The sequence below is a fragment of the Microbacterium sp. CIAB417 genome (assembly GCF_022788845.1).
This window is the reverse complement of record NZ_JAHZUT010000002.1, coordinates 278,509-334,299: the sequence shown is the minus strand read 5'-3', so window position 1 is coordinate 334,299 and position 55,791 is coordinate 278,509. Positions and strand designations below refer to the sequence as shown.

Annotated in this window: 57 protein-coding genes (2 of these 57 cut by a window edge); 26 read left to right on the top strand and 31 right to left on the bottom strand. The window is 69.9% G+C overall.

Going from position 1 to position 55,791, the window contains the following annotated elements:
• From KYX17_RS08340 to KYX17_RS08325, 4 genes are all read right to left on the bottom strand, one after another.
• A protein-coding gene (locus tag KYX17_RS08340) for a lyase family protein (protein WP_243226540.1) crosses the window boundary here: on the bottom strand, positions 1-1,256 show its 5' portion. 184 nt of this gene lie to the left of the window's left edge; only the first 1,256 of its 1,440 coding nucleotides appear in the window; it begins with the start codon at positions 1,254-1,256; its stop codon lies beyond the left edge, outside the window.
• The gene (gene pcaG / locus KYX17_RS08335; protein WP_243226539.1) at positions 1,246-1,803 is read right to left on the bottom strand and encodes a protocatechuate 3,4-dioxygenase subunit alpha; all 558 of its coding nucleotides are present in this window, start codon (positions 1,801-1,803) and stop codon (positions 1,246-1,248) included. The genes KYX17_RS08340 and pcaG overlap by 11 nt, the downstream gene beginning before the upstream one ends.
• Position 1,804: 1 nt before the next feature.
• On the bottom strand, positions 1,805-2,623 hold the full coding sequence (gene pcaH, locus KYX17_RS08330; RefSeq protein ID WP_243226538.1) for a protocatechuate 3,4-dioxygenase subunit beta: 819 nt from the start codon (positions 2,621-2,623) through the stop codon (positions 1,805-1,807).
• A 79-nt stretch (positions 2,624-2,702) separates the two neighbouring features.
• Positions 2,703-3,464 carry an IclR family transcriptional regulator gene (locus KYX17_RS08325; protein WP_243226537.1) on the bottom strand — a complete coding sequence of 254 codons (762 nt, stop codon included), beginning with the start codon at positions 3,462-3,464 and terminating at the stop codon, positions 2,703-2,705.
• Positions 3,465-3,776: 312 nt separating this feature from the next.
• On the opposite strand from KYX17_RS08325, the gene KYX17_RS08320 reads away from it, so the two are divergent.
• The 4 genes from KYX17_RS08320 to KYX17_RS08305 all read left to right on the top strand — a co-directional run bounded on the left by KYX17_RS08320 (position 3,777) and on the right by KYX17_RS08305 (position 7,885).
• Positions 3,777-4,529 carry an IclR family transcriptional regulator gene (locus KYX17_RS08320; RefSeq protein WP_243226536.1) on the top strand — a complete coding sequence of 251 codons (753 nt, stop codon included), beginning with the start codon at positions 3,777-3,779 and terminating at the stop codon, positions 4,527-4,529.
• Positions 4,530-4,864: 335 nt separating this feature from the next.
• A complete protein-coding gene (locus tag KYX17_RS08315) occupies positions 4,865-6,049 on the top strand; it encodes a 4-hydroxybenzoate 3-monooxygenase (protein ID WP_243226535.1) in 1,185 nt (394 codons plus the stop codon).
• Between the two features lie 226 nt (positions 6,050-6,275).
• Positions 6,276-7,499, top strand: coding sequence for an MFS transporter (locus KYX17_RS08310; RefSeq protein ID WP_243226534.1), 1,224 nt, complete (start codon positions 6,276-6,278; stop codon positions 7,497-7,499).
• 179 nt (positions 7,500-7,678) lie between these two features.
• Complete coding sequence (locus tag KYX17_RS08305; RefSeq protein ID WP_243226533.1) at positions 7,679-7,885, top strand: SH3 domain-containing protein; 207 nt, start codon at positions 7,679-7,681, stop codon at positions 7,883-7,885.
• A 127-nt stretch (positions 7,886-8,012) separates the two neighbouring features.
• On the opposite strand, the gene KYX17_RS08300 is transcribed toward KYX17_RS08305, so the two are convergent.
• Positions 8,013-8,471 (bottom strand): MarR family winged helix-turn-helix transcriptional regulator, encoded by a 459-nt coding sequence (locus KYX17_RS08300; RefSeq protein WP_243226532.1) that lies wholly within the window; start codon positions 8,469-8,471, stop codon positions 8,013-8,015.
• Positions 8,472-8,560: 89 nt separating this feature from the next.
• Between KYX17_RS08300 and KYX17_RS08295 the strand changes: the two genes are divergently transcribed.
• From KYX17_RS08295 to KYX17_RS08270, 6 genes are all read left to right on the top strand, one after another.
• On the top strand, positions 8,561-9,487 hold the full coding sequence (locus tag KYX17_RS08295) for an SDR family NAD(P)-dependent oxidoreductase (RefSeq protein WP_243226531.1): 927 nt from the start codon (positions 8,561-8,563) through the stop codon (positions 9,485-9,487).
• 64 nt (positions 9,488-9,551) lie between these two features.
• The gene (locus KYX17_RS08290) at positions 9,552-10,439 is read left to right on the top strand and encodes an amidohydrolase family protein (protein ID WP_243226530.1); all 888 of its coding nucleotides are present in this window, start codon (positions 9,552-9,554) and stop codon (positions 10,437-10,439) included.
• A gap of 3 nt (positions 10,440-10,442) precedes the next feature.
• Positions 10,443-11,636, top strand: coding sequence for an acyl-CoA dehydrogenase family protein (locus KYX17_RS08285; protein WP_243226529.1), 1,194 nt, complete (start codon positions 10,443-10,445; stop codon positions 11,634-11,636).
• A 23-nt stretch (positions 11,637-11,659) separates the two neighbouring features.
• Entirely contained in the window at positions 11,660-12,112 is a 453-nt protein-coding gene (locus KYX17_RS08280; protein WP_243226528.1) for a MaoC family dehydratase, read from the top strand.
• A 50-nt stretch (positions 12,113-12,162) separates the two neighbouring features.
• Complete coding sequence (menE, locus tag KYX17_RS08275) at positions 12,163-13,695, top strand: o-succinylbenzoate--CoA ligase (RefSeq protein WP_243226527.1); 1,533 nt, start codon at positions 12,163-12,165, stop codon at positions 13,693-13,695.
• Positions 13,696-13,697: 2 nt separating this feature from the next.
• Positions 13,698-14,612, top strand: coding sequence for an alpha/beta hydrolase fold domain-containing protein (locus KYX17_RS08270; protein ID WP_243226526.1), 915 nt, complete (start codon positions 13,698-13,700; stop codon positions 14,610-14,612).
• Between the two features lie 12 nt (positions 14,613-14,624).
• Here KYX17_RS08270 and KYX17_RS08265 read toward each other — a convergent pair whose 3' ends face one another.
• From KYX17_RS08265 to KYX17_RS08235, 7 genes are all read right to left on the bottom strand, one after another.
• Entirely contained in the window at positions 14,625-14,978 is a 354-nt protein-coding gene (locus tag KYX17_RS08265) for a hypothetical protein (protein ID WP_243226525.1), read from the bottom strand.
• A 44-nt stretch (positions 14,979-15,022) separates the two neighbouring features.
• Positions 15,023-15,364 (bottom strand): hypothetical protein, encoded by a 342-nt coding sequence (locus tag KYX17_RS08260; protein ID WP_243226524.1) that lies wholly within the window; start codon positions 15,362-15,364, stop codon positions 15,023-15,025.
• 735 nt (positions 15,365-16,099) lie between these two features.
• A complete protein-coding gene (locus KYX17_RS08255) occupies positions 16,100-16,936 on the bottom strand; it encodes a PaaX family transcriptional regulator C-terminal domain-containing protein (protein WP_243226523.1) in 837 nt (278 codons plus the stop codon).
• 7 nt (positions 16,937-16,943) lie between these two features.
• Positions 16,944-17,744: an ABC transporter ATP-binding protein gene (locus KYX17_RS08250; protein ID WP_243226522.1), complete on the bottom strand. Its 801-nt coding sequence runs from the start codon at positions 17,742-17,744 to the stop codon at positions 16,944-16,946.
• A complete protein-coding gene (locus KYX17_RS08245) occupies positions 17,737-18,561 on the bottom strand; it encodes an ABC transporter permease (RefSeq protein ID WP_243226521.1) in 825 nt (274 codons plus the stop codon). Before KYX17_RS08245 ends, KYX17_RS08250 begins: the two co-directional genes overlap by 8 nt.
• A complete protein-coding gene (locus KYX17_RS08240; RefSeq protein ID WP_243226520.1) occupies positions 18,558-19,397 on the bottom strand; it encodes an ABC transporter permease in 840 nt (279 codons plus the stop codon). The genes KYX17_RS08245 and KYX17_RS08240 overlap by 4 nt, the downstream gene beginning before the upstream one ends.
• Positions 19,398-19,456: 59 nt before the next feature.
• Positions 19,457-20,443 carry an ABC transporter substrate-binding protein gene (locus KYX17_RS08235; protein WP_243226519.1) on the bottom strand — a complete coding sequence of 329 codons (987 nt, stop codon included), beginning with the start codon at positions 20,441-20,443 and terminating at the stop codon, positions 19,457-19,459.
• A 255-nt stretch (positions 20,444-20,698) separates the two neighbouring features.
• Between KYX17_RS08235 and KYX17_RS08230 the strand changes: the two genes are divergently transcribed.
• On the top strand, positions 20,699-20,875 hold the full coding sequence (locus KYX17_RS08230) for a hypothetical protein (RefSeq protein ID WP_243226518.1): 177 nt from the start codon (positions 20,699-20,701) through the stop codon (positions 20,873-20,875).
• A gap of 50 nt (positions 20,876-20,925) precedes the next feature.
• On the opposite strand, the gene KYX17_RS08225 is transcribed toward KYX17_RS08230, so the two are convergent.
• From KYX17_RS08225 to KYX17_RS08185, 9 genes are all read right to left on the bottom strand, one after another.
• Positions 20,926-22,413 (bottom strand): aldehyde dehydrogenase family protein, encoded by a 1,488-nt coding sequence (locus tag KYX17_RS08225; protein ID WP_243226517.1) that lies wholly within the window; start codon positions 22,411-22,413, stop codon positions 20,926-20,928.
• 92 nt (positions 22,414-22,505) lie between these two features.
• Complete coding sequence (locus KYX17_RS08220; protein WP_243226515.1) at positions 22,506-23,402, bottom strand: sugar phosphate isomerase/epimerase; 897 nt, start codon at positions 23,400-23,402, stop codon at positions 22,506-22,508.
• An 8-nt stretch (positions 23,403-23,410) separates the two neighbouring features.
• Complete coding sequence (locus KYX17_RS08215; RefSeq protein WP_243226514.1) at positions 23,411-24,193, bottom strand: SDR family NAD(P)-dependent oxidoreductase; 783 nt, start codon at positions 24,191-24,193, stop codon at positions 23,411-23,413.
• Between the two features lie 61 nt (positions 24,194-24,254).
• Positions 24,255-25,235 carry a sugar ABC transporter substrate-binding protein gene (locus KYX17_RS08210; protein WP_243226512.1) on the bottom strand — a complete coding sequence of 327 codons (981 nt, stop codon included), beginning with the start codon at positions 25,233-25,235 and terminating at the stop codon, positions 24,255-24,257.
• Between the two features lie 79 nt (positions 25,236-25,314).
• Positions 25,315-26,307: an ABC transporter permease gene (locus tag KYX17_RS08205; protein ID WP_243226510.1), complete on the bottom strand. Its 993-nt coding sequence runs from the start codon at positions 26,305-26,307 to the stop codon at positions 25,315-25,317.
• Between the two features lies 1 nt (position 26,308).
• Complete coding sequence (locus KYX17_RS08200; RefSeq protein WP_243226508.1) at positions 26,309-27,838, bottom strand: sugar ABC transporter ATP-binding protein; 1,530 nt, start codon at positions 27,836-27,838, stop codon at positions 26,309-26,311.
• Positions 27,835-28,905 (bottom strand): alcohol dehydrogenase catalytic domain-containing protein, encoded by a 1,071-nt coding sequence (locus KYX17_RS08195; RefSeq protein WP_243226506.1) that lies wholly within the window; start codon positions 28,903-28,905, stop codon positions 27,835-27,837. Before KYX17_RS08195 ends, KYX17_RS08200 begins: the two co-directional genes overlap by 4 nt.
• A gap of 8 nt (positions 28,906-28,913) precedes the next feature.
• Positions 28,914-29,879: a transketolase family protein gene (locus tag KYX17_RS08190; RefSeq protein ID WP_243226504.1), complete on the bottom strand. Its 966-nt coding sequence runs from the start codon at positions 29,877-29,879 to the stop codon at positions 28,914-28,916.
• The gene (locus tag KYX17_RS08185) at positions 29,879-30,754 is read right to left on the bottom strand and encodes a transketolase (RefSeq protein ID WP_243226501.1); all 876 of its coding nucleotides are present in this window, start codon (positions 30,752-30,754) and stop codon (positions 29,879-29,881) included. Before KYX17_RS08185 ends, KYX17_RS08190 begins: the two co-directional genes overlap by 1 nt.
• A gap of 215 nt (positions 30,755-30,969) precedes the next feature.
• On the opposite strand from KYX17_RS08185, the gene KYX17_RS08180 reads away from it, so the two are divergent.
• Both KYX17_RS08180 and KYX17_RS31990 read left to right on the top strand, forming a co-directional pair.
• A complete protein-coding gene (locus tag KYX17_RS08180; RefSeq protein WP_243226500.1) occupies positions 30,970-32,472 on the top strand; it encodes an aldehyde dehydrogenase family protein in 1,503 nt (500 codons plus the stop codon).
• A gap of 116 nt (positions 32,473-32,588) precedes the next feature.
• The gene (locus KYX17_RS31990) at positions 32,589-33,110 is read left to right on the top strand and encodes a MarR family winged helix-turn-helix transcriptional regulator (protein WP_243226499.1); all 522 of its coding nucleotides are present in this window, start codon (positions 32,589-32,591) and stop codon (positions 33,108-33,110) included.
• A gap of 15 nt (positions 33,111-33,125) precedes the next feature.
• Here KYX17_RS31990 and KYX17_RS32245 read toward each other — a convergent pair whose 3' ends face one another.
• Positions 33,126-34,091 carry a S41 family peptidase gene (locus tag KYX17_RS32245; protein ID WP_243226498.1) on the bottom strand — a complete coding sequence of 322 codons (966 nt, stop codon included), beginning with the start codon at positions 34,089-34,091 and terminating at the stop codon, positions 33,126-33,128.
• Between the two features lie 248 nt (positions 34,092-34,339).
• On the opposite strand from KYX17_RS32245, the gene KYX17_RS08165 reads away from it, so the two are divergent.
• From KYX17_RS08165 to KYX17_RS08140, 6 genes are all read left to right on the top strand, one after another.
• Complete coding sequence (locus KYX17_RS08165) at positions 34,340-35,215, top strand: methylenetetrahydrofolate reductase (protein ID WP_374208932.1); 876 nt, start codon at positions 34,340-34,342, stop codon at positions 35,213-35,215.
• A gap of 12 nt (positions 35,216-35,227) precedes the next feature.
• Positions 35,228-36,103, top strand: a complete 876-nt coding sequence (gene purU, locus KYX17_RS08160; protein ID WP_243226497.1) for a formyltetrahydrofolate deformylase — start codon at positions 35,228-35,230, stop codon at positions 36,101-36,103.
• A gap of 48 nt (positions 36,104-36,151) precedes the next feature.
• Positions 36,152-37,555: an aminomethyl transferase family protein gene (locus tag KYX17_RS08155; RefSeq protein ID WP_243226496.1), complete on the top strand. Its 1,404-nt coding sequence runs from the start codon at positions 36,152-36,154 to the stop codon at positions 37,553-37,555.
• Between the two features lie 92 nt (positions 37,556-37,647).
• A complete protein-coding gene (locus KYX17_RS08150; protein ID WP_243226495.1) occupies positions 37,648-38,244 on the top strand; it encodes a PadR family transcriptional regulator in 597 nt (198 codons plus the stop codon).
• Positions 38,241-38,822 (top strand): GTP cyclohydrolase I, encoded by a 582-nt coding sequence (gene folE / locus KYX17_RS08145; protein WP_243226494.1) that lies wholly within the window; start codon positions 38,241-38,243, stop codon positions 38,820-38,822. The genes KYX17_RS08150 and folE overlap by 4 nt, the downstream gene beginning before the upstream one ends.
• A gap of 68 nt (positions 38,823-38,890) precedes the next feature.
• On the top strand, positions 38,891-39,550 hold the full coding sequence (locus tag KYX17_RS08140; protein WP_243226493.1) for a GntR family transcriptional regulator: 660 nt from the start codon (positions 38,891-38,893) through the stop codon (positions 39,548-39,550).
• A gap of 179 nt (positions 39,551-39,729) precedes the next feature.
• Here the strand turns inward: KYX17_RS08140 and KYX17_RS08135 are convergent, their stop codons facing one another.
• The 5 genes from KYX17_RS08135 to KYX17_RS08115 are packed head-to-tail and all read right to left on the bottom strand — an operon-like array spanning position 39,730 to position 44,386.
• On the bottom strand, positions 39,730-40,986 hold the full coding sequence (locus KYX17_RS08135) for an ABC transporter substrate-binding protein (RefSeq protein WP_243226492.1): 1,257 nt from the start codon (positions 40,984-40,986) through the stop codon (positions 39,730-39,732).
• Positions 40,983-42,023: a branched-chain amino acid ABC transporter permease gene (locus KYX17_RS08130; protein WP_243226490.1), complete on the bottom strand. Its 1,041-nt coding sequence runs from the start codon at positions 42,021-42,023 to the stop codon at positions 40,983-40,985. Before KYX17_RS08130 ends, KYX17_RS08135 begins: the two co-directional genes overlap by 4 nt.
• Positions 42,023-42,904, bottom strand: coding sequence for a branched-chain amino acid ABC transporter permease (locus KYX17_RS08125; protein ID WP_243226489.1), 882 nt, complete (start codon positions 42,902-42,904; stop codon positions 42,023-42,025). The genes KYX17_RS08130 and KYX17_RS08125 overlap by 1 nt, the downstream gene beginning before the upstream one ends.
• 2 nt (positions 42,905-42,906) lie before the next feature.
• A complete protein-coding gene (locus KYX17_RS08120) occupies positions 42,907-43,617 on the bottom strand; it encodes an ABC transporter ATP-binding protein (protein ID WP_243226488.1) in 711 nt (236 codons plus the stop codon).
• Positions 43,604-44,386, bottom strand: a complete 783-nt coding sequence (locus tag KYX17_RS08115; protein ID WP_243226487.1) for an ABC transporter ATP-binding protein — start codon at positions 44,384-44,386, stop codon at positions 43,604-43,606. Before KYX17_RS08115 ends, KYX17_RS08120 begins: the two co-directional genes overlap by 14 nt.
• A 234-nt stretch (positions 44,387-44,620) precedes the next feature.
• Between KYX17_RS08115 and KYX17_RS08110 the strand changes: the two genes are divergently transcribed.
• From KYX17_RS08110 to KYX17_RS08095, 4 genes are all read left to right on the top strand, one after another.
• Positions 44,621-45,985 carry an aminomethyl transferase family protein gene (locus tag KYX17_RS08110; RefSeq protein WP_243226486.1) on the top strand — a complete coding sequence of 455 codons (1,365 nt, stop codon included), beginning with the start codon at positions 44,621-44,623 and terminating at the stop codon, positions 45,983-45,985.
• 134 nt (positions 45,986-46,119) lie between these two features.
• Complete coding sequence (locus KYX17_RS08105) at positions 46,120-47,001, top strand: IclR family transcriptional regulator (RefSeq protein WP_243226485.1); 882 nt, start codon at positions 46,120-46,122, stop codon at positions 46,999-47,001.
• On the top strand, positions 46,998-47,771 hold the full coding sequence (locus KYX17_RS32240) for an NAD(P)-dependent oxidoreductase (RefSeq protein WP_243226484.1): 774 nt from the start codon (positions 46,998-47,000) through the stop codon (positions 47,769-47,771). Before KYX17_RS08105 ends, KYX17_RS32240 begins: the two co-directional genes overlap by 4 nt.
• A gap of 134 nt (positions 47,772-47,905) precedes the next feature.
• Positions 47,906-48,613, top strand: coding sequence for a YdcF family protein (locus tag KYX17_RS08095; protein ID WP_243226483.1), 708 nt, complete (start codon positions 47,906-47,908; stop codon positions 48,611-48,613).
• A gap of 90 nt (positions 48,614-48,703) precedes the next feature.
• Here the strand turns inward: KYX17_RS08095 and KYX17_RS08090 are convergent, their stop codons facing one another.
• Together KYX17_RS08090 and KYX17_RS08085 are read right to left on the bottom strand one after the other, a co-directional pair.
• The gene (locus KYX17_RS08090) at positions 48,704-49,498 is read right to left on the bottom strand and encodes a MerR family transcriptional regulator (RefSeq protein ID WP_243226482.1); all 795 of its coding nucleotides are present in this window, start codon (positions 49,496-49,498) and stop codon (positions 48,704-48,706) included.
• Entirely contained in the window at positions 49,491-50,015 is a 525-nt protein-coding gene (locus KYX17_RS08085) for a VOC family protein (RefSeq protein WP_243226480.1), read from the bottom strand. Before KYX17_RS08085 ends, KYX17_RS08090 begins: the two co-directional genes overlap by 8 nt.
• A 314-nt stretch (positions 50,016-50,329) precedes the next feature.
• On the opposite strand from KYX17_RS08085, the gene KYX17_RS08080 reads away from it, so the two are divergent.
• Positions 50,330-51,961 carry an FAD-dependent oxidoreductase gene (locus tag KYX17_RS08080; protein WP_243226479.1) on the top strand — a complete coding sequence of 544 codons (1,632 nt, stop codon included), beginning with the start codon at positions 50,330-50,332 and terminating at the stop codon, positions 51,959-51,961.
• Positions 51,962-51,988: 27 nt separating this feature from the next.
• Entirely contained in the window at positions 51,989-52,300 is a 312-nt protein-coding gene (locus KYX17_RS08075) for a metal-sensitive transcriptional regulator (protein WP_243226478.1), read from the top strand.
• Between the two features lie 526 nt (positions 52,301-52,826).
• Here KYX17_RS08075 and KYX17_RS08070 read toward each other — a convergent pair.
• Positions 52,827-54,185, bottom strand: a complete 1,359-nt coding sequence (locus tag KYX17_RS08070) for an aminomethyl transferase family protein (protein WP_243226476.1) — start codon at positions 54,183-54,185, stop codon at positions 52,827-52,829.
• A gap of 130 nt (positions 54,186-54,315) precedes the next feature.
• Here KYX17_RS08070 and KYX17_RS08065 point away from each other — a divergent pair, with 130 nt between their 5' ends.
• Positions 54,316-55,242, top strand: a complete 927-nt coding sequence (locus KYX17_RS08065; RefSeq protein WP_243226475.1) for a LysR family transcriptional regulator — start codon at positions 54,316-54,318, stop codon at positions 55,240-55,242.
• Positions 55,243-55,352: 110 nt separating this feature from the next.
• Here KYX17_RS08065 and KYX17_RS08060 read toward each other — a convergent pair whose 3' ends face one another.
• A protein-coding gene (locus KYX17_RS08060) for an aminomethyl transferase family protein (protein WP_243226474.1) crosses the window boundary here: on the bottom strand, positions 55,353-55,791 show its 3' end. It continues 965 nt past the right edge of the window; the window shows 439 of its 1,404 coding nt (coding positions 966-1,404); its start codon lies beyond the right edge, outside the window; it ends in the stop codon at positions 55,353-55,355.

Below are 55,791 nucleotides of genomic sequence, written 5' to 3'. Positions count from 1 at the left end.
TCGCGCACGAGCGCGCGGAGGTCGCCGCCGGCGGTGGCGGCCCCGACGATGCGGCGCACCTCGTCGGCCCCGATGACGGGAGTGAGCACGATGGACAGCCGCTCCGACACCAGCAGCCCGTCGGTGGCGGCGAGCGCACGAGCCACGGCGACCTCGTCCACCCGCAGCCCGGTCACGAGCGCGAGGCTCGTCTCGGCGGCACCGAGCGCGAGGCGCAGCAGCTCCCGCAGCGTCGGCCATTCCGCGTGCCACGCACCGTCGGGGCGCTCGTCTGCGGCGAGCGCGGCTGCGAGGTGGAGCGTCGCGCCCAGCTGCGGTGCACGCAACGCGGCCGAACGCACGAGCACGGCACCGGTAGGGTTGCGCTTCTGGGGCATCGCGCTCGAACCCCCGCCGACGCCCTCGGCGAGCTCGCCGATCTCGGTGCGCGAGCCCGTTGCGACATCCGTGGCGAGCTTGCCCAGCGCATCGATCGCCTGCACGAGGGCGTCGCCGAGCTCGGTGACGGGCCAGCGCGACACGTGCCACGGCGCATCGGGGGCGGCGAGCGCGAGCTCGGCGGCGTAGGCCGCCGGCAGGGCTGCTGCCGCATCCGTGCCGCCGATCTCGACGAAGGAGGCGAGTGTGCCCCCCGCGCCGCCCAGCTGAGCGGGGAGCTGCCCGACGGCGTCGCCGAGACGGACGCGCGCACGGGTGACACCACGCAACCACCCCGCCGCGCGGGCACCGACGGTGGTCGGCACGGCATGCTGCGTCAGCGTGCGGGCGGCGGCGACCGTGTCGCGGTGCACGACGGCGAACCCGGAGAGCTGCGCCTCGACCTGCCGGAGAACCCCCAGCAGATGCAGCCCCGCGCGCCGGGAGACCAGCATGAGTGCCGAGTCGAGGATGTCCTGGCTCGTGGCACCGCGGTGCAGCCAGGGACGCACCTGGATCGATGCGCGATCGTCGAGCCGGGCGATGAGAGGGATGACGGGATTGCCACCGGCGACGGCCGCACTCGCCAGTCGGGTGGCGTCGAGCCACTCGGCGTCCACGAGCAGGCCGGCCCCGGACCACCCGAACTCCTCGGAAGCGGCCGTGGCGACCGCATCCGGCGCAACGCCGACGCCCGCCCACGCCCGCACGAGGGCGACCTCGGCGGTCACGAGGGCGGCAGCCACGGCGTCGTCGGCCACGAGGGCGTCGTGCGACGCCGTCACCGGGGAGAGCAGCCCCACATCCGTGAAGGGCGCCCCGGGTTCGTCAGAAGGCAAGGAAAACGGTCTCCTTCTCGCCCTGCAGGTGGATGTCGTGGGTGAGATCACCCTCGGGCGTGCGCGTCGCGATGAGCGTAGCGCGCTCGTGGGGCTCGAGCGAGGAGAGCAGCGGATCCGCCGCGAGCAGCGCCTCGTCGTCCGGCAGGTAGATGCGCGTGTGCAGCTTGTTCGGGAGCCCGCGCGCGAACACGACGGCCGCGAAGAACGGCGCCTTGCCCTCGATCGGACCGGGGTTGCGCGTCCAGAAGTCGTACGCGCCCTCATCCGTCGTGAAGCTGCGGCCGAAGCCGGTGAACGTGTGGTCGTCACGGCGACGCGAGCCGCGCGCGCGGGAGATCGTGCCGTCGGTGTCGGCACCCCAGATCTCGATCACGGCGTCGGGGATCGGCGCGCCGGCCCCGTCGTAGATCGTGCCCGACAGCACGATCGCGCCGCTGGAGTGCGGGAAGACGACCTCGTGCATCTTGGGGTATTCGAGACCGAAGGCGAAGAAGGGACCGACCGTCTGGCCGGAGGTCGCGGGAAGGCGTGTGGCTTCGGACATCTCAGTGCTCTCCCTCGGGCTCGAACCACGTGGCATCCGGGCCGTCGACCACGATGTCCCAGCGGTAGCCCATCGAGAACTCGGGCACCGTGAGGTCGTGGTCGTAGGCGGCGATGAGGCGGTCGCGATCGCGCTGGTCGCGGATGGTGTTGTAGATCGGGTCGAGCGCGAACAGCGGGTCGCCGGGGAAGTACATCTGCGTGATCAGGCGCTGCGTGAATCCGCTGCCGAAGAGCGAGAAGTGGATGTGGGCGGGCCGCCAGGCGTTGATGTGGTTCTTCCACGGGTACGGACCGGGCTTGATGGTGGTGAAGGTGAAGCCGCCGTCGTCGCCCGTGATCGTGCGACCGGCGCCGGTGAAGTTCGGGTCCAGTGGGGCCGGATGCTGGTCGCGCTGGTGGATGTAGCGACCGGCCGCGTTGGCCTGCCAGATCTCGACGAGCTGGTTGGGAAGCGGCCGGCCCCAGCTGTCGAGCAGGCGCCCCGTGACGGTGATGCGCTCACCCTGCGGCTCACCGCGGTGCTGGAGCGTCAGATCGGACTCGATCTGGGCGACGTCTCGCTGTCCGTAGGCGGGCGAGAACAGCTCGATCGTCTCGGGATCGACGAGCCGCGGGTTCTTGGTGGGGTGGCGCAGCAGGCTCGAGCGGTACGGCGCGAAGTCGTAGAGCGTGGTGGGCACGTCCTCGCCAGCGGCCACGCGACGGGCGGCGTCGGCGTGAGCGTCCGCGATCTCCTGGTTGATCTTCGACTGCGTGGGCATGTCGGCCGAGGCCAACAGCGACTCGGGAGCCGCAGCCTGGGGCGGAGGGGTGGACATGGAACCGTCTCCTTCGACGTTCACGGGTGGGACCTCCAGCGTTACCCGACGCATCGAGCACCTTCTCTTCCACTCTCACTCAGTGAGAATGTGGGCCGCGGAGCGTCCTCGTCAGATCCTTCGCCGCCTGCACGACGAGCGGGGCGAGGCGCCTCTCATCGGCGCCGTCGAGGTGGGTGACGACGCCGAGCGCCGTGGCCGGAAGCCCCGAGACCGTGCCGAGAGCCGCGGCGACGGAGATGTTGCCCAGCGTCATCTCCTCGCGAGTCACGGCGTACCCGCGGCGCCGGGTGAGCGCGATCTCGGCCCGCAGCACCGCGGGGTCGGTGATCGAGTGCCGCGTCTCGGGCACGAGGGGAGCGGCGAGGTACGCGTCGAGCCATGCCTCGTCGCACGTCGCGAGCAGTGCACGACCCACACCCGTCGTGTGCAGCGGGTGGCGCCCACCGGCCCGGCCGAGGGTCGGCACCGAGGCTCGGCCTGTGATGCGGCCCGCGAACAGCACGACCGCCTCCGGCGGGGTCGGGGCATCGAGCACCGCCAGGTGGACGTTCTCCCCCGTCGCCTCGTACAACCGCACCAGGTGCGGCAGCGACTGCTCGCGCAGCCGCAGGGCGAGAGGCGAGAGCTCGCCGAGTTCCCACATCCTGGCGCCGACGGCGTACGCACGCGCCGAGGTGCGTTCGACGAGTCCCTCGTCGATGAGCTGCGCGAGGAGGCGGTGCACCGTGGAGAGGGGCAGGTCCGCGCGGCCGGCCAGCTCGGCGGCGGTGAGTTCGGGGGCGTCTTCGTCGAACGCCCGCATGAGCGTCATCGCCCGACGCAGCACGCCATCCGCCATGCCCTCACCCTAGCCGCGAGGGTTCGCGCGAGCTTGCGGGCCCGGCCCACCCGCTGCCGCCTGCCGCCGCCGGTGCCTGCGGTGCCTGCCCGGTGCCTGCGGTGCCTGCCTGGCGATGTCCCACTCTCTGCAGCGCATGTCCCACTTGCCGCAAGAATTCACCCCCAAACCTGCAGAAAGTGGGACATGCCTGACGGGGGCCTGCAGAAAGTGGGACATGCCGAGTCGGGCCCGCGGAAAGTGGGACATGCCGGGTGAAGGTGTGGCCGAAGCGGGGCATGCGGCCGACGGGATGCGTGAGATGGTGGCGGCATGGCCAACTCGCCCAGCGGCGACTCGATGACGGCACGCATCGTGCGTGTGCTCGAGACGTTCACCGCCGACCGCACGGTGCAGACGGCGGCGGAGATCGGCCGGCGCGCAGGGCTTCCCGCATCCACCGCGCACCGCATCGTCGACGACCTCGTCGCCGAGGGACTGCTCGAGCGCGACGAGGACCGCCGCATCCGCATCGGCATGCATCTGTGGGAGCTCGCGCTGCGCGGATCGACGGCGCTGCGGCTGCGGCAGGCGGCGCTTCCGGCGATGTCGGCGGTGCAGGACGCCATCCGTGAGCACACGCAGCTGGCCGTGCTCGAGGCCGACGAGGCGCTGTTCGTCGAGCGGCTCTCGCATCCGGATGCGGGCGCCAACATCACCCGCATCGCCGGGCGCCTCCCGTTGCACGCATCGTCCGCCGGGCTCGTGCTTCTCGCGCACGCCCCGGCCGCCCTTCGCGAGCGGGTGCTCGATGCGCCGCTGCGACGCGTGGCGCGCGAGACCGTGACGGATGCGGCGGAGCTGCGCCGCATCCTCACCCGCATCCGGCGCGACGCGTACGTGATCGCGCCGGGGTCGATCGAGTCGGTGTCGACGGGCGTCGCCGTGCCGCTGCGCGAGGAGGGCGAGGTCATCGCGGCACTCTCGGTCGTCCTGCCACGCGACGCCGATGCGGAGCTCGCCCTGTCACCGCTGCGGAAGGCCGCCGCCGAGATCGAGGCGGGACTGCGCGGCACCCGGGCCTGAACGCGCAGTGCTCGGGGTGCGGGCGATGGGCGGCGCTGCCCCTCGGGCGACGGCCGGCGGAGGGCTGCCCCGGCGGCGGGCGCCGCCACCCGCATCCGCCACACCTTTCCGCATCCGCCACAGTTCACAACTGCCGCACCTGCGCAAACGTGTGGCAGGTGCGCAAATGCGACGCAACTCGGGCACCCCACACACCCACGCCCGCACCACACCCAGCCCCACACAGCACCCGAGACCACAGCGAGTCCCATTCAACGGGAAGGTGAGGGGAGGATGCGGCGGCGCGGGGCACACTGGTGCGCAGCATCAACAGGCCCGTCGTCGAAGGAGACGTCATGACCGTTATCCGCACCCGCGTCGCCATCGTCGGCGCCGGTCCCGCCGGACTCCTGCTCTCGCACCTGCTCGCCGACGCCGGAATCGAGTCGGTCGTCGTCGACTCCCGCACGCGCGAGCAGATCGAGTCCACCATCCGCGCCGGCATCCTCGAACAGGGCACCGTCGACCTCCTCGTCGCAAGCGGCGCATCGACGCGCGTGCTCACCGACGGCAACCGGCACGACGGTATCGAGCTGCGCTTCGCCGGCGAGGGTCATCGCATCGACTTCCCCTCCCTGACCGGTCGCAGCGTCTGGCTCTACCCGCAGCACGAGGTGCTCAAGGACCTCGTCGCCACGCGGCTCGCGGCCGCACAGGATCTGCGTTTCGGGGTGCGCGTCGACGCCGTGGAAGACGCCGCATCCGATCGGCCGCGCGTCATCGGCGTGGATGCGGACGGGCAGCGCGTCGAGATCGAGGCCGAGTTCGTGGTGGGCGCGGACGGCTCGCGCTCGGTCGTGCGCCAGACGCTCGGCGGCTCGGCGGCCGGGTCGTTCCGCGAATACCCGTTCGCGTGGTTCGGCATCCTCTGCGAGGCCCCGCCGAGCTCTGAGGAGCTCATCTACAGCAACTCGGATGCGGGCTTCGCCCTCATCAGCCAGCGCAGCAGCACGGTGCAGCGCATGTACTTCCAGTGCGACCCCGAGGCCGACCCCGACGCACTGAGCGAGGCGCAGATCTGGGACGAGCTGCAGGCGCGTGTCCCGGGCACGACCCTCCACGAGGGGCCCATCTTCCAGCGAGACGTCCTGCGCTTCCGCAGCTTCGTGGCAGGCGAGCTGCGCCGCGGCCGCGTCGCACTCATCGGCGATGCGGCGCACACCGTGCCGCCGACCGGCGCGAAGGGCATGAACCTGGCCGTCGCCGACGTCGTGCTGCTCGACATCGCACTGCGCGCGCTGCTGCTCTCGGGCGACGAAGGGCCGATCGATGCCTTCTCCGAGACGGCGTCGCGGCGGATCTGGAAGGCCCAGCACTTCTCGTGGTGGATGACCAGCATGCTCCACCGTACCCCCGACGCATCCGACTTCGACCGCCGGCGACAGCTCGGGGAACTCCGCTCGATCATCGACTCGGATGCCGGTCGCACCTACCTCGCCGAGGCGTACACCGGCTGGCCGTTCGAGACCCGCATCGGCTGACCCGCGCGGCACGCGCACGCTCGCGCGTCGGCGCCCGGACCGGCTCCGCGGGGCCGCTCGCGGTACCGCGACATCCGCACGACCAACGCGACCCGCGCCGCCCCACAAGCCCCACCGCACACCATCCGCACCACGCATCGTGCACACGTCGCAGTAACGGCGCAGGCATCCGCCGCACGAAAGCGGACGCGGTGGCCGCGGGCCGGCAGGGTAGAGTCCGGTGCTCGTGAGCATCCAGACCCCCGGCGAGCGCCCGCACCGACGCGGCCACAGGCTCCTGCTGCTCGTCGCCGTGGCGCTCGTCGCCGCCAACATGCGCGCGACGATCACGGGTGTCGGCCCACTGCTCGAGGAGATCGCGGACGATCTCGGCACGACGACAGCGGCCCTCGGCTCACTCGCCGCGGTGCCCCTGCTCGCCTGGGCGATCGTTTCGCCGCTGACCCATGGCCTGTCACGTCGGTTCGGGATGTCGCGCGTGCTGCTCGTCGCCCTCGTCGCGCTGGGCGCGGGAACGGCCTGGCGGTCACTGCCGGGCACGGAGGTCAACCTGTGGCTGGGAACGGGCCTGATCGGCGCCTCCCTCGCCGTGGCCAACGTGATCATGCCGGCGGTGATCAAGCGCGACTTCCCGGGGCGCGTCCCGGTCATGATGGGCATGTACACGGCGCTGCTCGGCGGCGTGGGAGCCATCGCCTCGGCCGTCGTCGTGCCCATCTCGCATGCCGTGGACGATCCGGATGTCGGATGGCGCGTGGCATTGGCCGCGACCGCCGCCCTCCTGCCCCTCACGATCGCCCTCTGGGCATGGGCCCAGCACGGCCGCAGCCCGCGGACCGTGCCGGCGTCACCTGCGCCCGGCGTCTCGCGCAGCACGGGGATCTGGCGCGACCGCCTCGCCTGGCAGATCGCGGCCTACATGGGCGCGCAGTCGGCGTCGTTCTACATGCTCGTGACATGGATGGCCCCGCTCGCCGCATCCACCGGCAAGTCTCCCGTCGCCGCCGGCGTCGACGTCGCGCTGTACCAGATCCTCGGCGTCGTCGGTTCGTTCGCGGTCGCCTTCGCCCTGCAGGGACGCCTACGCCGCGCCGTGCCCGCGGCGCTCCCCCTGCTCGCGATCGCCGCCGCGATCGGCATGATCCTCGCGCCACAGCTGCTGACCGCGTGGGCCCTGATCTCGGGCCTGTCGGCGGGAGCGTCGCTGAGCATGTCGCTCACGCTGATGGCGCAACGCGCGAGGGACGCCGCCGCATCCTCCGCGCTCTCCGGGATGTCGCAGTCGGTGGGATACCTGCTCGCCGCCGCCGGCCCCATCTCCTTCGGCGCCCTCCACGCGCTGGACGGCGGCTGGACCGCGCCGCTGCTGCTGTACATCGCCGTGCTCGTCGGGCAGTGCGTGGTCGGTGTCTCGGTGGGACGCGACCGGTACGTGCTCGAGGGCCGCTGAGCGGATGTCGGCGGCGCCTGCGACGCTGAGAGCATGCGTGCGCAGCTGACCGCCGACCACGAGATCCCCGAGCGCGCCCCGCTGAGCGTGCACCCCGGCGAGCGGGTGACGGTCGGCGAGCGCGACACGGAGTGGCCCGCGTTCGTGTTCGTCACCGCAGCGAACGGATGCGGGGGGGGGTGCCGGCACGGCACATCGACATCGACGGCACGGCGGGGATGGTGCGCACCGGCTACGACACCACGGAACTGCCCGCACGGGCGGGTGATGTCGTGGAGATCCTCGCCGACGACGCGGAGAGCGGCTGGTCGTGGTGCCGCGATGCCACGGGCCGCGAAGGATGGGTTCCGAACCGCGCGCTCGCGCGGATGTCACCGCATCCGTAGCTCAGGAGAAATCCCTCCAACAGGACGATCCGCGGCGGCCCCTCCTGCACAGCGGAGATCTCCTGCCGAAGGGATGCGGGCCCCCGCGGCGCCCCACGTCTCCGCCGCGCCAGGCCCCCCCGGCGCCTCACGGAAAGGCGATGCGGCGGAGCAGGTCGGCCAACTGCACGCGCTCGGCGGCCGAGAGGTTTCCGTGCAGGTCGCGCTCCGCGGCCTCGGCGGCGGCGAGCGCACGTGCGTGGAGGGCGAGGCCCTCGGCGGTCGCGACCACGACGTTGGCGCGTCGGTCGGCGGGGTCGGGCCGACGTTCGATCAGCCCCCGGCGCTGCAGGTCGTCGACGAGGGCGACGACCTGGCTGGGATCGAGGCGCAGGAACTCGGCGAGTTCGCGCTGCGAGGGGCCCGCCGCGGTGTCGCAGGCCAGAGCCAGCACCGAGTACGACCGCACTTTCAGTCCGACGGCGGCGAGCGCCGCGTTGCCCGCGGCGAGCGAGAGGGCGTTGGCGCGGGCGAGCAGGAAGCTGACGTCGTCGGCGAGCTGGGCGCGCGCGTCCGATCGCGCTGCGGCTTCCTCGCTCTTCGCCATGGATCGATCCTAACAAAAGGTGGGGGAAACAATAATTGACAATTTCAACTAGTCCGGTTTCAATGAGAGCACGAACGAAGGAGTCCCCCATGTCCCTCGACGGCAAAGTCGCCATCGTCACCGGATCCGGCCGCGGCCTCGGCCTCGCCTACGCACAGGAGCTCTCCCGTCGGGGTGCGCGCGTCGTCGTGAACGACGTGGATGCGGCCACCGCCGCCGAGGCGGTCGAATCGATCGAGCGCGAGGGAGGCCAGGCGGTCGCCGTCGTCGCCCCCGTAGGCTCCTCCGAGACCGCGAAAGAGCTCGTCAGCACCGCGGTCGACACCTACGGCCGTCTCGACATCCTCGTCACCAATGCCGGCGTCCTGCGCGACACCGTGCTCTGGAAGATGAGCGACGAGGCCTTCGACACCGTCATCGACGTGCACCTGCGCGGCACCTTCACCTGCGTCCGCGAGGCCGCCACCTACATGCGCGAGAACGAGATCGCGGGCCGCATCATCTGCATCGGCTCCCCCACCGGGCAGCGCGGCAACTTCGGACAGACCAACTACGCCGCCGCCAAGGCCGGCATCGTCGGCATGGTGCGCACCTGGGCGCTCGAGCTGAAGAAGGCCGGCATCACCGCCAACGCGGTGATCCCCGTGGCAGCCACCGCCATGACGGCGACCCTGCCCTACTTCGCCGCCGCGGTCGAGGCGGATGCGGCGGGCGAACCCATGCCCGCGTTCTACCGCCACGACCTCGGCTTCGGCACCTCCGACGACGTCTCCGGCCTCATCGCCTTCCTCGCCTCGGATGCGGCGGCGAACATCTCCGGCCAGGCGATCGGCGTCGGCGGCGACCGCATCCAGCTCTGGTCGCACCCCGAGCCCGTCGTCACCGCCTACCGCGAGGGCGGGTGGAGCGCCGAAGCCCTGGAGTCGGAGTTCGCCGACCTGGTCGGCGACAACCTGCAGTCGGTCGGCGAGCGCTTCCCCGCGCTCCCCGAAGAGCTGCAGCGCCCCCGCCCCTGAGACTCGAGGGGCCCGGCCCGCTCGGGCCCCTCGCACCACGCATCCCCGACGACGAGGAACGCCGATGACCACGCGCTACGAACCCGCGATCGACCTGTCCGCCATCACGGCGATCGACGTGCATGTGCACATCGAGGTCGACGCGCACGGCCACTCCTCCCTTCCCGACGATCTGGCCGAGGCTGCATCCGCCTACTTCAGCGCCGACGCCGGCCGCCCCGACCTGGACTCGGTGGCCGCGTATTACCGCGAGCGCTCCATGGCCGCGGTCGTGTTCACCGTGGACGCGCAGACGGCGCTGGAGCACCCGGCGCTCTCCAGCGAGGAGATCGCGGAGGGCGCGGCGCGCAACAACGACGTGCTCATCCCGTTCGGCTCGGTCGACCCGCGTCAGGGCCAGGCCGCGATCGATCGGGCACGGCACCTGATCGAAGACTACGGCGTGCGCGGCTTCAAGTTCCACCCCACGGTGCAGGGCTTCGACCCGAGCGATGAGCAGTACTTCCCGCTGTACGAGACACTGCAGGCGGCCGGCGTCGTGGCGCTCTTCCACACGGGGCAGACTGGGATCGGCGCCGGGATGCGGGGCGGCCGCGGCTTCCGCCTCGCCCTGTCGAATCCGATGCTGCTGGACTCGGTCGCCGCCGAGTTTCCCGACCTGCAGATCATCATGGCCCACCCCTCGGTGCCGTGGCAGGACGAGGCGATCTCGGTCGCGACCCACAAGCACAACACCTGGATCGACCTGTCGGGCTGGAGCCCGAAGTACTTCCCGCCGCAGCTCGTGCGAGCGGCGAACTCGTTTCTGAAAACCCGCATCCTGTTCGGCTCGGACTTCCCGCTGCTCACCCCCGACCGGTGGCTGCGCGACGTCGAGCAGATCGAGATGAAGCCCGAGGTCATGCCCGGCATCCTCAAGCACAACGCCGCGCGACTGCTCGGGCTCGGGTAGACCATGCTCCCGAGACTGCGCAGCGAAGCGCCTTTCGGTCACGATCCGCTCGGGTTCGCCGACGCGACGCTCAGCGAGGGCGCCCGGGCGGCCCTGGCCCGCCTCGATGACACCCTGCGTGCCGAGGTCGCGCCGCTCCTGCCCGCCGCGTGGGAGAGCGCGACGCTGCCGGACGCCGTCATCGACGCCCTCGCACCACTCGATCTCATGCAGCCCGTCGGCGTGGAGCCTGCGGAGGCCGCATCCTCCGTCTTCTCCGGATACCGGGCCTTCGTCCTCGCCCGCACCGACGTCTCGGTCGCGACGGCGTACAACGCGCAGTCGGGACTGTTCCGCACCGCGGTGCGCCGCGGGGGCTCCCCCGAGCAGGTGGCCGCGCTCGACGACGCGATCCGCAGTTTCGCGCTGCGGGGCGTCTTCGCGTTGACCGAGCCCGACCACGGGTCCGACATCGCCGGCGGACTCGCCACGACCGCGACCCGTGCGGGCGACGGATGGGTGATCGACGGCGCGAAGCGATGGATCGGCGGGGCCGACACCGCCGACGTGCTCGTCGTGTTCGCGCGCGCCGCCGACGACGGCGAGGTCAAGGCGTTCCTCGTACCCCGGGATGCGCCGGGCGTCACCTTGACCCGCATCGAGGGCAAGGTGTCGCTGCGGCCCATGCAGAACTTCGACATCCGCCTCGAGGGAGTGCGCGTGGACGAGAGCGCCCGCCTCCAGCGTGTCGACAGCTGGCGCGACGTGGCCGAGATCCTGCGGGCGCTGCGCTCGGATGTGGCCTGGATCGCGACGGGCCTCCAGGCGGGCGCCCTCGATGCGGCGGTCGCGTACGTGCGCGAGCGGGAGCAGTTCGGCTCGCCGCTGGGCGGGTTTCAGCTCGTGCAGGAGAAGCTCGCCCGCATCCTCGGCAACCTCACCGCATCCCTCGGCATCGTCACGCGCCTGTCCGCGCGGCAGGATGCGGGCGTACTGCGCGACGAGGACTCGGCGCTCGCGAAGATGCAGACCGCCCGCCTCGCCCGCGAGAGCGTCGCGCTCGCCCGCGAGGTGCAGGGCGGCAACGGCATCCTCCTCGAGCACGGCGCCGCACGGTTCTTCGCCGACGCCGAGGCCGTCTACTCCTACGAGGGCACGCACGAGATGACCGCGCTCATCGTCGGGCGCGGGCTCACCGGCTCCTCCGCCTTCGTCTGAACATCCACCGAAAGGAACCCACCATGACCACGACCGCCGCATACGCCGACGCCGCATCGCTCGCGGGCACCGACCTCGGCTTCACCGACTGGCTCGAGGTGACCCAGGACCGGGTGAACCTCTTCGCGGACGCGACCGACGACCACCAGTGGATCCACGTCGACCCGGATCGGGCGAAGGAGGGCCCCTTCGGCGGCCCGATCGCACACGGCTTCCTTTCGCTGTCGCTGACCGTGAAGTTCTGGTCCGAGCTCTTCGACCTCGACGGCGTCAGCACCAAGGTGAACTACGGCCTCGACAAGGTGCGCTTCGTCTCGCCCGTCGCCATCGGCGCCCGCATCCGCGGCGGGGCTGTGATCGCCGAGGTCACCGAGGTGCCCGGCGGATACCAGTTCGCCGTCGACCAGACGATCGAGATCGAGGGCGCCGCCAAGCCCGCGGTCGTCGCGCGCGGGCTTTACCGCTTCTACGCCTGACCCATCCCCACGGGGCTCCGCCCCGAACCCGCCACCACGAGGATGCAACGATGCATGATCACGGACTGGGATCCTGGATCACCAAGAGAAGACTGAAGAACCCCGAAAAACCGGCGATCATCGTCGACGGCGGCGAGACGCTGTCGTACGGCGAGCTCGCCGACGCCGTCGATCGCACGGCGGCCGTGCTGCGCGCGCGCGGGATCGGCAAGGCGGATGCGGTGGCCTACCTCGGAGAGAACAGCCCGGCGTTCCTGCAGGTACTTTTCGCCTGCGCCCGGCTCGGGGCCGTGTTCGTGCCGGTCAACACGCGCCTCGCGGCGCCGGAGATCCAGCATGTGCTGACCGACTCGGGCGCCCGCGTGCTCATCCACGACCCGGAATTCGCCGAGCGCATCATCCCCGGGATCGAGGCCGCATCCATCGGCGAGGTCATCCTCACCGGGGAGGGCATCTCGCACCATCCGGGCCTGTCCGCGCTGGTGCGCGAGGCCGACGGCACCTCGATCGGCACGACCGAGGTCACGCACGAGGACCCGGCCGCGATCGTGTACACCTCGGGCACGACGGGTCGCGCGAAAGGCGCGGTGCTCACCCACGGCAACCTCACCTGGGTCGCCCTGAACTGCATCATCGACTACGACGTGGTCTCGACCGACATCGCGCTCATGATCTCGCCGCTGTTCCACGTGGCCTCGCTCGGCATGGGCGCGCTGCCGGTGGTCCTCAAGGGCGCGACGCTCGTGCTGGAGAAGGGCTTCGATGCCGGCCGCGCGCTGATGCTGATCGAACGTCACCGCGTCACGATGCTCAGCGGTGTGCCCACGACCTACCAGTTGATGGCGGATCACCCGGACTGGCCCACGACCGACCTGTCGAGCCTGCAGAAGCTGACGTGCGGCGGTTCGGCCGTGCCGACCCGCATCCTCAACGCCTTCGAGGCGCGCGGACTGTCGTTCTCGCAGGGCTACGGCATGACCGAGACCTCCCCGGGTGCCACATCCCTGGCCCCGGCGATGACCCGCGCGAAGCAGGGCAGCGTCGGCCTGCCGCACTTCTTCACCGACGTGCGCGTGACCGACGACACCGGCGCCGTCGTGCCCGCCGGCACCGTGGGGGAGATCGAGATCGCGGGACCCAACGTGTTCCCGGGGTACCACGGGCTCCCCGACGAGACCGCCGCCGCCTTCCGCGAGGGCGGTTGGTTCCGCTCCGGCGACCTCGGCTACCTGGACGAGGACGGCTACCTGTTCATCTCCGACCGGCTGAAGGACATGATCATCTCCGGCGGCGAGAACATCTATCCCGCCGAGGTCGAGAACCTCATCAACGACATCCGCGGGATCTCCGGAGTCGCGGTCATCGGGGTGCCCGACGAGCGGTGGGGCGAAGTCCCCTGGGCCGTGGTGACCGTCAAGGAGGGCGCAGAGGTGACGACCGAGTCCGTGCGCACCCAGCTCGACGGCGTACTCGCCCGGTACAAGCTGCCCAAGAACGTGGTGGTCGTCGAGGATCTGCCCCGCACCGCATCCGGCAAGGTCCGCAAGGCCGCCCTGCGGGAGCTCTTCGGCCGGAAGCGCTGATCGTGTCGCTGCTGTCGCGTCCCGCCGTCGCACGATTCGTCGCGCGTCGGCTGCAGAAGGCGATGCCGCGCATGATGGCGGCACAGGCGGGAGGGGTCGACCCGCGCGAACGTCTGCCGGAGTTCACCGCCGAGCGGCGCGAGCTCATCATCCCCGCCGATCCGCCCGCGCCCGTCGTGATCTATCGCGCGGATGCGGTGGCCACCCCCGGCGTGCACGTGAACTTCCACGGCGGCGGCTACATCCTCGGCCAGCTGCACGGCGACGATGCCCTCTGCCGCGCGATCGCGAGCCGGGCGGGCGTCGTGGTGGTCGATGTCGACTACGTGGTGGCGCCTCAGCATCCGTTCCCGGCCGCCGTGCACCAGGCGATGCGGGTCGTGCAGTGGGTCATCGACAACGCCGAGGCGCAGGGGTGGGACGCCACGCGGCTCACGGTCGGCGGACAGAGCGCGGGCGGCGCGATCGCCGCCGCGGTCGCGCGCCAGGCGTTGGATGCGGGCGGTCCCCGCATCCGCCTGCAGGTGCTGCACTACCCGCCGCTGGATCTCACGGTCCCCGCGGCCGGGAAGCACTCGCCGCTCGCGAAACCCCTCCTGCGTCCCTGGATGTCCCAGGTCTTCGACAGCTCCTACGTGCCCGATCCGGCCACCCGCGCCGATCCCCTCGTCTCGCCGGCGGGCGCGTCGGATACCGCCGATCTCACCGGGATCGCGCCGGCCGTCGTCATCGCCGCATCCGACGACATCCTGCGCGACGAGGACGAGCGCTACGCTCGGCGCCTCGAGCGCGCGGGCGCCCTGGCGGAGTTCTGGCAGGTCGAGGGCGCCGACCACGGCTACGACGGTGGCGATGACACGCTCGCCCGGGAGAACTACCTGCGCATCGCGGCACACATCCGCGCCGCGCAGGTGTGACGGCTCGCCCGCTCAGCGTTCCTCGGACTCGGGCTTCTTCCGGATGACGTCTGCGAGCGGATCGACGGGCAGACCATCCCCGATCTGCGACGTGGGCTTGACGTCCCGGTGAGGGTGTGTGGGTGCGCCGCGGCCGAGGTACGCATCGCTGTAGGGGTCGGAGGCGTACAGGGTCTCGCTCTCGAGCCTCTTCCTGCGGTGGGGTCGGAACGAGAGCAGTGACACCGCGCCCAGAGCGAGAACCGCTACGACGATTACCACCCAGAGCGGGAGCCGCCACGCGAAGGCGATGGATGCCCAATACAGCCCGAAGCCACCGAGCACGATCGCGACGATGAGCGCCCGCCGCCAGTGATAGAGCGCCATGCTCCACGGTAACCCGCCATCCCCACACTCACCAGGATCTACGCTCACCCCTCACGTCGGCGCAGAAGCACGAGCACGGTGGAGGCTGCGGCCGGATCGTCGACATAGACCTGTGCGGTGTACTCCCCCGCGCCCGGCAGCTCGATCTCGGCGAGCTCGCCGGAGAGGAAGCTCCCGAATCGCACCGACGGCGTCGGCAACGACAGGGTGCGCTCGAACACCTTCTCACCCTGCGGTGCGACGTCATCCGTGATCCGCACCCGGACGGTCACGTCGCCGTCGAGGCCCTCCCGTGTCGCCACCATGATCGCGGAGGCGGTCGCGACGGCCGGCTCGTCGCCTGTCAGCCACTCGGGAAACTCCGCACCCTCCGAAGCGAACAGCACGACCTGCGCGTGCAGCGGCGAGCCCGAACTCGTGCAAGGCCAGCCGGCGGCAGCCCGGGAACCCACCAACGGGCAGGTTCTGCAGGAGTTCGGGCACGACTCAGCCGCATCCGCTCCCACCGGCGGCGCTCCGCACAGACTCGGGCCGTTCCGGCTGAGTTGTGCCGGCCCGCTGTGCCCACACCCCGCATCCGCGCCCGAACTCCTGCAAGGCCAGCCGGCGACACCCCGGGAACCCACCAATGGCCGGGTTCTGCAGGAGTTCGGGCACGGCTCAGCCGCATCCGGCCCCACCGGCGGCGGCCCACACCGACCCGGCCGTTCCGGCTGAGTAGTGCCGACCCGCTGCGTCCAGACACCACATCCGCGCCCGAACTCCTGCAAGGCTAGCCGGCGACACCCCGCGAACCCACCAACGGGCAGGTTCTGCAGGAATTCGGGCACGGCTCAGCCGCATCCGGCCCCACCGGCGGCGCTCCGCACAGACTCGGGCCGTTCCGGCTGAGTTGTGCCGACCCGCTGTGCCCGCATCCACGTCCGCGCCCCAACTCCTGCAAGACCGGCATCCGACGCCCGGAACCCGCTCGGGCAAGCGGGTTCTGCAGGAGTTCGGGCACGGCGCAGCCGCATCCGGCCCCACCGGCGGCGCCCCACACCGACCCGGGCCGTTCCGGCTGAGCTGTGCCGCCGACCCGAGGCCCGCAGACCCGAGGCCCGAGCACCGGGACCCGAGGATCAGTCGCCGGGAAGCGCGGCCGCCAGGGCCTCTGCGGCCGCCGCCGACCAGGCGGCCCGGCGCGCGCGGTAGATCTCCGTCGTCCGCTGGGCGGGCCAGTCCTCACCGAGGTAGTCGAACGGCAGGCGGGGGTCGCTGCGCAGCAGCTCCAGCCAGTCGGCGACGAGCATCGTCAGCGCGGCCAGCGGCGGGGCCTCGATCGTCTCGGCCGTGTTCCACTCCATGGCGAAGCGCTCGTGCGCGGCACGGATGCGGGCGAGGTCCCACGCGGTGCGCGCCGCATCCGCGACCGGGAAGGCGGCGAGGTCCCGCGCGCGGAACGCGATGACCGCGCCCGCCGGCAGTTCGTCCTTCAGGCCGCCGAGGGCGGCGACCAGGTCGACCTCTCCCGGCGCGATCCACAGGCCGTCTCGCACCGCGGCGAACCCCTCCCACGCGAGCGCCGCGCGCAACCGGTGGCGAAGCGTGCGCTGGTCCTCGGGCACCGTGAAGGTTACGAGCGTCCAGCCGCTGCCGACCGGGTCGAACGGATGCGGCGAGTGCACGCGTTCCGAGGCCTCTTCGAGCACCGCGCGCCCCTGATCGGTGAGGGCGAACTCGACGCCCCGACCGACCCGTGCGCGCGAGAGCAGCCCGGTGACGGCCATCCGGTCCAGGGCCGCCCTCGTGGTGGGAGCGGCGACCCCCGCGCTCTCGAGCACGTCGAGGTAGAAGCTCGCGCGCACGGGGCGGGAGATCCCCCGTTCGAGGAGTTCGCCCAGCAGCGCGAGCAGCAGACGCTGCGGCGCGCGCTGGGTCGCTTCGACCTCCCGCGAGAGGGATTGCACCGATGTCACCGACATATCATGCGGCAGGCCGGACGGCCTCGCCGCGCTTAGCGCGCTGGATCTGCTCGTATACATGCGTGCGCAGCTCGGTGAAGCGGGGCAGCGCGCGCGTCGTGATCTGGTCACGCTCGGGCGCGAGGTCGATCACCAGATCCTCCTGCACCCACGTCGGCGACTTCGAGAGCACGACGACGCGCTCGCCGAGGTAGACCGACTCGTCGATGTCGTGCGTCACGAACAGGATCGACATGCCGCGCTCGAGGTGCAGGCGCCGCACGAGGTCTTCCAGGTCGGCGCGCGTCTGCGCGTCGACCGCCGCGAAGGGCTCGTCCATGATGAGCACCTCGGGCTGGTAGGCGACGGCGCGCGCGATCGCGACGCGCTGCTGCATGCCACCGGAGAGCTGCCACGGGTAGCTGTCGGCGGCGTGGTCGAGACCGACGGCGCGCAGCGCGTCGTCGATGAGGGAGTTGCGCTCGCTCTTCGAGAGCTTCTTGTGCTTCAGCGGCAGCGCGACGTTGCCGCGCACCGTGAGCCACGGGTACAGGCTGCGCCCGTACTCCTGGAACACGAGCGCCATGTTCGGCGGCGGCGCGGTGACCTGCTTGCCGTCGAGCACCACGCTTCCCGCGGTGGGACGCAGGAGCCCCGAGATGCACTTGAGCAGCGTCGTCTTGCCGCATCCGGACGGACCGACGATGCACACCAGCTCGCCGCGGCGCATCGAGAAGTCGATGTCGCCGATCGCCTCCACGACGCCCGTCGAGGACTCGTAGACCTTCTTCAGGTGCTCGACCTGCAGGAGCGTCTCAGGCACGCTCGACCTCCTTGATTCCGTGGTACCAGCGCAGGACCCTGCGCTCGACGATGGTGAAGATGACCGACAGGATGACGCCGACCAAGCCGAGCAGCACGATGCCGCTCCACATTTCCGCGATGAGGTAGTTGCGCTGGAAGTAGGCGATCTGGAACCCGAGGCCCGACGAGGAGAAGAACATCTCGGAGATCACCATCATGATCAGCGCGACGGACAGCGTCTGACGCACACCGGCCATGATGCGTGGGCTCGCCGCCGGCAGCACGAGCGAGAACAGGCGCTGTGCGGGAGTCAGCGAGAACGACCTGGCCGTCTCGGTCATGACCGAGTCCGTGCCGCGCACCCCGTCGACGGTGTTCAGCAGGACGGGCCAGAGCGACCCGAAGACGATCACGACGATCTTCATGTTGTCGGTCACGCCCAGCAGGGCCACGAAGACCGGGATCAGCACGGGCGGGGGGATCGCGCGGAAGAACTCCAGCAGCGGCTCGGCGAGCTCGCGCAGCCACCGCGTGAGTCCGATGAGGGTTCCGAGGGCGACACCGATCGCGATCGCCAGCACGATCGCCAGCGCCAGGCGCGTCAGGCTCGGCACGACGTCGGTGAGAAAGGCTGGACCCACCCAGGTCTTGACGAAGGCCTCGGCGATCCGCCCCGGCGCGGGGAAGAACTTACCCGGAGCCACCGTGCCCCACACGCCCCAGATGATCAACAGGACGATGGGCAGGGCGAGCGCGTAGACCGTGCTCGTGGCCAGGCGGGCCCACACCCGCGGCGGGCGCGGCGGCGTGCGGACGGTGCTCGTGTACAGGGTCACAGCACTTCCTCCCCTCGCACCGACTGGTGCCAGGCGAGCGCGCGGCGCTCGATCATGCGGAAGACGAGGTTGATGATCAGGCCGAGCAGGCCCGTCACGATCACGACGGCGTAGACCGTGGCGATGTTGCCGTTGCTGGCCGCCTTGATGATCACCTGGCCGAGACCGGGGTTGCTGATCGTCATCTCGGCGGTGATGGCCAGGATGAGCGCGACGGATGCGGCGAGACGCAGCCCGGTGAAGATGTAGGGCAGCGCGGTCGGCAGCACGAGCGAGCGCAGTTGCGCCCCACGCGTGAGACCGTAGCTGCGCGCGGTGTCGCGGGCGACCGTGTCGATGTCGGCGACGCCGTAGAGCACCTGGACGAACACCTGCCAGAAGCAGGCGTACACGATGATCACGAGCGCCGCCGGAATCTGGATGCCGTAGGTCAGGATCGCGAGCGGGATGAGGGCGACCGAGGGGATGGGGCGCAGGAACTCCACCGTCGTGTTGGTTGCGCGACGCAGCACCGGCACGAGACCGATGAGCCCGCCGAGCAGGATGCCGAGCACCGAGGCGATCGCGAGACCGATCGCCCATGCGGTCAGGGTGCGCCCGACATTGCGCCAGAACTCGAGGTCGCCCGCCATCGTGCCGAGGCGCGTGAAGGTGTCGACGGCCGAGGGCAGTTGCGACGGATTGATGAGTCCGGCAGCGGAGATGAGCTGCCAGATGCCGAGGAACACGACGACACCGATCAGTCCGAGCAGCGGAGCTCGGAACGAACGTCGGCGTCGACGACGCGGCACGACGACCGTCGACGTGTGCACCGGCGCAGGCGGGGCGAGGGTCATGGGGAGCCTTCCAGAGGGGATGCGGGGGATGCGGCGCGTGCCGCATCCCCCGCTCGGGATCACTGCGGCTGGATCAGCTTCGTGAAGTCGGGCTCCGCGTCGATGTACTTGTACTGCACGGCGAGGGCTGCGAGCTTCTCGATGCCGGCGTCGTCGAGGTCGGAGGTGAAGTTCGGCAGCGTGATGCCCGCGGCCGCGGCCTCCGGGATCTCGAGGTTCTTCACGATCGCGGCGCGCACGGCGTCCTCGTTGTCGGTCGCGTACTGCTGCGCCTCGGCCATCGCCGCCGCGTAGTCGGCGACGAGCTGCGGGTCGGCGTCGATCTTCTCCTGGGTGGTGAAGTTCGTGAGCACCGTCAGGCCCGGGATGGTCGCCTGGTACGGCGAGACGACGTCGACACCACCGCCGGAGACGACGAGGCCGCGGAACGGGTCGGGCACCCAGCCGGCGTCGATGTTGCCCGCCTCGAGCTGTGCCTTCACGTCGGGGAAGGCGACCTCGACGAACTGGATGGTGGACGAGTCGCCGCCGGCGTCGTCGACGGCCTTGCGGATGGTGAGGTCACCGGCGGCACCGATGCTGTTCACCGAGACGCGCTTGCCGGCGAGGTCGGCGGGGCTCGTGATGCCCGAGTCACCGAGAGCGACGACGGAGTTGACGTCCTCGCCGTCGGCAAGGCTCGACGCGTAGTTGCTGAAGATCACGACACCGAGATCCTGGAGAGCTGCGCGGATCGGGCCCATGGGCTGACCGATCGCGAAGTCGATGTCGCCGCTGAGCAGTGCGGGGATGGCCTGCGCACCGCCCTGGGCGGGGACCACCTCGACGTCGAGGCCGTGGTCCTCGAAGATTCCCGCGTCGATGGCTGCCCAGAGGGCCCCCGTCTCGGCGATCGGGAGAGCGGCGACGCGCACCTGGCGCATCTCGCCGCCGCCGGCGGTGGAGTCGCCCGAGGGGGACGTGGCGGGCGCGGCGGAATCGGTGCAACCGGACAAGGTCAGAGCGGCCACGGCGGCAAGCGCGACGGCGGCAAGGGTCTTCTTCATCGAAGTGCCTCTCAGTGACGGGTAAGCAGGACGCCAACGCGAAGCATCCGTCACGCGGAGTCACCACCTCGAGTCCCCGACGCGTCGGCACCGCAGCGTGCTGACTCCCTCATGGTGCGGGGTTGAGCAGGTCAAAGTCAAGAGATTCGTGACGCCCGTTTGATTTTCGTTTAATACGTGTCGGGCGTCAGTGTCTGATTCCCGAGCCCGCTCCATTCACGGGGATGCATAATCGGTGCAGACGAAGGGGTCTGAATGATCGCCGAACCGCGCAGCGAGTTCGTAGGCCGCAGGGCCGAGCTCGACACGATCGGCACACTGCTGCGCACCGGCCGCCTCGTCCGGTTCGAGCTCGATGGCGCCCCCGAGCGCGCACTGAACAACACCGGACGCGGATTCGAGCGCCTGCCGGTTCGCGTCATCCCGGCCTGACACACGGATGCGGGCGGCCCCCGCGAAGGGACCGCCCGCATCCGTCGTCATCAGAGCGGGTACTGTCCCGGCTCGCGACGCATCGTGATCCAGCGGGTCTCGGTGAACGCGTCGATGTTCGCCTGCGCACCCCCGTGGCGAGATCCGGTACCGGAGGCTCCGACGCCGCCGAAGGGCGAGTTCGCCTCGTCGTTGACCGTCTGGTCGTTGATGTGCACGATGCCGGTCGGGATCCGCTTGGCGAGGTCGTACGCCTTCATGGCGTCGCGGCTGACGATTCCCAACGACAGCCCGTAGTCGGTCGCGGCGGCCAGCTCGACGGCTTCGTCGTCGGTCGCGAAGGAGACGACCGAGGCGACGGGACCGAAGACCTCATCACAGTACGCGCTCGCATCCTGCGGGGGGTTCGCCAGCACCGTCGGGCGGTAGAACAGCTGCTCATAGGTACCACCGGCCGCGAGGCGGGCCCCTTGGGCCACGGCGTCCTGCACAAGTGTGTGCACGCGGTCCCGCTGCGTCTCGTCGATGAGGGGTCCGAGGTGCACTTGCCCTGCCGCGGGGTCGCCGACGACCATCGAGTCCGCCTTCGCCGCGAGCTTCGCGACGTACTCGTCGAACAGCGATTCGTGGACGATGTGTCGGCCCACCGTCATGCAGATCTGGCCCTGGTGCAGGAACGCGCCCCACGTGGCCAGGTTGACCGCCTGGTCGACGTCGGCGTCCTCGCGTACGAGGAAGGCGGAGTTGCCGCCGAGCTCGAGGTGCGCGCGGGTGAGGTGGCGTCCGGCGAGCTCGCCGACGGCGCGCCCGGCACGCGTCGACCCCGTGAAGGCCACCACGCGCACGTGCGGGTCGGCCACCATCGCCTCGCCGACCTCGGCGCCGCCGGGCACGAGCTGCAGGATGCCCTTGGGTAGGCCCGCCTCCTCGAAGATGCGCACCATCGAGACGCCGCCGGTCACGACCGTGCGGGGGTCGGGCTTGAGCAGCACGGCGTTTCCGAGCGCGAGAGCCGGCGCGACCGCGCGGATGCCGAGGATGAGCGGAACGTTGAAGGGCGAGATGACGCCTACGACGCCGACGGGAACCTGCTGCGCGAGCGAGAGGCGGGGCTCCTCGCTGGAGAGGATGGTGCCGAGCGGCGCCGAGGGCAGCGACGACGCCTCGTAGCACTCGGCGGCGGTCACGTGCAGCGCGAACCCGGCCAGCGGCGGGATGGCGCCGACCTCGCGGATGTTCCACCCCATGATCTCTTCCGCGTGCTGCTCCCACAGCTGCGCGGCCTTGCGCAGCACGGCGGCACGGGCGGGGTGCGGCAGGGCCGCCCACTCCCGCTGCGCGCGGGCAGCGGATGCGGCGGCGCGCGCGACATCCGCGGCGTCCGCCATGCCGACCTGAACGAGCGTCTCACCGGTGGCGGGCTCGATGGAGGCGAGGGAACCCCCGCCGCCTTCGACCCACTCACCGTCGAGGTAGATGCGTCCCGCGAAGACGTCGGGATCGATCAGTGTGGCGGTGTCCTGCATTGCGGTCGACATCGTCGTCACCTTTCCGGGCTTCCCTGCCCTATACGTGTGAATACATCCTGAGCGACGCGGGGTCCGCGCGCAATGGGAGACGGATCGCCGGTTCAGCCCGTCGCGCGGGCCAGGCGGTGGGACCTGCGGCCGGGGATACTCTCCGCCCACCCACGACGGATGACCCCGATCGCGTCCCGCGCGAGCGCGAGGCCGTCCGCGTACGGTGTGCGCCAGATCGAGAGCACGTCGGCGGCGCCGCCGGCGAGCGGCCGCGAGAACGCTTCGACGCCCCACCGGCCGCGGTAACCCGCATCCAATGCCTCTCGCACGAGACCGGGCACGTCCACCGCGCCGCTCTCCAGCGCTCCTCGACCGGACTGGCCCAGCTCGAGGTAGCGCAGGCGCGGCATCGCGGTGCGGATGGCCTGCACGGCGTCCGCCTCCTCGATCGCCATGTGGAAGCTGTCGAGGTGGACGCCGAGGTGGGCGGATCCGCTCGCGGCGATGTAGTCCATCGCCTGGGTCGCCGTATTGAGCGCCGCCTCCTCGTAGCGGTTCAGCACTTCGAACGTCATCTGGATGCCGCGTTCGGCCGCCTCGTCCGCGACGGCTCCCACGGCGCGCGCGCTCTCGGCGAGAAGCGCCGGGTCGACCGGGTGCGACGGACGCCCGAAGAGCCCGTACGGCACCCCGTTCAGCTGGTCTGCGCCCAGCCGCTCTGCGAACCGCGCACTCTCGCGCAGCAGCTCGATCCCCGCCCGACGCACGTCGGCGTCGGGCGAGGAGACGTCGGCGTCCGGCGTCTGCCCGCACATGGCGATCGGCGCCATCCCGGTGCGCACGAACGCATCCGCGAGAGCGTCGGCATCGGTCGAGGCCGCATCCAACGGCGGAAGCACGGCGCGACGGTAGCCCATCTCCCGCAGGTCGTGCAGCACCGGCACCAGCTGCGCCGGTGCCAGCTCGGGCGTGATCGCCGAGAGGTGGCACGCGAGGTCGAGGTCCATGACGCGCCTCAGAACACCGGCAGATCGAGCCGCTGCTTGAACACCGAGTAGCCGTCATCGACACTCACGACAGTGCCGTTGATCGCGTTCGCCTCGTCGGAGGCCAGGAACGCGACGACATCCGCGATCTCCTCCGGTGCGGTGAGGGTGTTGCGCAACTGCTCCGAGGCGAAGGTCGCGCGCAGCTCGTCGCTGAACTGATTGATGATCGGGGTTCCGACCCGTCCCGGCGTGATCGCGACGGCGCGGATGCCGTACTGCGCGAGTTCGTACGCGGCGGAGCGGGTGAACGAGATGACGGCGGCCTTGGCGGCGCTGTACGAGAACGAGAGCTCCGCCGCCTGCTGCCCGTAGATCGACGACGTGCTGATGATGACCCCGCCGGTCCCCTGCTTCCGGAACTGGCGGCCGGCCGCGAGGATGCCGTAGTAGACGCCGTCCTGATCGATGCGGATCATCGGCTCGTAGTCGACCGCGGGATCGTGCTCGAGCAGCGGCTTGCCGCCGGCGATACCCGCGTTGTTGAAGATGACGTCGAGCGAGCCGAAAACCTCGACGGTCCGCGCGACGGCGGCCTCCACGTCCTCATAACGGGAGACGTCGGTGCGCACAGCCGCGACCGAGCCGGTGAGGCCGAGGCCCTCGAGTTCCGTGACGACCTGGTCGGAGCGCGCCAGGTCGACATCGGCGATCATGACCTTCGCGCCCTCGCGGAGGAACTTCTCGACGGTCGCACGACCGATGCCGCTGCTGCCACCCGTGATGAGGGCGGTCTTCGATTCCAGTCGCATGTGCGACCTCCATCCATGTCTGGGGTGGGGCGGGGCGCTCTCAGCACCCCGCCCCGAGGGGTCAACCGAGCTTGTCGGAGGGGGTGATGCTGTCCGCGTTGTCGATGGTCACGAGGGTCGTGGCGACCGCGTCGAAGCGCGAGGAGGGCAGGGTGCCGTCCTTGCGGAAGGCCTCGATGTCGCCCACGACCGTGTCGAGGATGCTGGGCCAGGGCTGCTCGATGGTCGCGAGGAACGGCCCGCCGGCCTTGATCGCGGCGATGGCCTCGCTCGTCGCGTCGACGCCGGTGACCTTCGCCTTCGAGCCCGCCTCGCTGACCGCCTGCGCGGCGCCGAGCGCCGCGTCGTCCCAACCGACCCAGACGCCGTCGAGGCCGCCGGGGTTCGCCGACAGGTAGTCCGCGACGAGCGACAGCGCCTCGGTGCGTCCGGTCGCCGGAGAGGCGACCTTCTGGATGTCGCCGCCGGCGATGTTCGCGCCCGCTGCGGTCAGCGCCTTCTCGGCGAGGCTGGCCCGCAGCCGGATGCCGGGGTGCGGGTCGTGTCCGATCACCATGATGTTCTTGCCCTTCAGGCCTCCGAGCGCCTCATCCAACGCGCCGACGGTCTGATCGACGATGCCCTGCTGATCGGCGGTGACGTTGATCGCGAACGCGTCGTTCTCCTCGGTCGCGGAGTCGATCGCGAAGATCGGGATGTTCGCGTCCTTGGCGGCGGTGACGATCGAGCCGATCGAGGCGACATCGGTGTAGCCGTCGAAGATCGCGTCGGCGCCCTGCCCGATGGCGCTCTCGACCGCGGGGTTCATCTTCTGGAAGTCGAAGTCGCCCTGGATGACGGTGAGGTCCCAGCCGAGTTCGTCGGCCTTGTCCTGCACGGCCTTGACCCACCAGCCACCCACCGGCGTCTGGTTGCCGGAGGTGAAGGCGATCACCTTGAAGGTGTCGTCACCGCCGCCCCCCGAGCCGCCCGATGAGCATCCGGTCAGGGCGAGGGCCGCTGCGGCGGCCACGGCCGCGAGGGCCTTGAATGATGTGCGCACGTGTTACTCCTTTGTGTTCGTGGCGTGGTGATGGTGCGCGGTCGTCGGGCGACCGCTTCGGGAAAGCGGATTCGGAGCGTCAGCGCTCGCGGTGGCGCAGCGACGACAGCGTCACCGCGGCGATGATGATGAGGCCCGTCACGACCTGCTGGACGTAGGCGTTGACGCCCAGGATGTTCAGACCGTTGCTCATGACGCCGATGATCGCGACGCCGACCATGGTGCCGCCGAGATTCGCGGCGCCCGAGCGGACCACCGTCATGCCGAGGAAGACGGCGGCGACGGAGAACATCATGTTGTCGCTGCCCTGCACGGCGCTCGCACTACCCAGACGTGCCGCCAGCAGCACGCCGCCGAGCGCCGAGATCGCGCCGGCCGCCGTGAACGCGATGAGCCGGGCCCGACGCACGTTGATGCCCGACAGGCGCGAGACCTCGACGTTGCCGCCGGTCGCGTACCAGCGCCGACCCATCGTGGTGAAGCGCAGGACGAACCACAGCAGCAGCGAGATGACGATCGCGATGTAGACCGGGATCGGAATCTCGAACAGCTTCCCCTGCCCCATCGAGTTGAACTCCGGGGGCAGGTTGAACAGGGTCGTCCCCGCGGTGACGAGGTAGGCCAGACCCACGACCGATGTCATCGTGGCGAGCGTCGCGACGAAGGCGGAGAGATTCACGTAGGCGATCAGCAATCCGTTGACGAGCCCGACGAGCAGGCCCACCAGGATCGCGACGGCGACCGCGACGGTGACGGGGACGCCGTTGATCATCATGGATGCGGCGACCGCGCCCGCGAGCGCCGACGTGGCACCCACCGACAGGTCGAAGTCGCCGACGACCATGACGATGGTCTGCGCCCCGGCGATGATCGCGAGGATCGACACCTGGTACAGGATGTTCTTCACGTTCGTGAACGTCAGGAACACATCGGGGCGCATCGCGAAGAAGAAGACGACGAGCACGATGAGGGCGACGACCGTGCCGCCGTGGAGGAAGATGCGCCCGAACGACTCGGCGCGCGCGGTCACGATGCTGCGCGTGGTGAGCGTGGGGTCCGTGGTGGTGGCCATGTCACTCTGACTTTCCGTAGCAGTAGGAGAGGAGCAGTTCGTCGTCGGCCTCCGCCGCGGCGACCTGTCCGGAGATGCGGCCCTCGTGCATGATGACGACGCGGTCGCTCATGCCGATGAGCTCGGGGAGTTCGGAGCTGACGGCGATCACGGCGGTGCCGGTCGCCGCCAGGCGGCGGATGAGGCGGTAGATCTCGGCCTTGGTGCCGACGTCGATTCCGCGCGTGGGCTCGTCCATGAGCAGGACCGCGGGCTGACGCTCGAGCATCTTGGCGAGCACGACCTTCTGCTGGTTGCCGCCGGACAGCTCCCCCACGCTCTGGCGGGGGCTGCGCGCCTTGATCTGCAGATCCGACATCCCACGACGGGCGATGTCGGCGATGCGCGCCTGGGACACGACGCCGACCGAGCTCACCGAGGAGAGGTTCGCGATCGTGATGTTGTCCTGGATCGACGCGCCCAGGATCACGCCCTGGCTGCGGCGCTCCTCGGGAACGAGCGCGATGCCCGCGGCGAGCGCGCGACCCACGCCGGGCGAGCGCGGCAGCACCTTGTCCGCCACGGCGATCGTGCCGGCCTGATGCTTCTGCGCTCCGGCGAGGATGCGCAGCAGCTCGCTGCGCCCTGCGCCGGCCAGACCGCCGATGCCGAGGACTTCACCCGCCCGCACCTCGAACGACACGTCCTGCACGCGGCGACCGGTGAGGCCCTCGACGCGCAGCACGACGTCTCCGCCGCCCGAGCCCCGTTCGGGATAGAGCTGACCCGCCTCACGGCCGACCATGAGGGAGATGACCTCGTCGATGTGCGAGTCGGCCACATCCTTCGTGATGATGGTCTCGCCGTTGCGCATGATCGTCAGCCGGTCGCACAGCTCGAAGACCTCCTCCAGGCGGTGCGAGACGTAGACGATCGCGACGCCCCGCTCGCGCAGCGACCGCAGCACCGCGAACAGGTCGGTGATCTCGGTGTCCGTGAGCGACGCGGTCGGCTCGTCCAGGATGAGCACCCGCGCGTCGGTCGCGAGGGCACGGGCGAACGCCACCATCGTCTGCTGCACGGGCGACAGGTCGCCGGCGAGCTTGCCCAGCGGGATGCACTGATTGATGCTGTCCAGCTGCTCCTTCGCCCGCCGGCGGAGCTCCCGCCAGTTGACGACGCCCCCGCGGCGCGGCGTCTGCTCGCCCAGCAGGATGTTCTCCGCCACCGTCAGCGACGGGATGATGGACAGCTCCTGGTAGAGCGCCACGATCCCCTCCCCGCGGGCGGTGCGTACGCTCTGGAACTCGACCTCCTGGCCTGAGCGCAGGATGGTGCCGCCGTCCGGGGCGTACAGCCCCGTCACGACCTTGATCAGCGTGGACTTGCCCGCACCGTTCTCGCCGAGCAGGGCGTGGATCTCACCGGGGAGTACGGACAGCCGGGCACCCTTCAGGGCGTGGACGCCGTCGAAGCGCTTGACGATGTCGCGGGCCTCGAGGGCGGGGGCGGTCTCCACCGGCGCTGCCTCCCGTTCGAGTGCGGTGGTCATGACAGCCCTCCGAGCCGGGCCTCGTCGTTGCAGGCGATGATGACCTTCGGATAGCGCCCGGTGAGGTGCGCCTCGAAGGCGTCAGCAGCCTGCTCGAGAGGGAACACGGCCTGGGTGAACTCGGCCAGGTCGAGCTGCGGAAGCAGATTGAGCGCACGCGGGAACGCGTACGGCGAGACGAAGACGCCCGTGAGCGTGAGCTCCTTCAGATAGAGGTAGTCCGAGATGTTCAGCGGCAGCTCGTAGTCGCTCGGATACATCGCGCCGTAGATCACCGTGCCGCCCTTGGCCGCCAGATCGAGCAGTCCTCGAGTGGCGCGGGTCGATCCCGAGGCGTCGATCACGACGTCGTAGCCGCGCCCCTCGGTGAGCTCGTCGGCGATCGCGGCCTGGTTCTCGCTCGTGGGGTCGATCGTGTACTGCGCGCCGTGGCGCCTGGCCATCCCCCGCCGGTCCACGATCGGCTCGATCATCGTGAGGGCGGTGGCGCCGTAGCGGGCCATGACCTGCACCGTGAGCTGCCCGATCGGCCCTCCTCCGCAGACGACGACACGGTCGCCGACACGGATGCGGGTCTTGTCGGCGATGCGCACGGCCACGGACGTGGGCTCCAGCAGGCATCCTTCGAGCAGGCTCACGCTGTCGGGCAGGCGGTAGACCTGCGACTCGTGCCAGGTGACCGTCTCGGCCATGCCCGGACGGTTGTAGTCCTGGATGTGCTCGCAGAACTGCTGGCGTCCGTCCTGGCACGGGCGGCATGAGCCGCAGAAGCGGAGGAAGTTGCCGGCGACCCGGTCGCCGACACGGAGACCGCCCCGCCCGGCGCGCTCGCCGAGCGCCTCGATGACGCCGGAGACCTCGTGCCCGAGTCCGATGGGCACATCGGTGCCGAAGAATCCCTCGGCCAGGTGCGGATCGGACCCGCAGATGGCGGCGTAGGCGACGCGGATGCGAACATCCTCCGGGCCCAGCTCGGGCTGCGGCATGTCGACGACGCCGATGCGGCCGCGGGCGGCCTCATCGGGATCGCGCAGGTTGCCGATGCGCGTGACGGCGACGGTGCGCATGGTGGCGCTCACCCCTCGGCCGCGATCACGCGACGCAGCGCCGCGGTCGTCGCCGACAGCCCGTAACCGTACTTGTCGCGCAGCTGCTCGTCCTCCCCGAAGCCGGCGTAGACCTGCGGGATCCCGAGTCGCTCGAACGCCGTCAGACGGATGCCGCGATCGGCCACGACATCGGCGATGCGGGTGGCGAGGCCGCCGTAGGCGAGGTGGTCCTCGAGCACGACGAAGCGCCCGCCCGTCTCGGCCGCCGAGCGCACGATGAGCTCCTCATCGATCGGCTTCAGCGTGAACATGTCGACCACGCGCACCGAGCGGCCGTCCGCAGCCAGCTCCTCCGCGGCATCCAGCGCCTGGGCGACGGTCGTACCGTGCGTGAAGATCGTCGCGTCGGTGCCCTCTCGCGCCACGATTCCCTTGCCGATGCGCACCTCGTGCTGACCCGGCTCGTAGAGCACCTTGTCCTTCTTGCCGACGGCGAGGCGGATGTAGATGGGTCCCTGCATCGTCATCGACTGCCGGAGGATCTCGCCCACCATGAGCGGGTCACCGATCGAGGTGACGGTCATGTTCGTCAGGGCGCACATGAGCGCGAGGTCCTCGACCGCGTAGTGCGTCGATCCGCCGTTGCCGACGAGTCCGCCGTGCGTACCGATGATCTTCACCGGGAGGTTGGGGTAGCAGACGTCGGTGCGCACCTGCTCGAGCGCGCGCATGCTGAGGAACGGAAGCATGCCGGAGACGACGGGGATGTTGCCGTCGTAGGCAAGGCCGGCGGCGATCCCGACGCACGCCTGCTCGGCGAGTCCGACATCGATGAACCGGTCGGGGAAGGTGTCGCGGAACTCGACGAGGGTCGCACCGATGTCGGGGGTGAGCACCCACAGGTTCTCGTGCTCGGCGCCGAGCTCCGCGAGCGTCGAGCCGATCACCGATCGCGCTCCGAGGAACTCTCCGAAAGTGAAGGTCACAGGCATCAGACGGACTCCTTCTCACGCGAGGCGGTGAGCGCCGCGAGGGCGCGTTCGAGATCGGCGGCGCCGAGCGATCCGGCGTGCCAGGCGAGGTTGCGCTCCATGAAGTCGACACCCTTGCCCTTGATGGTCTCGGCGACGATGACCGTGGGCGTCTCGCTGTCGGGCTCGGGCAACGCGTCGAGCGCCTCGACCAGCTGGCCCATGTCATGGCCGTCGATGTGCACGACGTTCCACCCGAAGGCGCGCCACTTGTCGGGGTACGGCTCGAAGGCGACACGCTCCTCCGCGAAGCTCGTCATGAGCTGGCGGTTGCGGTCGACGAAGGCGACGAGGTTGCCGAGGCGATTGCTGCGGGCGGCCATGACCGCCTCCCAGACCGAACCCTCGCCGGTCTCCCCGTCACCGAGCAGGGTGAACACGCGGTGGGCGTCACCGCGGTGACGGGCACTGAGCGCCATGCCCACGGCGAGGGGAAGGCCGTGGCCGAGCGATCCCGTCGACGCCTCCACACCCGGCAGCTGCACCTTGCACGGGTGCATGCCGTAGGCGCTGTCGAGCTGGCCGTAGGTGTCGACGATGCCTTCGTAGGAGAAGAAGCCGCGCATCGCCATCGCGATGTACATGCAGACGGCGGCGTGACCCTTGCTGAGCACGAAGCGATCGCGCTCGGGGTTGGCGATGTCGGTCGGGTCGACGTTCAGCCCGTAGTGGAAGAGAGCGGTGAAGATGTCCGCCGAAGACAGGTCTCCGCCGATGTGGACGGCGCCCTCGTAGGTGCCGCACAGCTGCAGGAGCTTGCGCCGCAGCTCGAACGCCAGATCCTCCAGTTCGGCCACGTTCGGACGCTGGTCCGTCTGCAGGGGGGAACTGCTCATCATGCCTCCTCGTCGATGGCAGGGAGACGTCGAATATGCGCAGAATCGCGTCTTCATCGACGTCGTTTCGGGTGCCGCCATCCGACTCTGGAGGGCGACCCGGCGAACGTAGCACGATCTCATTTACATGTAAACAGGAATGGACGTAAACTCGTGGCGCGGGGGTGGCGACGGTCGCGATCCCGCACATATCCGAGACACAGAGAGGTGCAGGGATGTCGAGTTCGATCGCCCATACGTCCGCCGGAGTGCGGACAGGGCTCTACATCGGAGGCGCGGAGCGCTTCACCGATGACGTTCTACAGATCGCCGATCCGGGAAAGCCCGGAGTCGTCGTTGGCGAGGCTGCTGCAGCCACGCCCGCGGATGTCGCGGATGCGGTCGCCGCCGCATCCGCCGCCTTCGGCTCGTGGAGCGCGCTGTCGGCGGCCCAGCGCGCCGAGGCGATGGCGGCAGCCATCGCCGGCATCGCCGACGAGCGCGACACGGACGCCGCCATCCTGTCGCAGGAGAACGGCAAGATCCGCTTCGAGGGGTGGGTGGATGCCCTCGTCTTCGAAATCCGGTGGAACCTCGCCCTCATGCTGAAGGACGAGGTCGAGAAGGGGCACACGCTTCCCGTCGTCCCCGGCGCGATCCCCGTGACAACCGAGGTGGGCTATCAGCCGCTGGGCGTCGTCACGATCATCGTGCCCTTCAACTGGCCCATCGCCATCCTCGGCGCAGCTCTGCCCCACGCGCTGCTCGCGGGCAACACCGCGATCGTGAAGCCGCCGCCCTCGGCGCCGCTGGCGACGACCCGCGTGGTGCAGCGCATCGCCGAGAAGCTGCCGCCCGGCGTGCTCAACGTCGTCACGGGCCGCGACGAGAACATGGCTGAGCTCATCCAGAGCCCGGATGTCGCGAAGGTCTGTTTCACCGGCAGTGTGAACGGCGGCAAGCGCATCATGCAGATGGCCGCGCAGACGCTCACCCGCGTCACGCTCGAGCTCGGCGGCAACGACGCAGCGGTGTTCCTGGAGGACGCGATCCTCGACGACACGCACCTCGACCGCCTCTACGCCGCGATCTACGACACCACGGGCCAGATCTGCATGAACGCCAAGCGCGTATTCGTGCACCGCTCGCGTCTGGACGAGCTGGTGGCGGGGCTCGAGGCACGCCTCGAGAAGGTCGTGATCGGGTACGGACTCGACGAGGGCACGACCATGGGCCCGCTCCACCAGCCGGCACAGAAGGCGTTCGTCGAGGAGATCATCCAGGAGGCGAAGGATGCCGGCGCCGACGTGCGCGAGTACGGCACCCTGCCCGGAGGCGAGCTGGCGGGCGGCAACTTCCTGCGTCCGGCGATCGTCGTGGACCCCGACCCGTCGCTGCGCGTGGTGACCCAGGAGCAGTTCGGCCCGGTCATCCCGATCATCCCGTTCGACTCGGAGGAGGAGGCGGTCGCCCTCGCGAACGACACCTGGGGCGGCCTGTGCGGATCGGTCTGGACCGCATCGCCCGAGTCGGCGCAGCGCGTGGGATCGCAGCTGGTCTGCGGTTACGTGTGGGTCAACGACCACGGCGCCACCCGCCTCGACCTGCGCGCGCCCTTCGGCGGCATGAAGCAGTCCGGCTTCGGCCGCGAGCAGGGGATCGAAGGCGTCCGAGCCTTCCAGGACACCCGGTCGATCGCCACGATCGACCCGGAAGCCCTGGCGGCGATGGCGCACTGACGACCACGACGCGGGCCGGGACCTCCTCCCGGCCCGCGTCGTGCAGCGGCGGATGCCGCATCCGACTCCCGGAGAGGAAACCCATGGCCACAGATCGCACTCGACACGCACACGGCGTGAAGCCCCCCGCCGAGGCGGTCGTCGAGCCGCTGGCCGACCACATCGATCCGGACGCCTTCACTCCGAGGTTGCTGGCCCTGCTTTCCAACGCGCTGGTCTGGCGCGAATCCCACGAACTGCGCCGTCAGTTCGATCTGGGCACGAACGAGTGGCGTGTCATCTCCGCACTGGCCATGAACCCGGGCTTCTCCGCCTCGGAGATTTCGGAGTTCCTGGTGGTCAACAAGGCGATCGTCTCCAAGAGCGTGACGACCCTGGTGGAGCGGGGCCTCGTGGTCCTCGCGGAGGGCGCACGCGGATCACGGCCGATGTATCTGACGGCAGCCGGCGCGACCATGCACGACGACATGCTGCCGATCTCCCTTCGCGGGCAGGAGATCATCCTGGCCCACATGACGCCGGCCGAGGTCACCCGACTCAATGCCCTGCTGCGCAAGATGCTCGACGAGATGCGGGTGCTGCAGAGCATCGACAACGAGTCCTGGCTCGCGGATGCGGGCGCCTCCCGCAAGAGCTGAGTCGCTCCCGCAGGCTCAACCCACGCAGCCCTGCTCACCCAACCAGGCGCGCGCATCAGCGTCGTCCTGTGTAGAGGTCTGGTCCGGCGCGATGGGGCCCTCTTCGTAGTTCCGGCCGGTGCGGTCGACGTACACACTCTCGGTGAGAGAGATCGTCGCGCCGTCGAACAGCGTGCGGCTCACGTTCGCGGAGGTGTAGCCGGCACTATCGGCCCCGAAGGTGCGGGCGCCCTCCACGCCGCGGAAGGACGCGAGCACGGCCTCCCCGCTGGACGCGGTCCACTCGTCCTGGAGGACGGCGATGGGCCTGCCGGCGAGCTTCTCGTGCGCCCCGACGTCGACCATGACGTTGCCGGCGATCGCGGCGCCCCGCGGCTCGATCGTGACCGCCGTCGCATTGCCGCCCCGGTCGACGAAGGACAGCGCCACGCCATCGGGAAGCAGCGCGGCGATTCCCGAGAGCATCGGGTACATGTTGCCCCCACGGTTGCCGCGCAGATCGATCACCCAGCCGCAGGTGTCCGCCGCGGCCCGATCGATGCCGTCTGCGACGGTCGTGGCGTAACTCTGGAGTTCCTCCGCCCGCGAGGAGACCATCTCGGGCAGCACGATCGTCGTGACTCCGGCGTCGGTGTCGACCGTCGGCTGGGCCGACGACTCAGCAGCCGCGGACCCCGTCCCCGCCGGGACGAAGCTCGAGTGCCGACCGCCGGCGATCTGCGTGCCCTCCTGCAGGAGCGGATACAGCTCGGCGTATTCGCTAGCCGACCTCGCCGCATCCAGGATGGCGGCCCGCTTCGCCGGCCACTCCGGGTCATTCGCGTGGTAACCGCCGTCGAGACGTTCGACGGCGAGCTGCGCATACTTCTCGACAGAGGGTGGCACGAGATAGAACCCGAAGCGCGGCCCGTAGACGTCGGCGGCGAAGACCGCGGCGACGACGGCTCCGGCGAGCGCGCCGAGGGTAACCGTCGTGACCACCACACGCCGACGGCGGTGCTTCGGACGAGCGCGAGGGGTGGTTGCGGGCACATGTGAAGATGACACATCCCCATGGTTCTCCCGCGGAATCGCGGGCACATCGGCGGGGCGATGTAACTCCTCGGGCGCATGTCATCCCGAAGACGGACGACGAACCGTGAAATACCTCTTGTCATTACCTATCGACATAGGTACTCTCGCTGACGAGGCGCAACGAAGCCCTCCCGAAAGCGGAAGGACCACGACTCGTGGCACGTAACACCCCCGCACCCGACCCGGCCGCATCCCTCGCGCTCCTCGACGGCTTCTCGCTCGAGATGACCGGCAAGGACATCCCCGGACTCGAAGAAGCCCGCGACGTCATCCCCGCTGGCACCAAAATCAACGTCACCTTCCTCGGCAACGAAGACCTCGACATGCGCGTCGCTGCCGCCAAGGCCGTGAAGGATGCGGGATTCGTCCCCGTCCCGCACGTCTCCGCCCGTCGGCTCGCCTCCGCTGCCCAGCTCGAGGAGTTCCTCGACCGCCTGCAGCAGGTGGGTGCCACCGAGCACGTCTTCGCCGTCGGCGGCGACCCGGCAGAGCCCGAGGGCCCGTACCCCGACTCGCTGAGCGTCATCCGTTCCGGCATCCTGCAGAAGTACGGCGTGCGCGAGGTCTCGATCGCGGGCTACCCCGAGGGACACCCCGACATCCCCACCGACGTGCTGTGGCGCCACCTCGAGGACAAGTCGGCGGCCCTGGCCGATGCGGGTCTCGGCCAGGTCATCCTCACGCAGTTCGCGTTCGACACCGACCCGGTCATCGACTGGATCGACGCCGTACGCAGCCGCGGGATCACCTCGGAGATCCGCATCGGCACACCCGGCCCCGCCGGCATCAAGCGCCTCATCAACTTCGCCCGCCGCTTCGGCGTCGGCGCGAACGCGATGATCGTGAAGAAGTACGGGTTCTCGCTCACCAACCTCATGGGAACGGCGGGCCCCGACCGGTTCATCGGCGACCTCGGCGCGCTCGTCGCGCAGAAGGACTCCCGCGGACCTGTCAAAATTCACTTCTACACGTTCGGCGGTCTGCGGGCGACATCCGACTGGGCCCGCGAGTACATCGCCGCGCAGTCCTGAGGAGATCCCCGCATGTCCCTGCACAAAGACGCCCTGCGTGACCACGCCTGCCTGATCGTGCACGGCCCCGACCAGCCCGGGCTCGTCGCCGCCGTCACCGCACTCATCACGCGCAACAAGGCGAACATCGTCACGCTCGACCAGTACTCGGACAACCCCGAGGGCGGCGCGTTCTTCCAGCGCGTCGTCTTCCACCGTCCCGAACTCGCCGCGGCGATCGGCGACATCGAAGCCGACCTCGCCCAGACGCTGGAGCCCTACGGGATGCAGTGGCGACTGACCGACCAGTCGGTGCCGAAGCGGATGGCGATCCTCGCCTCCACGAGCGATCACTGCCTGCTCGAGCTGCTGTGGCGTCACCGCCGGGGCGAGCTCAACGTGACGATCCCCATGGTGATCTCCAACCACACGAACACCGCCGAGGACGTGCGCTCGTTCGGCATCCCGTTCTTCCACGTGCCCTCGCAGGGCCCGGACAAGTCGGAGGCCGAGCGCGAGATCGTCAAGCTCCTCGCCGGCAACGTCGACTTCGTCGTGCTGGCGCGCTACATGCAGATCCTCACCGATGACTTCCTCGAGGGCGTGGGCGTGCCTGTGATCAACATCCACCACTCCTTCCTTCCCGCCTTCATCGGCGCCGGCCCCTACAAGAAGGCCAAGGAACGCGGCGTCAAGCTCATCGGCGCCACCAGCCACTACGTCACCAAGGATCTCGACGAGGGGCCGATCATCGAGCAGGACGTCGCCCGCGTCGACCACTCCATGACCGCCGCCGACCTCCAGGCCCGCGGTGCCTACGTCGAGCGGGCTGTGCTCTCGCGCGCCGTGCAGTGGCACGCCGAGGACCGTGTCATCCGGCACGGCAACCACACCATCGTCTTCACCTGACTCCGACGCCTCACCCGAGGCGCCGGCCCCCGAACAGAGAGGTTCATCGTGGCCAGCAACCTGCAGGAACTCATCGACCAGACCAACCCGGTCGAGATGCTGCGCAACTCGCAGATCGGCTCCTACATCTACCCGGTCGTCCCCGCCGACTTCCAGAACTGGATTAAGGAGCAGCAGGCCTGGCGCAACACGGCCGTCCTCTACGACCAGTCCCACCACATGGACAACGTGTTCCTGAAGGGCTCTGACGCGATCAAGCTCATCAGCGACACCGCGATCAACTCGGTCGCGAACTTCGCGGTCAACAAGGCCAAGCAGTACGTGCCCACCACCGCGAGCGGCCACGTGATCGGCGACGGCATCCTGTTCCGCGAGGCCGAGGACGAGTACGTGTACGTCGGCCGCGCGCCCGCATCCAACTGGCTGATGTACCACGGGGAGACCGGCGGCTACCAGAACCTCGACGTGCAGGTCGACCGTCGCTCGCCCTCGCGTCCGTACGGCCACGCCGTGACGCGCCGCTACTACCGCTTCCAGATCCAGGGCCCCAAGGCCTGGGACGTCATCGAGAAGCTCAACGGAGGCCCGCTGGAGAAGCTCGGCTTCTTCAACATGTCGACCATGACGATCGCCGGCAAGACCGTGCGCACCCTCCGTCACGGCATGGCCGGCGCTCCCGGTCTCGAGATCTGGGGTCCCTACGAGGACCACGACGCCATCCGCGACGCCATCGTCGAAGCCGGAGTCGAGTTCGGTCTCGTGCCGGTCGGATCGCGCGCCTACCCCTCGAACACGCTCGAGTCCGGGTGGATCCCCTCGCCGCTTCCCGCGATCTACTCGGGTGAGGCCGAGCGCGGCTACCGCGAGTGGCTCGGCGTCGACAGCTACGAGGCCACCGGAACCCTCGCGGGCTCCTTCGTCTCGGACAACATCGAGGACTACTACCTGACGCCCTGGGAGCTCGGTTACGGCTCGTTCGTGAAGTTCGACCATGACTTCATCGGCCGCGACGCGCTCGAGAAGATCGATCCGGCGACCCAGCGCAAGAAGGTCACCCTCGCGTGGAACGCCGAGGACCTCGCAAAGGTCTGGGGCTCGCTGCTGAACGTCGACGGACCCAACTACAAGTTCTTCGACCTGCCGCTGGCCAACTACGGCTCCGCGAACTACGACTCGGTCGTGGATGCGGACGGCGCCGTCGTGGGCTTCTCGATGTTCACCGGCTACAGCGCCAACGAGCGTCGTGGTCTCTCGCTCGGCACGGTCGACCCCGACGTGCCCGAGGGCACCGAGCTGAAGGTCGTCTGGGGCGAGCCGAACGGCGGCACCTCCAAGGCCTCCGTCGAGCCGCACGAGCAGACCGAGGTGCGCGTGGTCGTCAGTCCCGTGCCCTACTCCACCGTCGCCCGCCAGACCTACCAGGGCGGCTGGCGCACCGGCTACAAGGGCTGAGCCCTCGACGCGACGCGGGGTCCGGTCCGCCCGGGCCCCGCGTCGGCGTTTATGGATAGCCTCAGAGCCACAGCTCGGAAGGAGAACGGCGGATGAGCCTGCGCTACGCGCTCCTCGCCCTCGTGCGGGTGGGACCGCAGTCCGGCTACGACCTGCAGAAGCAGTTCGCGGTCTCGGTCGGGCACGTCTGGCACGCCCCGGACTCCCAGATCTACCCCGAGCTACGCAAGATGGAGGCCGAAGGCCTCGTGCGCGGCGAGGAGCAGGCGCGCGGCGAGCGCGGCACCCGTCGGATGTACCACATCACCCCCGAAGGGGATGCAGCCTTCCTCGCGTGGATGGCAGCTCCGCTGGACTACCAGCGCGTGCGCGATCCCGCTCACCTCCGGGCGGCCTACCTCGAAGCCGGCACACCCGCCGACTCCCGTGCGTTCCTGCGCGCGCACATCGCGCAGTGGGAGAGCGAGCTGGAGCAGTGGGAGGGCGAGCTGGCGCGCATCGACGCGGTCGACAACCCCATGCTGCTGCGCCGTCTCGCCGTCACCGCCGAGGCGGACCGAGAACGCACGATCGCCTACAAGCGCTTCGCCTACGAGGGTCTCGTGGAGCGCGCGCGGGGCGAGATCTCGTGGGCGCAGCGCGGCCTCGCCCTCGTCGAGCGCCTCGAAGGCGCAGAAGGAGCAACATGAGCATCGACACGGCAGCGCGCACCGACCGCGCCCGCGCGGTCGCGGCCGTTCGCGAGCTGCTCGAGGCCGTCGGCGAGGACACCGATCGCCTCGGACTCACCCGCACCCCCGAGCGGGTGGCGGACCTCTTCCTCGACCTGTTCTCCGGACTGGGCGTCGACCCGGCATCCGCCCTCGGAGCTCCCGTGGCCCTCACCGACAACGAACACCCGGGCGAGCTCGTCGGGATGACCGCGATCCCGTTCCGCTCGGTGTGCGAGCACCACCTGCTGCCCTTCGAAGGCACGGTCGATGTCTTCTACGCGCCGGTGCGTCACATCGCCGGACTCAGCCGCATCGCGACGCTCGTCGAGCTCGCCTCCCGTCGCCCTCAGCTGCAGGAGCGCCTCGGGCATCAGATCGCCGAGGCGCTCATGACGGTGCTGCGCCCACACGGGGTCGCCGTGCGCGTGGAAGCCCGGCACGGCTGCGTGGCCCATCTGGAGCCGAGCGCCGCATCCGCTCGCGTGGTCACGGTGGCCACCCTCGGCGACATCCCCGACGCGACCTGGCGCCTCGCCGCACCATCCACCCCGTGACGCTCGCGGATCGGACACAATAGTGTTGACGATCCGGTGCGGCGCTTCCGCCCGAGAAGGGGATGACGATGACGTTTCCCTCCGTGACGGACGAGGCCGAGCAGGCGGCGCGCCCTGAGCTGGCCGCACAGATCCGCGACGCGATCCTCGGCGGCGAGTTCGCGCCTCACCAACGGCTCATCGAGGCCGATCTCAGCGAACGCTTCGAGGCTCCGCGGGCAGCCGTGCGCACCGCGCTGCTGACGCTCGCGGGCGAGGGTCTGGTCGAGCGCCTGCCCAATCGCGGCGCGCGGGTGCGCGCCATCACGGTCGACGAGGCGGTCGAGATCGTCGAGGTGCGCATGGGGCTCGAGTCGCTGTGCGCCCGAAAAGCGGCCGAGCGGGTCGACGATGACGACATCGAGGGCCTGCGCGCGCTCCGTTCCGACATCGAGCAGGCGATCTCCGGCGGCGACCTGGTGCGCTACTCCCGACTCAACCAGGAGCTCGATCGGCGCCTGCGCGAGCTCAGCGGGCACGCGACCGCATCCCAGCTCCTGGAGCGTCTGCGCGCACAGTCCGCGCGGCACCAGTTCCGACTCGCCTTCCATCCCGGCCGCGCCGCGCAGTCCGCACCCGAGCACATCGCGATCATCGACGCGGTCGTCGCCCGCGATCCGGATGCCGCGGAGGCCGCCACTCGGCAGCACCTCGCCGGCATCGTCGACATCCTCCGCTCGCTCGACTGACCGCATCCGGGCACCCGACCGCATCCGGGCACCCGACCGCATCCGGGCACCCGACCGCATCCGTCGCCGCCACCGCGCAAAGCCCGCGAGACTGCATCTTTCGCACGAGATCACGGGGTTTACCCGTGATCTCGTGACGAAGATGCAGTCTCGCGGGATCTAGACGGACGGGATGCGGGTCAGCCGAAGGACTCGACCGTGGTGTACCCCTGTCCGTTGTACTTCTGCACGACCACCGACGACACGGCCGGCTGACCGTCCACGGTGGTGTCGACGGCGGTGCCGTCGAGCATCAGCGGCGCCTGGAAGTCGGTGATCGAGCGCAGGGCCTCCATGAAGTTCTCGCGCGTCGGCTCGGTCATCGTCTCGAAGGCCTGCTCGAGGGTCGCCCCGACCATGAAGCTCCACATGCAGTGCGGGAAGGCAGGCATGTCTTGGTAGTCCGCGTACTGCTTCAGGTCGGTCAGGAACGTCTGCACATCCTCGTCGTCGGCGAACGCGGGGCTCGCGGGCGCCTTGGAGAACGACACCGAGTACACGCCGGGGAACGCGTCGGCGCCACCGGGCTGAAGGATGGCGGTCGGGCTCGACGTGTTCGACGGCAGGAACCAGCTCGGGCTCCATCCGAGCTGCTGCGCCTTCTGCAGCGACGAGATCACGAGCGGGGTGATCGACATCGCGTTGAAGAACACATCCGCGCCCGAGCTCGCCAGCTCCGTCAGCTGCGCGTCGACGGCCGTGTCGGTCGCCTCGTAGGTGAGCTCCTTGACGATCTCGATGTTGCTCGCACCTTCGACCGCGCTCTTGAAGCCCTCGAGGTAGCCCTCGCCATAGTCGTCGTTCTGGTAGAGCACGGCGACCTTGTGGTTCTCGCCGGATGCGGCCAGGAGCTTGCCGAAGGCCTCGCCCTCGTTCTGGTAGATCGGCACGAAGCCGAGCTGCCAGGGGCTCTCGTTCGTCTCGCTGAAGATCGGGTCGCCGGTCATGACGAGCACCTGCGGCACCTCGTCGGCGATGGCCGCCTCGCGGTAGGCGCGGTTGGTCGGCGTGCCGAGACCGGCCGTCATCGCGAAGACGTTGTCCTTCAGCTGGTCGTAGTTGGCCTTGGCCTTCTGGGGGTCGTAGGCGTCGTCGAGCGCCTTGATGTCGACCGTGCGGGTCTTGCCGTCGCCGAAGGTCACGCCGCCCTCGGCGTTCTTCGCACCGAAGTACGCCGTGATGCCGGCGACCGTGCAGGTGCCGGGGCCCGCAGTACCGCCGCTGAGCGGCGTGGTGATGCCCAGGCTGATCGATGTGTCGGTGATGCCGGGGCTCGCGGCCGCGGCGCCGCCCGTGGCGTCGGAGCCTCCCCCGCCGCGCGAACAGCCGACGACGGCCAGTGCGAGAGCGGACGTCAGGGCGACGATGCCCAGCACGCTCCTCTTCCTCAGATTCATGGGTGATTCTGCCTCTCTGTGGTGCTCGGCGACGCGGGAAGGTCGCCGGACGATGGGTTGCTCGGTGCTCGATCGGGGCGACGCCGCATCCGTCTCAGTCGTGCGGGGAGGGATGCGAGTCCGCCCGGGAGGACGAAGAGCACAAGCAGCAGCAGCGCCCCCTGGAGCACGGCCGTCAGGTTGGGGTCGACGAGGTTCGTCAGCTGCGGCGCGAGCACGTAGTACGCACCACCCAGGAGCGACCCGATGATGCTGCCCGCGCCGCCGATGACCATCGCCGCGAGCAACTGGATGGAGTGCCCGAAGCTCATCGTCTCGGGCGAGGTGTACTGCACCACGACCATGTAGAGGAAGCCGCTGACGCCGCCGATGAGGGAGGCCACCGTGAAGGCGAGCACCTTGTACCGATAGGGCGAGACGCCCATCGCCGCGGCGACCGCCTCGTTGTCCTTCACGATCGCGAAGGCGCGCCCGTACTTGCCGCGCACCAGATTGCGGGTGAGCAGGAACGCGATCCCGCCGATGATGATCACGAGGTACAGCTGCCACTGATCGTTGTACAGACCGGTCCATTCCGGCGCATCGGTGAAGCGGGCCGAGACACCCTGCGACCCACCGGTCAGATCCGACAGTCGCTTGGCCAGCGGCACACCGACGATCGGCAGCGCGATCGTCACCATTGCGATGGCGAGCCCGCCCAGCCGAGCGGCGGCGAGGGCGATGATCAGTCCGACGACGCCGGGGATGAGGATGCTGAGCACGAAGACGAGGGCGATGTTCCAGTCGTTCTGCACGCCGTACGCGGTGACATACGCGCCGAGTCCGACGAAGAAGATCTGCCCGAGCGAGACCTGGCCGGTGTAGCCCATGACGACGTTGAGCCCCAGGACGGCGACGGCGAAGACGCCGATGCGCGCGATGGTCTGGTTGGCGAACTCGGGCAGCATGAGCGGAAGCAGCACGAGCAGGGCGACGACCGCGAGGACGACGACAACACGTACCCAGCGACGCGAGAAGACGGATGCGGTGGAAGCCATCAGACACGCACCACCGTTCTGCGCCCGAACAGGCCCTGTGGTCGCACGAGCAGCACGACGAAGATGAGCACGAACGGCACCGCGACCTTCAGGTCGTAGCCGATGAAGGGCACGTACACGGCGGCGAGGTTCTCCAGCACGCCGATGATCCATGCCGCCGCGACCACCCCGACGGGGCTCGACATCCCGCCGAGGATGACGGCGGCCAGCGCGTAGACGAGGGCGTTGTCCATCATGCCGGGGGTGAGCGTGAGCTGCGGGGCGACGAGCGCGCCGGCCACCGCGCCCAGACCCGCCGCCAGCCCCCATCCGACCATCAGCAGGCGACTCACCGGCAGACCGGAGAAGGCCGCGGACTGCGGATTCACCGCGACCGCCCGCAGCGCCAGGCCCAGCTTCGTGCCGGCGAACAGCGCCTGCAGCAGGATCATGATGGCGAGGATGACCACGGTCGTCCCGATCGAGCGCACGCTCACCGACGCGCCCAGCACCGAGATCGTGTCGAGGGGGAAAAGCGAGGGGAACTGCTGGTTGTTGTAGGTGAAGAGCCAGCCGCAGACGCCGGTGATGAGCGTCAGCAGACCGATCGTCACCACGACGGCGGTGTCGGGATCGCCGCCCTCGAAGCGACGCATCAGGTACCGCTCCACGACGGCGCCGAACAGGAACGAGACGCCCACGGAGAGCAGGATCGCGAGGACGAGCGGGACCCCGACCCCGGTGAACCACCAGGCGAGGTAGGCGGAGAGCACCGCCATCCCGCCCTGGGCGAAGTTGATCAGGCCCGTCGCCTGGTTGACGAGCACGATCGCCAGGGCGAGGGCGGCGTAGACCGAGCCGATGGACAGCCCATCGATGACGAGTTGGATGAAGGTTCCCACTCTCAACCTCCCAGGTAGGCGCGGCGGATCTCGTCCATGCCCCTGAGCTCGGCCGACGTGCCGGTGAGCACGTTCCGGCCGGTCTCGAGCACGGTGGCGGTGTCGACGAGCCGGAAGGCGAGCGTCGCGTTCTGCTCGACCACGAGCATCGCGATCCCCGACTCCCGGCGGAGCCTCGCGATGGCGTCGTAGACCGTGCGCGCGGTGCTCGGGGCCAGACCCAGAGACGCCTCGTCGAGCAGGAGCAGCCGCGGCCTCGCCATGAAGGCGCGGGCGACGGCGAGCATCTGCTGCTCGCCGCCGGAGAGCGCGGAGGCGTGCGAGCGGTAGCGCTCCTTGAGGTTGGGGAACAGGTCGAGGCAGTAGTCGATGTCGCCCTGGATCGCCTTGTGGTCGCGCCGCTGGTACGCGCCGACCCGCAGGTTCTCGCGCACCGTCAGGGCGCCAAGGGTGCCGCGCCCCTCGGGCACGTGCGCGATGCCGATCGACGCGACCTTCTCGGGCCGCATCCCGCGGATGTCGCGCCCGTCAAAACGAAGGGTGCCGGTCGTGCGCACCATTCCGCTGATCGCGCGGAGGGTGGTCGTCTTGCCCGCGCCGTTCGCGCCGAGAATGCCGACGGCTCCCCCCTCGGGCACGCTCAACGACACTCCGTCGAGCACCTGGACGGGACCGTACGACGCGGTCACGTCGACGAGTTCAAGCAGCGTCATCGGCGGCCTCCTTGCCGATGTAGGCCTCGATCACCCGGGGATCGCTCTGCGCCTCGGCGGCCGAGCCCTCCATGAGCTTGCGGCCGTGATCGAGCACGACCACACGGTCGGTCAGTGCCGCGATGAGTCCCATGTGGTGCTCGACGATCACGACGGTGATGTCGTCTTCGTCGCGGATGGCGCGGACGGTCGCGATGAGCTGCTCGACCTCGGAATGCGGCAGACCCGCCGCCGGCTCGTCCAGCAGGAGCAGCTTCGGGTGCGACATGAGTGCCCGGCACAGCTCGATCGCCTTGTGGAGTCCGTGCGAAAGCTCGTCGGCGTGGCGGTTCGCCGCCCAGCCGAGGCCGGAGCGCTCCAGCAACCGCAGCGCCTCCGTGCGCATCTCCCGCTCCGAGCGCCACGTGCGCGGCGTGCGGATCGCCCACTCGCCGGGCCCGCCCGGAAGGCGCGTGTGCGCGCCCAGCATCACGTTCTCGAGCACGGATGCGTGCAGTTGCAGCGCGGGATGCTGGAAGGTGCGGGCGAGTCCGCGCCGCGCGAGGTGCGCCGGGGTCTGTCCGGATGCTTCGTCGCCGTCGATCGTGATGGAGCCGGAACTCGGGCGATAGTGCCCGCTGATGCAGTTGAACAGCGAGGTCTTGCCCGCGCCGTTGGGTCCGACGAGGCCGAAGATCTGCCCGGGCTCCACGTCGAATCCGACATCGTGCAGCACAGTGATCCCGCCGAATCGCAGGTTCACGTCCGTGAGGGTGAGTCGAGCCGCCATGGCCGCCTTTCCGTGTCGTCGCGTCATTGCGAGACCGGGGGTTCGCCCCGTTCCTGGGACGGTACGGAGTCGCCCGAAGATTGTCAACGATTTTGGCGTCGATTTCGGGGCACGTTCTGATCACACTTTCTCGCGAACGACGCTCGATCCCGCGCATATTTCACATGAACGGAAATCGAGCCCATCATCGATCGCGGCCGGCGCATGCTCGGCTCGACGAAAGGAAGGTCGACGATGACATCCGAATCCCTCGCCGCGGCGATCGAACGCACCGGAAGCCCGCTCGAACTGCTGCGCAACCAGAACTGGCCGGCGTTCACGTTCCCGGTCGCCCCCGAGTTCACGAACTGGCGCGACGAGCAGCGCGCCTGGAACACCACCGTCGCGCTCATGGACCAGTCGCATCACATGACGCAGCTGTTCCTGGGCGGCCGCGACCTCATCGAGGTGCTCTCCTCCATCTCGCCCAACACGTTCGCCACGTTCCGCCCGGGCGTGGCCAAACAACTCATCAGCGTGAACGAATCCGGCTACCTCGTGGGCGACGGCATCCTGTTCTACAACGAGGACGCACCCGAGGGCCTCGTGCTCATCGGGCACCACATCCTCATCGACTGGGTACGTTTCACGCTCGAGAAGGCCGCGGCCGAGGGCAAGGATGTGCATCAGCGTCTGGAGCCGAACTCGCACATGCGGCAGGGCCCACCCACCTTCTACCGCTACGAGCTGCAGGGGCCCGAGGCCGACCGCGTCATGGAGAAGCTCTTCGGCGGCCCGGCACCCGACATCAAGTTCTTCCACATCGGCGACGTCACGATCGGCGGCCGCGCGGTGAAGGCGCTGCGTCACGGCATGGCCGGACAGCCGGGCTTCGAGTTCTTCGGCCCGTGGGCCGACAACGAGCACGTGCTGCAGACGATCCTGGAGGCGGGCGAGGAGTTCGGCATCCGCCGCGTCGGCGCGAAGGCCTACTCGGCCACACCGCTCGAGTCCGGCTGGGTGCCCACGCCCTTCCCCGCCGTCTTCGACGACGACATGGCCGAATACCGGTCGTGGCTGCCCGCCGAGCGGATCGGCTCGGTGGCGGGCTCGCTCACCTCGGACGACGTGCGCGACTTCTATCTCACGCCGTACGACATCGGACTCGGACGCTCGGTGCGCTTCGACCACGACTTCCACGGCCGTGCGGCGCTGGAGCGGCACGCGGAGAACCCGCGCCGGCGCAAGGTCACCCTGCTCTGGAACGCGGACGATGTCGCCGCCGTCGTGCGCTCGCAGCTCGAGCCCGGCACACCCGCGAAGTTCCTCGACTTCCCGAAGGCGCGCTACGGGCTGTACCAGATGGACGAGGTGCGCCGCGACGGCGAGCGCGTCGGCATCTCGACGGATGCGGGCTACATCGCTTACGACCAGCTGTACATGTCGCTCGCAACGCTCGACGCCGACATCCCCGACGGCGACGAGGTCGAGATCGTTTGGGGCGAGGATCCGATCTCCGCGAAGGACTCGGTCGATCAGAACCACCGCCAGGTGATCGTGCGAGCGACGGTCGCCCCCGCCCCGTACCACGAGTGGGCGCGCACGGTCTATCGCGCCTGAGCGCCGGCAGCCGGCCGTACCGGCACAACTCAGCCAGAACCACACTGCGGACTCAACGGAGTCCCGCGACGTCAAGTTCTGGCTGAGTCGTGCGCCGGGCGCGCGGTAGGGTCCCGGTAGCGGGAGGAGTCGCGATGGCGCGAGGATCGGCCGGCGAGTCGGCATTGCATCGGCACCTGCGGGTGCTCGACGCCTTCGACGCCCTGCATCCGTTCCTCACACTGGGCGAGATCGCCGGCACCGCCCGCATCCCCGTGTCCACAGCGCACCGGCTCGTGGCGGAACTGACGCAGGAGGGACTGCTCGAGCGGCTGCCGGATCGCACCTACCGTCTCGGCGTGCGGCTGTGGGAGTACGCCTCCCGTACCCCCGGCGCTCTGGGGCTACGGGAGGTCGCGCGTCCCTGGATCGCCGCGGCGCACGCCCGCATCCGTCAGCACGTGCAGCTCGGGGTGCGCGCCGAGCTCGACGTGCTGTTCATCGAGCGGATGTCGGCGCCGGATGCGGTCGTCAACGCGACGCTGATCGGCGGGCGCATCCCGCTCCACGCCTCCTCGAACGGGCTGGTACTGCTCGCGCACGCACCCGCTGGCGTCGTGGACGAGGCGCTGCGCAGCCCGATGCGTGCGTACACGCCGCACACGATCACGGATCCGCAGGTGCTCGGCGCCGAGCTCGCCCGCATCCGCGCCGACGGGTTCGCGGTCGCGTCCGGCCACATCCACCTCGAGTCGAGGGGGATGGCGGTTCCGGTGCGCGGGCCCGAGGGCGAGGTGTATGCCGCGCTCGGCGCCGTCGTCCCCAACGACGGCGCGCCCGCCGCGGCCGTTCTCGAGACCCTGCGCGTGGCGTCTGCCGGAATCACCCGCGCCCTGCGCGCCCTGTACGGTTCCGGCCTCGATGACGCGGCCGTCGTGCACGGGCCGCGTCCGGACGCGGGCGTCTCGGCGAAGTCGTGGGCGTACATCGCCGACCTCGCCGAGCGTGCGGATGCGGCACCGACGGTGCGCACGTGACGCGCATCGCCGTCATCGGACTCGGCGAGGCGGGGCGACGCTACGCCGTCGGGCTCTCACGCGCGGGCGCGGTGGTGCGCGGGTACGACCCGGATCCTCGCGAGGCCGACCCCGCTGTTCCTCGCGTGGACGCCCTCGCCGAGGCGGTGACAGACGCCGAGATGGCCATCAGCCTCGTAGGGACGCACGCCGCAGTGTCGGTGGCCGAGCAGGTCGCGCCGTTGCTGGAGCCGGGCGCGCTGTACGCCGACTTCAACACCGCCGCACCCGAGGTGAAGGGCGCGGTCGAGAAGGTCGCCGAGCGGGCGGGTCTTCTCGTCGCGGATGTCGCCGTGCTCGCGCCGGTCACACGCGCCGGCATCCGCACACCCTTGCTCGCGAGCGGCCCGGGCGCGGCGCGCATCGCCGAATCGCTGCGCCCGCTCGGGGTGCCGATCGACACGATCGACGCACCCGTCGGTGCGGCCGCGCGTCTGAAGATCGTGCGGAGCGTCTTCATGAAGGGCCTCGCGACCCTCCTCATCGAAACGCTCACGGCCGCGGATGCGGCGGATGCGGCGGACTGGATGCGCGGGCAGCTCACGGCGGAACTGGGGCCCGACGCCCCCGCTCTCGTCGAACGGCTGATCTCCGGGACCCACGCGCATCGCACGCGTCGCGAGCAGGAGGTGCGCGATGCGCTGGCCCTGCTGACTGAGCTCGGCACCCCCGACGATATGACCCGCGGCACGCTCGCCTGGTTCGAGCGCGTCGGTCGCGGCGACGCCTGAGCGCCCATTTTCCCGCGAGACTGCATCGTCGGCACGAGATCACGGGTAAACACAGTGATCTCGTGACGGAAATGCAGTCTCGCGGGAAGGAGGCTGGGCATCGGGCGCCGTGACGCGGCTCCTATCCTGAAGACGTGCGCCCGCTCAGCTTCGCCCTGGCCGCCGCCACGGCCGCGGCGGTTGCGGCGCTCGCCTTCGGCGAGGTGACGCATTGGCGCGCCAGCCGGCGACGCCTCGGCTCACCATCCGCGCGCGGCACGGAAGCCATCGTGGTTTTGGGCTACGGCAACCGCGGACCGCGGGCCAACCGCGAGAACCGCTACCGCGTGCGGGCAGGGCTGCGCTCGATCGACCCGACGGCGACCCGCAGCATCCTGGTCTTCTGCGGCGGGACGGTGGAAGGCCCCGTCCCCGAGGCGGAGATCATGGCTGCGTACGCCCGCGACGAGCTCGGCTACCGCGGCCCCTCCGTGCTGGAGCCGACCAGCAGGTCGACGTGGCAGAACATCGAGAACGCGATCCCGTTGATCGAAGCCGCCGACGTGATCAAGATCGTGTCGAACTCGGTGCACGCGGAGCTGGCCCGCGGATACCTGTGGATGCTGCGGCCCGACCTCGCCGCGCGCCTCGCCCGCGGGGCGGACTACCGCTTCGGCGAGATCTTGTGGGTGAAGCCCGTCGCCGCCGTTCTCGGCCGCAAGAAGCTGCGCCGCCTCCGCTCCTTCGACGAAAGCCCCCTTCCTTCCAGCCGCGAGACTGTCCCCATGCCCTCTCCACGCCCGCTGCGCGGACGCGGAGCCTCCAGGCGCGTGGGCCCATCTCCCGCGCGAGATCACGGGTGAACACAGTGATCTCGTCGCGAAAGTGCAGTCTCGCAGGAATCGAGCAGGGAGGCGCGGATGTAGGGAGCGAGGGGCGCATCAGAGCGCGGGTCACTCCCAGGTGGCGGTGTCGGGGTCGAGACCCTCGCTGCGGGCACGGGCGTCGATCGCGCGGCGCAACCACGCGGTGAGACCGGGGCGCACGCCGTCATAGTGCGCGACGAAGGCGGGATCCGCCTCGTACATCCGGCCGAGGCAGACCTGCATGCTGCGGGTGAGGGGGAAGTACTGCGAGAACACCTCGCGGTGACGGTCGACGAGCGCGTCGGCGCGCTCGCTCCCCGGCTCGACACCCGCTGCGACGGCCGCCGCCAGCTCCGCGTCCAGCGCAGTGACGGTGTGCGCGATGCGCGCCCACTCGGCCGCATCCCGCTTCGCCGAGCGTTCCGCGTACTGCTGCCACTGGACGGTGTCGCCGTATCGCTCACGTGCCTGCAGCGGCCAGCGCGGATCCCACTCGGGGCCGAACGTCTCCACCTGCTCGCGCACGGTGAGCGTGAGGCCGTTCTCGTAGGCGTCGATTAGCCGCTCGACGTCGTCGCCGCGACGCCGGAGCTCCTCGATCCGCTCACCCAGGCGCGCGCGTTGCGTGCGCAGCACGTCGGCGGCCTCGAGCGCCGACCCGTCCAGGACGATGCGGATGTCCTCGAGACCGATCCCGAGCTCGCGGTAGACGACGATGCGCTGCAACCGCTCCATGTCGGCGCCGGCGTACCGGCGGTATCCGCTGTCCTCACGCACGGAGGGCTCGGCGAGCCCGATCTCGTCCCAGTGATGCAACGTACGCACCGTGACACCGAGCCGGCGCGCCGCCTGCCCGACGCTGAGGTCGGTCCCGTCAGACATGCTCACCATTTTCACCGGCCTCGACACCGATGCCCACGGCGCGCAGCGCGACCCCTTCGGCGCTCTCGGGATCGAACGGCTTGGCCGCGGTGAGCACGACCCGCACGTTCTCGGGCGTCAGCACCTCGAGGTCGCGCGTGTTCCACGCGGTGTCGCGCGGGCCGGTCGCGGCCTGCGCATCCACGGCGCGAACCGCATCCGCGATGCCCTCGATCTGTCCCAGCACGCAGGCGAAGCTCACCGTCATCTGGGGAATCTGCTGCGCGGATGCGGCCGGCACGAGCAGGACGTCCTGGAACGCCCATCGCCGCAGATGCACGAGCTGCCCCGGGATGGCGAACAGCTCGAAGAAGCCGAGCCCGCGGGTCCAGAAGTCGACGGATGCGGCAAGATCCGCCGACGGGATCGTGACGAACATGGGCATGCCGTAGATGCCGCGGAACAGCTCGGGGGCGACGGCATCCGGCCCGGGTGGGGGCACGGGGCTGATGTCGAAGGCGTGGGAAAAGTCGCTCATGTGACTACCGTGCGCCCTCACGCCGCGTGAGGGTCAAGCCGCAGACCACGCCAGCTCCCGCCGGACGCTAACGGCGGAAGAGGCGCCCCAAGAGTCCGCCCTCGGAGGACTGCGACTCGTGGCCTTCGCATCGGTCGCGCTTGGGCACTCCACGCATCACCTCGTCGACGTGCTGTCCGCATCCTGCCCACGTCGTCTTGCCGCACGTGCGGCACGTCACCTGTCGACACATCTGTCTTGCTCCGCTTCCTTTCGGTACGCCGCTCTGCGCGGTCGTTTGCCTGCACAATACCCCCAGGGGTATATTTGAACACATGAGGACGATCATCATCGGCGGTGTCGCCGCCGGCATGAGCGCGGCGACCAGACTCCGCCGGCTCGACGAGGCGCGGCAGATCAGCGTGTACGAACGCGGCGCGCACGTGTCGTTCGCGAACTGCGGATTGCCGTATCACGTCGGCGGCGTGATCCCGGATCGCGCGTCGCTGTTGCTGCAGACGCCCCAGTCGCTGGCGAGCAGGTTCGCCCTCGACGTGCACGTGCGCCACGAGGTCGTCGAGATCGACACGGCGGCCCAGACGGTGACGGTGCGTGACCTCGAATCGGATGCGGAGCGCGTCGAGCACTACGACGAGCTCGTCATCGCCATCGGTGCCACGGCCGCCCCGGGTCCGTCCGCCGAGCACGTGCCCACGCACACGCTGCGCAGCGTCGAAGACGTCGACCGGGTTCTCGAGGTGCTCGACACCGCCGGACCGTCGCCGCGCGTCGTGGTGATCGGCGCCGGGTTCATCGGGCTCGAAGCGGTCGAGAACCTCCTCGCCCGCGGCGCGCAGGTGACGCTCGTGACCCGGGGCACGCAGGTGCTCTCGCCGCTCGACGTCGAGATGGCCGCGCCCATCCTGACTCTCCTTCGGGACGCGGGTGTCGATGTCCGACTCGGAGTGACCGTCACGGGGGCGGAGCCGGGGCGCGTTCACCTGAGCGACGGCAGCGCGGTCGAGGCGGTCCTGGTGATCGAGGCGAGCGGCGTGCACCCCGACCGACGCCTCGCGGATGCTGCCGGCATCCGCCTCGGTCCGACCGGCGGGATCGCCGTCGACGCACGCCACCGCACCTCGGTACCGAACGTGTGGGCCGTGGGCGACGGCGTCGAGAAGCGCGACAGCCTGGACGGCGCACCGACGCTCGTGACGATGGCCGGCCTCGCCAACCGGCACGGCCGGGCCGCAGCCGACGACATCGCCGGGACCGAACCGGAGGATGCAGCCCCCGCCCTCGGCACCGCCATCCTCGGACTGCTGGGCACCACGGTCGCGTTGATCGGCTGGAACGAACGGCGGCTTCGGGATGCGGGGCGCCCGCACCGCATCGTGCACACGCATCCTGCGTCGCACGCGACGTACTATCCGGGTGCGCAGCCGATGGCGATGAAGCTGCTCATCGACCCGGCGACCGACCACATCCTCGGGGCGCAGATCGTCGGCGGCGAGGGGGTCGACAAGCGCATCGACATCATCGCGGTCGCGATGGCGGCGGGGCTGACAGCGACCGCCCTGTCGCAGTTGGAGCTCGCCTACGCGCCGCAGTACGGATCCGCGAAGGATCCCGTGAATATGCTCGGCTACGTCGCGGAGAACGTCGCTTCCGGCGCCACGCGCACGCTGCAATGGCACGAGCTCGACGCCGCGCTCGACCACGGCGCGGTTCTGGTCGACGTGCGCACACCGACCGAGAACGCCGCGGGCTCGATCCCCGGCGCGATCAACCTGCCGCTCGACGAGATCCGCACCCGACACCGCGAGCTCGGCGACCGCCCGATCGTCGTGCACTGCCAGGTGGGACAGCGCGGGCACACCGCGGCACGACTGCTCGCCCAGCTCGGCCACGACGTCCGCAACCTCGACGGCGGGTACCGCACCTGGGCCGCCGGAACAGCCGCCTGACCCGCCATCCGTCACCGAGGAGACACCATGGACACCTCCAACCGCTCCCTGCACGACGCTCAGGCCGTGAAGAAGGCCGCAAACAGACTCAAGCGCGCGCAGGGCCAGTTGTCCGCGGTGATCGCCGCCGTCGAGAACGGCGGCGACTGCCGCAACGTCATCACCCAGCTCGCCGCGGTCAGCAGCGCGATCGACCGCGCCGGGTTCGCGATCATCTCGACCGCCATGCGCGAGTGCCTCACCGATGCCCCGGCCGACCGGCACGCGGCGGATGGGGATGCCGCCGACAACCGGCTCACGGTGGAGGAGCTCGAGAAGCTGTTCCTCACCCTCGCCTAGGGCGCCTCAGCCACCCGGGCACTCGCACGGACTGCCGCTGTAGCAGCGGCGAGGCCTTCCGCGTCTCACCTTGCAGCTTTGCGGCGGCCTAGACGTGCATATGTGAGACACGGATGCGGGGCGGTGCGCTGCGTGTCTCAGTTGTGCAGGTTCCTGGGGCGTTCTACGTGCACAACTGAGACACGGATGCGGGGCAGCCCGGGGCGGGGTGATGCATGTCTCAGCTATGCAGATTCCTGGGGCGTTCTACGTGCACAAGTGAGACACCGAGACGGGGCAGCCCGGGGCGGGGTGATGCATGTCTCAGCTATGCAGCTTCCCGGGGCGTTCCGCGTGCACAACTGAGACACCGAGACGGGGCAGCCCGGGGCGGGGTGATGCATGTCTCAGCTATGCAGCTTCCCGGGGCGTTCCGCGTGCACAACTGAGACACCGAGGCGGGAGCGCAGCCCGCGGAGCACAACCCGCGGAGCGCACCCCGGGAGCACGACCCGCGGGCTGAGCGGAAGAGGGCCCGCCGCTCTCCTCACCCCGCCCGGTAGTTCTCCCGGGCGAAGCGGGAGTAGGGCGCCGGGGCGACGGTCGCGCGGATCTCCACCTGCCGGTGCCGCTCGACGGCGGGCTTCGCCGAGTTGGGATCCTCGCCCCAGGTCAGCACGACCTCGGTCCCGGGTTCGGCGTGCGAGGCGGCGATGCTCGCGAGCGACACGAAGGCCTGCTCGTTCGTGATGTAGCCGCAGTCGTGCGAGATGCCCACATCCACGCCGTCGGCGCGCACGCGATCGACTTGATAGAGGCCGTACCGCGCCTTCGGGAAGTCGATGTACTTCGCCGGCAGTCCGTCTTCGACGAGGGAGCGCTGCGCGGCGGCGAGGTCGTCGGGGTTCCAGACGAGCGTGACCTTCACGCGCTGCTCGGCTGCCGCGTGCGCTTCGAGCGCAGCGCGGCCGATGAAGTCGTGATCGAACGCGACGCTGCGCCCGTACCCGAGGTCGTACGGGGTGAGGTAGTAGTCCTCGATGCGCTCGGACACGAAGCTCCCGGCGAGGGAGCCGAGGCGTGCGGCGGGCAGCCACGCGAGGTAGTCGTCCATCTGCGCCCCGGAGAAGATCGCGGGCAGCGGCGAGGGGACCCACGCCGACTCGAGGTTCGCGGACGAGTAGGCTTTCGCCCCCACGAGCACGAGGTCGAACTCCTCGCCCGCGGCGATGATCGCTTCGCGGATGCGGGCGCCGTCCGCCCACGGCCCGAACAGCTCGAATCCGGGCTGACCGGCCATGCCGTGCCGCAGCGAGCGAACGGTGACACCGGCGATGTCGAACGTGGCCATGCCGAAGAACTTCGTGGGCGGCACGGGCGCGCCGGTCAGCTTCTCCATGAGTGCGAGCGCGTGCGGACCCTGCAGCTCGTAGCGATACAACACAGGATCGACGCCGGGCTCGCGCATGAGCGTGTTGGCGTCGCGCTCGAAAGTGACGTCGTAGTCGCCCGTCTCTCCGATGAACTGCACCCAGTCCAGCACCATGTACCAGCCCACGAGATCGAACACCTGCTCCTCGAGATGGAACAGGATCGCGTCGCCGATGAGGTAGCCCTCGTGGTTGACGGCGATGAACTGCTTCGCCGCATCCACCGGGAACCGGGCGAACGAGTTGACGCCGGTGTCGCTCAGCAGCCGCAGCGCATCGGGCCCTGAGATGAACAGGTCGGTCATGTGGTGCGACTGATCCAGCAGCGCCACACTCTCGCGCCACGACCGCTGCTCACTGCGCCAGTTGCTGAACTCCGGCGTCACCGGGAAGATCGTCGGCTTGCTCTGCGCATTGCGGAGCAGGTCCACCGCGCGCCCCGCGCGGGTGATGGCGTCGAAAGCGGATGCGGACATGTGAACTCCCTCGTTCGGACGGGCGGACGTGCCCGCATCCACAGGTTAAGAAACCCGACGGCATCGACGGGAGGTATCTCGATTACCCATACTTATGCGGAGGCAACGATGCCTCAGTCGGGAGCAGTCGGTGGATCTCAACCTCATCCGCGTGTTCGTGGCGATCGCCGAGACGCGGAGTCTGACCAGCGCCGCGCGTCGCCTCTACGTGACCCAACCGGCGGTGAGCCAGGCCCTCGGGCGGTTGCGGCGCGAGCTGGACGACCCGCTGTTCCAACGCGTCGGCCGCGTGATGGAGCCCACCCCGTTGGCCGACAGCGTCTATCCGGGGTTCCGCGATGCCCTCGCCGCCGTCGACCGCACTCTCGACGGGGTGCACCGCTTCGCACCCGCCGACTCCGACCGCACCTTCCGCGTCGCGCTGTCCGAGCTCGGCGAGATCGGCTGGCTCCCCGCGATCGTGCGGGCAGTGCGCGCCGAGGCCCCCCGGATGCGGATCGAGGTCGTGCCGATGGATGTGGCGTCCCTGCCGGACTGGCTGGGTCGCGGCGTCGTCGATCTCGCGGTGACGCCCTCCCACGTGCCCGGCCCCTTCGGGCGGACGGTCCTCAAGTCGCAGGGATACGGCGTCGCGATGTCGGCCGCGCATCCGCTCGCCGACGAGCCGTTGACGCGCGACGCGTATGCCGCGGCCTCCCACGTCGCCGTCGCCAGCGATTCCGGCGCGCCCGCTCTCGCCGAGGCGCGTCGCGCGCACGGCATCGAGGTCGATGCCCGCATCGCCGTGAACCACCTCGCGTCGCTTCCGCCGCTTCTCGCGCGCAGCCGCGACCTCATCGCGACGCTGCCCGACACGATCGCGCTCGGGTGGACGCAGACGTGGCCGCTCGTGGTGCGGCCGCTGCCGTTCGAGATGCCACCCGTGGAAATCGCCCTCTACCGCCGGTCGAGCTCCCAGCATCCCGCCGCGCTCGACTGGCTCTTCGACACGGTGGCCCGCGCCATCCGCGGCTCCTCCGGACGGTTCGAGGCCATCCACGGCGAGAGGACGGCCTGACATGCGCGACGCCCCCGACTCTAGAGGGTTGCGGGGGCGTCACGTCGGCGCCGAGGCACCTGGGTTTCCGGAGCGGCCCGCACGACCCCTTCGTCGCGCGGGGCGCTCGCTCAGAGGCTTCCGGTGGTGCGCCACCCGCCCTGGTACTCGGCGCGCGCGGTGACCGCGTACGGCACCGGGCTCACGACGGCGCGCACCGCGATCTGGTCGTGCGGCTCGACCGTGGTCTTCTTCGAGCCGCCGTCGGGCTCGCCCCAGACGACCCGCACCTCCGCGCCGACCGGCACGTCGCGGTCGACGGTCGCGAGCGACAGCCCCCGCTTCTCGTTCGCCGTGACGCCGGTGAACAGCGAGAGCCCGACGTTGTTGCCGTCGGCGTCGATGACCGCGTCGTAGTTCGACGAGCCGTAGTTGGCGTTCGGGAGGTCGAAGAACTGGTAGCCCACGCCCTCGCGGTCGATGACGCTCGTGAGGATCTTGGCCAGGTCCTCGTCGTTCCAGGCGAGCGTGACCTTCTTGCGCTGCGTCTCCGGGTCGATCTTCTCGAGC

Excerpts from the sequence above, each read along its gene's own strand:
- KYX17_RS08105 (WP_243226485.1), top strand. The coding sequence starts at position 46,120 with ATGGCGCGAGGATCGGCCGGCGAGTCGGCATTGCATCGGCACCTGCGG.
- KYX17_RS08075 (WP_243226478.1), top strand. The coding sequence starts at position 51,989 with ATGGACACCTCCAACCGCTCCCTGCACGACGCTCAGGCCGTGAAGAAG.
- KYX17_RS08280 (WP_243226528.1), top strand. The coding sequence starts at position 11,660 with ATGACCACGACCGCCGCATACGCCGACGCCGCATCGCTCGCGGGCACC.
- KYX17_RS08225 (WP_243226517.1), bottom strand. The coding sequence starts at position 22,413 with ATGTCGACCGCAATGCAGGACACCGCCACACTGATCGATCCCGACGTC.
- folE (WP_243226494.1), top strand. The coding sequence starts at position 38,241 with ATGAGCATCGACACGGCAGCGCGCACCGACCGCGCCCGCGCGGTCGCG.
- KYX17_RS08180 (WP_243226500.1), top strand. The coding sequence starts at position 30,970 with ATGTCGAGTTCGATCGCCCATACGTCCGCCGGAGTGCGGACAGGGCTC.
- KYX17_RS08120 (WP_243226488.1), bottom strand. The coding sequence starts at position 43,617 with ATGACGCTGCTTGAACTCGTCGACGTGACCGCGTCGTACGGTCCCGTC.
- KYX17_RS08285 (WP_243226529.1), top strand. The coding sequence starts at position 10,443 with ATGCTCCCGAGACTGCGCAGCGAAGCGCCTTTCGGTCACGATCCGCTC.
- pcaG (WP_243226539.1), bottom strand. The coding sequence starts at position 1,803 with ATGTCCGAAGCCACACGCCTTCCCGCGACCTCCGGCCAGACGGTCGGT.
- KYX17_RS08235 (WP_243226519.1), bottom strand. The coding sequence starts at position 20,443 with ATGAAGAAGACCCTTGCCGCCGTCGCGCTTGCCGCCGTGGCCGCTCTG.
- KYX17_RS08190 (WP_243226504.1), bottom strand. The coding sequence starts at position 29,879 with ATGCCTGTGACCTTCACTTTCGGAGAGTTCCTCGGAGCGCGATCGGTG.
- purU (WP_243226497.1), top strand. The coding sequence starts at position 35,228 with ATGTCCCTGCACAAAGACGCCCTGCGTGACCACGCCTGCCTGATCGTG.
- KYX17_RS08130 (WP_243226490.1), bottom strand. The coding sequence starts at position 42,023 with ATGGCTTCCACCGCATCCGTCTTCTCGCGTCGCTGGGTACGTGTTGTC.
- KYX17_RS08295 (WP_243226531.1), top strand. The coding sequence starts at position 8,561 with ATGTCCCTCGACGGCAAAGTCGCCATCGTCACCGGATCCGGCCGCGGC.
- KYX17_RS08070 (WP_243226476.1), bottom strand. The coding sequence starts at position 54,185 with ATGTCCGCATCCGCTTTCGACGCCATCACCCGCGCGGGGCGCGCGGTG.
- KYX17_RS08195 (WP_243226506.1), bottom strand. The coding sequence starts at position 28,905 with ATGCGCACCGTCGCCGTCACGCGCATCGGCAACCTGCGCGATCCCGAT.
- KYX17_RS08230 (WP_243226518.1), top strand. The coding sequence starts at position 20,699 with ATGATCGCCGAACCGCGCAGCGAGTTCGTAGGCCGCAGGGCCGAGCTC.
- KYX17_RS08200 (WP_243226508.1), bottom strand. The coding sequence starts at position 27,838 with ATGACCACCGCACTCGAACGGGAGGCAGCGCCGGTGGAGACCGCCCCC.
- KYX17_RS08300 (WP_243226532.1), bottom strand. The coding sequence starts at position 8,471 with ATGGCGAAGAGCGAGGAAGCCGCAGCGCGATCGGACGCGCGCGCCCAG.
- KYX17_RS08140 (WP_243226493.1), top strand. The coding sequence starts at position 38,891 with ATGACGTTTCCCTCCGTGACGGACGAGGCCGAGCAGGCGGCGCGCCCT.
- KYX17_RS08110 (WP_243226486.1), top strand. The coding sequence starts at position 44,621 with ATGACATCCGAATCCCTCGCCGCGGCGATCGAACGCACCGGAAGCCCG.
- pcaH (WP_243226538.1), bottom strand. The coding sequence starts at position 2,623 with ATGTCCACCCCTCCGCCCCAGGCTGCGGCTCCCGAGTCGCTGTTGGCC.
- KYX17_RS08115 (WP_243226487.1), bottom strand. The coding sequence starts at position 44,386 with ATGGCGGCTCGACTCACCCTCACGGACGTGAACCTGCGATTCGGCGGG.
- KYX17_RS08215 (WP_243226514.1), bottom strand. The coding sequence starts at position 24,193 with ATGCGACTGGAATCGAAGACCGCCCTCATCACGGGTGGCAGCAGCGGC.
- KYX17_RS08240 (WP_243226520.1), bottom strand. The coding sequence starts at position 19,397 with ATGACCCTCGCCCCGCCTGCGCCGGTGCACACGTCGACGGTCGTCGTG.
- KYX17_RS08290 (WP_243226530.1), top strand. The coding sequence starts at position 9,552 with ATGACCACGCGCTACGAACCCGCGATCGACCTGTCCGCCATCACGGCG.
- KYX17_RS08135 (WP_243226492.1), bottom strand. The coding sequence starts at position 40,986 with ATGAATCTGAGGAAGAGGAGCGTGCTGGGCATCGTCGCCCTGACGTCC.
- KYX17_RS08080 (WP_243226479.1), top strand. The coding sequence starts at position 50,330 with ATGAGGACGATCATCATCGGCGGTGTCGCCGCCGGCATGAGCGCGGCG.
- KYX17_RS08150 (WP_243226495.1), top strand. The coding sequence starts at position 37,648 with ATGAGCCTGCGCTACGCGCTCCTCGCCCTCGTGCGGGTGGGACCGCAG.
- KYX17_RS08320 (WP_243226536.1), top strand. The coding sequence starts at position 3,777 with ATGGCCAACTCGCCCAGCGGCGACTCGATGACGGCACGCATCGTGCGT.
- KYX17_RS08220 (WP_243226515.1), bottom strand. The coding sequence starts at position 23,402 with ATGGACCTCGACCTCGCGTGCCACCTCTCGGCGATCACGCCCGAGCTG.
- KYX17_RS08265 (WP_243226525.1), bottom strand. The coding sequence starts at position 14,978 with ATGGCGCTCTATCACTGGCGGCGGGCGCTCATCGTCGCGATCGTGCTC.
- KYX17_RS08315 (WP_243226535.1), top strand. The coding sequence starts at position 4,865 with ATGACCGTTATCCGCACCCGCGTCGCCATCGTCGGCGCCGGTCCCGCC.
- KYX17_RS08185 (WP_243226501.1), bottom strand. The coding sequence starts at position 30,754 with ATGAGCAGTTCCCCCCTGCAGACGGACCAGCGTCCGAACGTGGCCGAA.
- KYX17_RS08090 (WP_243226482.1), bottom strand. The coding sequence starts at position 49,498 with ATGTCTGACGGGACCGACCTCAGCGTCGGGCAGGCGGCGCGCCGGCTC.
- KYX17_RS08325 (WP_243226537.1), bottom strand. The coding sequence starts at position 3,464 with ATGGCGGATGGCGTGCTGCGTCGGGCGATGACGCTCATGCGGGCGTTC.
- menE (WP_243226527.1), top strand. The coding sequence starts at position 12,163 with ATGCATGATCACGGACTGGGATCCTGGATCACCAAGAGAAGACTGAAG.
- KYX17_RS08085 (WP_243226480.1), bottom strand. The coding sequence starts at position 50,015 with ATGAGCGACTTTTCCCACGCCTTCGACATCAGCCCCGTGCCCCCACCC.
- KYX17_RS08205 (WP_243226510.1), bottom strand. The coding sequence starts at position 26,307 with ATGGCCACCACCACGGACCCCACGCTCACCACGCGCAGCATCGTGACC.